Source organism: Dyadobacter sp. 676 (assembly GCF_040448675.1).
Taxonomy (GTDB): Bacteria; Bacteroidota; Bacteroidia; order Cytophagales; family Spirosomataceae; genus Dyadobacter.
The window spans coordinates 2475239-2532909 of the sequence record NZ_CP159289.1 but is presented as its reverse complement, the minus strand read 5'-3'; the positions used below and the strand labels follow the sequence as shown (position 1 = coordinate 2532909).

45 protein-coding genes and 2 pseudogenes (1 of these 47 cut by a window edge) are annotated in these 57671 nt (G+C 51.2%); 21 read left to right on the top strand and 26 right to left on the bottom strand.

Annotated elements, in window-relative coordinates; translation table 11 throughout:
- Positions 1 to 215: 215 nt before the first annotated feature.
- Positions 216 to 644 carry an META domain-containing protein gene (locus ABV298_RS11350; RefSeq protein WP_353722216.1) on the bottom strand — a complete coding sequence of 143 codons (429 nt, stop codon included), beginning with the start codon at positions 642 to 644 and terminating at the stop codon, positions 216 to 218.
- A gap of 260 nt (positions 645 to 904) precedes the next feature.
- Between ABV298_RS11350 and ABV298_RS11345 the strand changes: the two genes are divergently transcribed.
- Entirely contained in the window at positions 905 to 1765 is an 861-nt protein-coding gene (locus ABV298_RS11345) for an AraC family transcriptional regulator (protein WP_353722215.1), read from the top strand.
- 110 nt (positions 1766 to 1875) lie between these two features.
- On the opposite strand, the gene ABV298_RS11340 is transcribed toward ABV298_RS11345, so the two are convergent.
- From ABV298_RS11340 to uxuA, 4 genes are read right to left on the bottom strand one after another with little or no spacing between them, the layout of a single operon-like run.
- Complete coding sequence (locus ABV298_RS11340; RefSeq protein WP_353722214.1) at positions 1876 to 3309, bottom strand: Gfo/Idh/MocA family oxidoreductase; 1434 nt, start codon at positions 3307 to 3309, stop codon at positions 1876 to 1878.
- A 40-nt stretch (positions 3310 to 3349) separates the two neighbouring features.
- Positions 3350 to 4207, bottom strand: a complete 858-nt coding sequence (locus tag ABV298_RS11335; RefSeq protein ID WP_353722213.1) for a ThuA domain-containing protein — start codon at positions 4205 to 4207, stop codon at positions 3350 to 3352.
- A gap of 25 nt (positions 4208 to 4232) precedes the next feature.
- A complete protein-coding gene (locus tag ABV298_RS11330) occupies positions 4233 to 5024 on the bottom strand; it encodes a glucose 1-dehydrogenase (RefSeq protein ID WP_353722212.1) in 792 nt (263 codons plus the stop codon).
- A 25-nt stretch (positions 5025 to 5049) separates the two neighbouring features.
- Positions 5050 to 6255: a mannonate dehydratase gene (gene uxuA / locus ABV298_RS11325; protein WP_353722211.1), complete on the bottom strand. Its 1206-nt coding sequence runs from the start codon at positions 6253 to 6255 to the stop codon at positions 5050 to 5052.
- Positions 6256 to 6423: 168 nt separating this feature from the next.
- Between uxuA and ABV298_RS11320 the strand changes: the two genes are divergently transcribed.
- Entirely contained in the window at positions 6424 to 7452 is a 1029-nt protein-coding gene (locus ABV298_RS11320; protein ID WP_353722210.1) for a LacI family DNA-binding transcriptional regulator, read from the top strand.
- Between the two features lie 53 nt (positions 7453 to 7505).
- Complete coding sequence (locus tag ABV298_RS11315; protein WP_353722209.1) at positions 7506 to 8078, top strand: Uma2 family endonuclease; 573 nt, start codon at positions 7506 to 7508, stop codon at positions 8076 to 8078.
- A 58-nt stretch (positions 8079 to 8136) separates the two neighbouring features.
- Here ABV298_RS11315 and ABV298_RS11310 read toward each other — a convergent pair whose 3' ends face one another.
- From ABV298_RS11310 to ABV298_RS11290, 5 genes and pseudogenes are all read right to left on the bottom strand, one after another.
- The gene (locus tag ABV298_RS11310; RefSeq protein ID WP_353722208.1) at positions 8137 to 9459 is read right to left on the bottom strand and encodes a DUF3748 domain-containing protein; all 1323 of its coding nucleotides are present in this window, start codon (positions 9457 to 9459) and stop codon (positions 8137 to 8139) included.
- Between the two features lie 56 nt (positions 9460 to 9515).
- Positions 9516 to 11736 (bottom strand): annotated as a pseudogene (locus ABV298_RS11305) (hypothetical protein).
- 13 nt (positions 11737 to 11749) lie between these two features.
- Complete coding sequence (locus tag ABV298_RS11300; protein ID WP_353722207.1) at positions 11750 to 12799, bottom strand: polysaccharide deacetylase family protein; 1050 nt, start codon at positions 12797 to 12799, stop codon at positions 11750 to 11752.
- 17 nt (positions 12800 to 12816) lie between these two features.
- Positions 12817 to 15060 carry a two-component regulator propeller domain-containing protein gene (locus ABV298_RS11295; protein WP_353722206.1) on the bottom strand — a complete coding sequence of 748 codons (2244 nt, stop codon included), beginning with the start codon at positions 15058 to 15060 and terminating at the stop codon, positions 12817 to 12819.
- Entirely contained in the window at positions 15060 to 16985 is a 1926-nt protein-coding gene (locus ABV298_RS11290; protein WP_353722205.1) for a PfkB family carbohydrate kinase, read from the bottom strand. Before ABV298_RS11290 ends, ABV298_RS11295 begins: the two co-directional genes overlap by 1 nt.
- Before the next feature lie 567 nt (positions 16986 to 17552).
- Between ABV298_RS11290 and ABV298_RS11285 the strand changes: the two genes are divergently transcribed.
- Positions 17553 to 18092: an RNA polymerase sigma-70 factor gene (locus ABV298_RS11285; RefSeq protein WP_353722204.1), complete on the top strand. Its 540-nt coding sequence runs from the start codon at positions 17553 to 17555 to the stop codon at positions 18090 to 18092.
- 79 nt (positions 18093 to 18171) lie between these two features.
- Here ABV298_RS11285 and ABV298_RS11280 read toward each other — a convergent pair whose 3' ends face one another.
- On the bottom strand, positions 18172 to 18783 hold the full coding sequence (locus ABV298_RS11280; RefSeq protein ID WP_353722203.1) for a hypothetical protein: 612 nt from the start codon (positions 18781 to 18783) through the stop codon (positions 18172 to 18174).
- A gap of 84 nt (positions 18784 to 18867) precedes the next feature.
- Positions 18868 to 19698 carry a prolipoprotein diacylglyceryl transferase gene (lgt, locus tag ABV298_RS11275; protein ID WP_353722202.1) on the bottom strand — a complete coding sequence of 277 codons (831 nt, stop codon included), beginning with the start codon at positions 19696 to 19698 and terminating at the stop codon, positions 18868 to 18870.
- A gap of 49 nt (positions 19699 to 19747) precedes the next feature.
- On the opposite strand from lgt, the gene yidD reads away from it, so the two are divergent.
- Entirely contained in the window at positions 19748 to 19957 is a 210-nt protein-coding gene (gene yidD / locus ABV298_RS11270) for a membrane protein insertion efficiency factor YidD (RefSeq protein WP_353722201.1), read from the top strand.
- A gap of 1 nt (position 19958) precedes the next feature.
- On the opposite strand, the gene ABV298_RS11265 is transcribed toward yidD, so the two are convergent.
- Together ABV298_RS11265 and prmC are read right to left on the bottom strand one after the other, a co-directional pair.
- Complete coding sequence (locus ABV298_RS11265) at positions 19959 to 20912, bottom strand: AAA family ATPase (RefSeq protein WP_353722200.1); 954 nt, start codon at positions 20910 to 20912, stop codon at positions 19959 to 19961.
- Between the two features lie 25 nt (positions 20913 to 20937).
- Entirely contained in the window at positions 20938 to 21798 is an 861-nt protein-coding gene (gene prmC / locus ABV298_RS11260; protein WP_353722199.1) for a peptide chain release factor N(5)-glutamine methyltransferase, read from the bottom strand.
- Between the two features lie 90 nt (positions 21799 to 21888).
- On the opposite strand from prmC, the gene ribD reads away from it, so the two are divergent.
- The gene (ribD, locus tag ABV298_RS11255) at positions 21889 to 22953 is read left to right on the top strand and encodes a bifunctional diaminohydroxyphosphoribosylaminopyrimidine deaminase/5-amino-6-(5-phosphoribosylamino)uracil reductase RibD (RefSeq protein WP_353722198.1); all 1065 of its coding nucleotides are present in this window, start codon (positions 21889 to 21891) and stop codon (positions 22951 to 22953) included.
- Here ribD and ABV298_RS11250 read toward each other — a convergent pair.
- Complete coding sequence (locus tag ABV298_RS11250; RefSeq protein ID WP_353722197.1) at positions 22950 to 23723, bottom strand: shikimate dehydrogenase; 774 nt, start codon at positions 23721 to 23723, stop codon at positions 22950 to 22952. The two genes, ribD and ABV298_RS11250, sit on opposite strands and share 4 nt — an antisense overlap.
- Before the next feature lie 254 nt (positions 23724 to 23977).
- Here ABV298_RS11250 and ABV298_RS11245 point away from each other — a divergent pair, with 254 nt between their 5' ends.
- From ABV298_RS11245 to ABV298_RS11235, 3 genes are all read left to right on the top strand, one after another.
- On the top strand, positions 23978 to 24421 hold the full coding sequence (locus tag ABV298_RS11245; RefSeq protein WP_353722196.1) for a hypothetical protein: 444 nt from the start codon (positions 23978 to 23980) through the stop codon (positions 24419 to 24421).
- Positions 24357 to 29366 carry a S8 family serine peptidase gene (locus ABV298_RS11240; protein WP_353722195.1) on the top strand — a complete coding sequence of 1670 codons (5010 nt, stop codon included), beginning with the start codon at positions 24357 to 24359 and terminating at the stop codon, positions 29364 to 29366. Before ABV298_RS11245 ends, ABV298_RS11240 begins: the two co-directional genes overlap by 65 nt.
- A 102-nt stretch (positions 29367 to 29468) precedes the next feature.
- Positions 29469 to 30446, top strand: coding sequence for a nucleoside hydrolase (locus ABV298_RS11235; RefSeq protein WP_353722194.1), 978 nt, complete (start codon positions 29469 to 29471; stop codon positions 30444 to 30446).
- Positions 30447 to 30452: 6 nt separating this feature from the next.
- Here ABV298_RS11235 and ABV298_RS11230 read toward each other — a convergent pair whose 3' ends face one another.
- The 3 genes and pseudogenes from ABV298_RS11230 to ABV298_RS11220 all read right to left on the bottom strand — a co-directional run bounded on the left by ABV298_RS11230 (position 30453) and on the right by ABV298_RS11220 (position 34813).
- Complete coding sequence (locus tag ABV298_RS11230) at positions 30453 to 31277, bottom strand: aldolase/citrate lyase family protein (protein WP_353722193.1); 825 nt, start codon at positions 31275 to 31277, stop codon at positions 30453 to 30455.
- A gap of 11 nt (positions 31278 to 31288) precedes the next feature.
- A complete protein-coding gene (locus ABV298_RS11225) occupies positions 31289 to 33712 on the bottom strand; it encodes a hypothetical protein (protein WP_353722192.1) in 2424 nt (807 codons plus the stop codon).
- Between the two features lie 2 nt (positions 33713 to 33714).
- Positions 33715 to 34813: pseudogene (locus tag ABV298_RS11220) on the bottom strand (heparan-alpha-glucosaminide N-acetyltransferase domain-containing protein).
- A 151-nt stretch (positions 34814 to 34964) separates the two neighbouring features.
- Here ABV298_RS11220 and ABV298_RS11215 point away from each other — a divergent pair.
- From ABV298_RS11215 to ABV298_RS11200, 4 genes are read left to right on the top strand one after another with little or no spacing between them, the layout of a single operon-like run.
- A complete protein-coding gene (locus ABV298_RS11215) occupies positions 34965 to 37571 on the top strand; it encodes a family 20 glycosylhydrolase (RefSeq protein WP_353722191.1) in 2607 nt (868 codons plus the stop codon).
- 49 nt (positions 37572 to 37620) lie between these two features.
- Positions 37621 to 38451 carry an ROK family protein gene (locus ABV298_RS11210; RefSeq protein WP_353722190.1) on the top strand — a complete coding sequence of 277 codons (831 nt, stop codon included), beginning with the start codon at positions 37621 to 37623 and terminating at the stop codon, positions 38449 to 38451.
- Positions 38452 to 38501: 50 nt separating this feature from the next.
- On the top strand, positions 38502 to 39758 hold the full coding sequence (locus tag ABV298_RS11205; protein WP_353722189.1) for an MFS transporter: 1257 nt from the start codon (positions 38502 to 38504) through the stop codon (positions 39756 to 39758).
- A gap of 15 nt (positions 39759 to 39773) precedes the next feature.
- Entirely contained in the window at positions 39774 to 40934 is a 1161-nt protein-coding gene (locus ABV298_RS11200) for a DNA-binding transcriptional regulator (protein WP_353722188.1), read from the top strand.
- Between the two features lie 163 nt (positions 40935 to 41097).
- Here the strand turns inward: ABV298_RS11200 and ABV298_RS11195 are convergent, their stop codons facing one another.
- From ABV298_RS11195 to ABV298_RS11160, 8 genes are all read right to left on the bottom strand, one after another.
- The gene (locus ABV298_RS11195) at positions 41098 to 43113 is read right to left on the bottom strand and encodes a M13 family metallopeptidase (RefSeq protein WP_353722187.1); all 2016 of its coding nucleotides are present in this window, start codon (positions 43111 to 43113) and stop codon (positions 41098 to 41100) included.
- Positions 43114 to 43148: 35 nt separating this feature from the next.
- Positions 43149 to 44642 carry a peptide MFS transporter gene (locus ABV298_RS11190; RefSeq protein ID WP_353722186.1) on the bottom strand — a complete coding sequence of 498 codons (1494 nt, stop codon included), beginning with the start codon at positions 44640 to 44642 and terminating at the stop codon, positions 43149 to 43151.
- Between the two features lie 158 nt (positions 44643 to 44800).
- On the bottom strand, positions 44801 to 45709 hold the full coding sequence (locus ABV298_RS11185) for a hypothetical protein (RefSeq protein WP_353722185.1): 909 nt from the start codon (positions 45707 to 45709) through the stop codon (positions 44801 to 44803).
- A gap of 143 nt (positions 45710 to 45852) precedes the next feature.
- Positions 45853 to 46632 (bottom strand): TPM domain-containing protein, encoded by a 780-nt coding sequence (locus ABV298_RS11180; RefSeq protein WP_353722184.1) that lies wholly within the window; start codon positions 46630 to 46632, stop codon positions 45853 to 45855.
- Between the two features lie 4 nt (positions 46633 to 46636).
- The gene (locus ABV298_RS11175; protein WP_353722183.1) at positions 46637 to 47080 is read right to left on the bottom strand and encodes a TPM domain-containing protein; all 444 of its coding nucleotides are present in this window, start codon (positions 47078 to 47080) and stop codon (positions 46637 to 46639) included.
- A 67-nt stretch (positions 47081 to 47147) separates the two neighbouring features.
- Complete coding sequence (locus ABV298_RS11170; RefSeq protein WP_342087899.1) at positions 47148 to 47729, bottom strand: LemA family protein; 582 nt, start codon at positions 47727 to 47729, stop codon at positions 47148 to 47150.
- Positions 47730 to 47876: 147 nt separating this feature from the next.
- A complete protein-coding gene (locus tag ABV298_RS11165) occupies positions 47877 to 49067 on the bottom strand; it encodes a deoxyribodipyrimidine photo-lyase (protein ID WP_353722182.1) in 1191 nt (396 codons plus the stop codon).
- A 130-nt stretch (positions 49068 to 49197) separates the two neighbouring features.
- Positions 49198 to 51141: an OmpA family protein gene (locus ABV298_RS11160; protein ID WP_353723172.1), complete on the bottom strand. Its 1944-nt coding sequence runs from the start codon at positions 51139 to 51141 to the stop codon at positions 49198 to 49200.
- A gap of 477 nt (positions 51142 to 51618) precedes the next feature.
- Between ABV298_RS11160 and rpsL the strand changes: the two genes are divergently transcribed.
- The 8 genes from rpsL to rplB form a co-directional block, all read left to right on the top strand.
- Positions 51619 to 52032: a 30S ribosomal protein S12 gene (gene rpsL, locus ABV298_RS11155; protein ID WP_353722181.1), complete on the top strand. Its 414-nt coding sequence runs from the start codon at positions 51619 to 51621 to the stop codon at positions 52030 to 52032.
- Positions 52033 to 52151: 119 nt separating this feature from the next.
- Positions 52152 to 52619, top strand: a complete 468-nt coding sequence (gene rpsG / locus ABV298_RS11150) for a 30S ribosomal protein S7 (protein WP_353722180.1) — start codon at positions 52152 to 52154, stop codon at positions 52617 to 52619.
- Between the two features lie 226 nt (positions 52620 to 52845).
- Positions 52846 to 54966, top strand: coding sequence for an elongation factor G (gene fusA / locus ABV298_RS11145; protein ID WP_353722179.1), 2121 nt, complete (start codon positions 52846 to 52848; stop codon positions 54964 to 54966).
- Positions 54967 to 55101: 135 nt separating this feature from the next.
- Positions 55102 to 55407: a 30S ribosomal protein S10 gene (rpsJ, locus tag ABV298_RS11140; protein ID WP_015813787.1), complete on the top strand. Its 306-nt coding sequence runs from the start codon at positions 55102 to 55104 to the stop codon at positions 55405 to 55407.
- A 282-nt stretch (positions 55408 to 55689) separates the two neighbouring features.
- Positions 55690 to 56310, top strand: coding sequence for a 50S ribosomal protein L3 (gene rplC, locus ABV298_RS11135; protein ID WP_353722178.1), 621 nt, complete (start codon positions 55690 to 55692; stop codon positions 56308 to 56310).
- A gap of 5 nt (positions 56311 to 56315) precedes the next feature.
- Positions 56316 to 56945 (top strand): 50S ribosomal protein L4, encoded by a 630-nt coding sequence (rplD, locus tag ABV298_RS11130; RefSeq protein ID WP_353722177.1) that lies wholly within the window; start codon positions 56316 to 56318, stop codon positions 56943 to 56945.
- Between the two features lie 2 nt (positions 56946 to 56947).
- A complete protein-coding gene (gene rplW / locus ABV298_RS11125; RefSeq protein ID WP_015813790.1) occupies positions 56948 to 57235 on the top strand; it encodes a 50S ribosomal protein L23 in 288 nt (95 codons plus the stop codon).
- A gap of 37 nt (positions 57236 to 57272) precedes the next feature.
- A protein-coding gene (gene rplB / locus ABV298_RS11120) for a 50S ribosomal protein L2 (protein ID WP_353722176.1) crosses the window boundary here: on the top strand, positions 57273 to 57671 show its 5' portion. Its footprint extends 426 nt past the window's final position; 399 of the gene's 825 nt are visible here — the first part of the coding sequence; it begins with the start codon at positions 57273 to 57275; its stop codon lies beyond the right edge, outside the window.

Sequence of the window (57671 nt, the reverse complement as noted above, 5' to 3'; positions counted from 1 at the left end):
GAAAGGATGCAAAGCATCGGTGTCTTTTCAGTATACAATCTTAAAGTAAAAAAGTACCGTCCGCTATACACGATTTGATGATTACTTAGCTGATATTGACAAGTTGGCAGGTATTTGCTTGAATATCGGGGTAAAATCCAACCATAGCCCGGGCATAAAAAAATGGCGGCCCGGTACCCCGGAACCGCCATTGAGGCAGTGTGTATTCATGTCGTTTATTGCACCCGGCTAAAAATGAGCTGGTTGCTGTTATCGTAATACAGAATCAACCTGTTGGCTTTCAGATCGTATAGGTTTACGTTCGGCAGGGCGTTCACAAAGAGATTGCCCCAGCTTGTTTCGGCCCTTTCCGTTCCGCCCCCGCCTATCTGGATAGTGTTCTGCTGGGCTGTTTCGTAAAAACCTGTAAGAATGTTGGTGGAAGTGGTTCCTTCCAGTTCGCCCTTTTCTTTAAAGTTGAGGCCTATGTCCATCAAGCCCTTGGTAGTGGCTGGTTTTTTGATGGTATCATCATCCTGCACGATGCTCTCCAATTGCCATTTGCCGGTTAATTCCATGTTACTGTTGATCGTGGTGGTTTTTCCACAGCCGGTCAATAGCGAAAAAAACAGCACGGATGCTGCCGGAAGTATAAGGGCTTTCATACACGTAAATAAAATTTCGGGACTACCTATCATTGACATCGTACCAGCAAAAAAGGTTGCAAAAAAAGTTGAGCCGCTCTATAAATCTACAAAAAATGTGCCAGCTATCCGAGCTCCGACTGCATAATTTATAACGGTTCAAAGGCTGAATTCTTTTACCGGGGACGGAATCTATTTGTGATGAATAAAAATGATTATGATCGTATTTTGATGGTAATGTTGTATTATTGTTGACCTTTTGGGTAAAATACGGATAGAATATGAAAGCACCCATCCACAAAAACATCGAGAGCCAGGTCCGCACAGTAACCGTACACGAATTGAAAGAGCCCCATTTCGATCCTAACTGGCATTTTCATCCGCATTACCAATTATTTACCGTACTAGAGGGAACCGGCAAACGGTTGATCGGCGACTCTATCCAGACGTTCGGGCCCGGCGATACGGTATTCCTCGGTCCGGATGTTCCCCACCTGTGGCGCAGCGATCCCGCCTATTTCGAAACAGGTTCGAACCTGATGACACACGGCATCGTGCTCTACTTTCAGGAAGATTTTCTTGGAAAAGATTTTCTCGAAAAGCCGGAAATGCTCGGCCTGCGCCAGTTGCTGGCGGATTCCAAACGAGGGATTTCATACAAAGGCACATTGGCCGAACATATTCGCGACGAGCTGATCTCGCTCACGACCGTCGAGGGCTTCAAGGGTATCCTGCAATTGCTGATGCTCCTCGATAAACTGGCCCATGATACCACCGGGGAACCCATTTCCAGTTATGGCTACGTTAATAATTACAAAGTGTCCGAAACCGAGCGGATGCAGAAGGTGCACAATTATGTACTCCAGCATTTTTTCCAGGAAATCCGCCTAAGCGACGTCGCTTCCCTCGCCGGTATGACCGAAGCCGCGTTCTGCCGGTACTTCAAGGCACGGTCGAACAAGACATTTATCGATTTCGTCAACGAAATCCGCATCGGTCATGCCTGCAAGCTGCTTCTGGAAGATAAATGGACCATCGCACAGATCGCTTACGACAGTGGTTTCGATTCGTTATCGAACTTTAACAGGAATTTCAAGAAGTACATCGGCCATACGCCGCGAGAGTATAAGGGGAATTATTGATGATACCCGGCGTCGTTGAGATCTGTTGTTATCGAATGTGTTTCCAAATTCGGAAACTTAAGATGTGAAAATATCCTGACCGCCGATGCAAGCCAGGATATTTTAAAGGGTTAACCTTTCACATTATTAGTCCCATACTTTCCACGCTGCGGGCGCGAGAGCATCGCGTTTGCTTCCTTGTCATTAATGAATTCCTCTTTTTTGGGGTCCCACTTCACTTTGCGGCCGAGTTTCATGGCCGTATGTGCGAGCAGGCAAGCGGTACACGAGCGGTGTGCGATTTCGGCGTGACTGATGGTTTGCTTGCCACTCTGAATACTTTCGATCCAGTTCCGGTGCTGCTCAGGGCTTTCGTACAAATGGATTTCATTTTCCCCGATCACCGAGCCGAGGATTTTCGGATCGCTCGCGTAGAATGCCTTGTTCTCTTTCGCATTTTGAGCGGCCACCGGGTCGGAGGCGGTAACGCCTACATTGCCGCGGGACACGAAGATCCAGCCATCGGTACCCTCGAATTTCACGCCGTTCGGGTTAGTACCGCCGATTTCCATCACCACGCCGTTTTCATACAACGCATTTACCAGAAAGTCACCGTGTACGTCCCAAAGACCTGAGCCTTTCGCAGGGAATGTGGCTTTGCCCTCAATTTCAATTGGTCCGGTAAGCTCGGTATCCATACCCCAATGTGCGATGTCGATATGGTGGGAGCCCCAGCCGGTAATCATGCCTGCGCCGAATTGTTCAAGGCGCAGCCAGCCCGGACGGTCGTTAATATCGGTCTGCGAATGCACGCGGTCTAGCGTATAGTAAACTTCCGGTGTCGAACCGAGCCACATGTCGTAGTTCAGGTTGGGAGGGACGGGCATCGGTTCGGGATTTCCTCCCGGAGGATCGCCGGGAAGCCCCACATATACTTTTTTCAGTTTTCCAATGCGTCCGTTGCGCACCAGCTCGCACGTACGCTTGAACTGCGGCCAGGGACTTACCGAACGCTGCTGGCTGCCCAATTGGAAAATGACCCCTTTCTTCTTGATCATGTCGGCCATCTGGCGGCCTTCCCGGATCGTTAGCGATGTGGGTTTTTGCATATAAATATGCTTGCCGGCAACGGCTGCCTCCATGGCGGGTTGGGCATGCCAGTGGTCGGGCGTGCTGATGATGACCGCGTCGATGTCCTTGCGGCCCAATATTTCATGGTAATCGTCGTAGGTCTTTACTTCGAGGTATTTTTCTTTTCCGGTACGTTCGGCATATTTCCGTTCGATCCATTCCTTACCTTTTGCCAACCGGTTCTTGTCCAGATCGGCGACGGCGATCACGTGCGCCGCTTCGTTTTTGATCACCTCCGGCAAGTCGTGCGTGGACCCGATGCGGCCAAAACCGATCTGTCCGATATTGATCTTATTGCTCGGGGCATTCTTGCCAAAAACCGTCGACGGGACGATGGCCGGGAACATCGATGCTGCGATGATACCGGCCGTGCCCTTCGCGGTAGCCTTTAAAAATGACCTTCTGTCCTGGTTTTGCTCCTTCTGATCTTTCATTTTAATGCAGATTTAGGATTGATGACTGATGTTTTCGTGATTATTTCGAGAGGGCGGGAATGGCATTGCGTACCACGTCGTTCGGGCTGGTTGCGTAAGCTTTACTGTAATTCCTTGGCTTTTGCGGGCCGATAGCCCATTCGATGGCGCCGAGGATATGCTTGCGCAGGTCTTCTTTTTCATAATCCTCCTTCTGGTGCCCAAGCGAAGTATAGAAGGAGCGCCCGCCGTCGTACTCATGCCACCAAACCGACGGGAACACGTCGCCGAATGTATCGAGTGCCTTGCCGCCCGGTTTTTGAATGGTGGAATGGTCGTTCACTGCCAGCACGTTCAGGTTTACGCCGAGTTCCTTGATAAAATAGAACTCGTCCGTTTGCCGCTGCCAGGTTTTTCCCAAATGCGCTACCGATGGATTTTTCGGGTCGAGGACCTTCACCGAGAAGCTTTGCCCCGGCTCATGCCAGAAAAATGTTCCGCCCAGCAAATCCTTGAACCACCGCCATTTGCGCTCGGTACCGGAGGCCGAATGCAGCCCTACAAAGTTTCCTCCCGCCTGAATATATCGCATGAGTGCTACCCGCTGAGCGTCGGTATCGAAAACGTCATTATTGGTGTTTGAAAATACCAGGCAATCGTATTGTTTCAGGTTTTCGTCTGTAAACTTCGTTGGGTCGGAAGTCGTATCGACAGCAAAACCGTTCTGTTTGCCCAGTGCGAGGATGGCTGTTTTGGAATTGGCGATATTGTCATGGACGTAGCCTTTCCCGTTTTTGGTATAAACCAGGATTTTGACCTTGTTCCATTTAATTTTTTGCGCGTGTGTGCTTTCCGGCCACCCCGGCCCCAGGAATAGCAGGCAGAGCAGGCATGTTGTCAGGATGTTTTGTTTTTTCATCGATACTTAATAAGAAAAGGTTTAACTAAAATCCAATGGAATTTCCTCCATCCACAGGCAATGAAACGCCTGTAATGAATTTCGCGGCTTCCGAGCTCAGGAATACCGCCGCCCAGCCTATGTCGTCGGGTTTCCCCCAGGTTCCCATTGGTGTGCGGTCCATGGCCTTGTCGCGGCGCGAGGGGTCGCCGTTCATGGCGGTGAGCATCATCGGTGTTTCGATGAAACCCGGAGCAATGGCATTGACACGTACATTGTAAGGGGAAAATTCGGTCGTCAACGCCTTTACCATCCCGCCGACAGCCGATTTCGATGCGGTGTAAGCCACTACGCGGTCGATACCATATAATGCGGCCATGGACGTGATCATCAGAATGGAGCCGCGCTTGCGTTCGACCATGCGTTTGCCGCATTCGCGGGTGATCGAGAAAACGGCGTGCAGGTTCGTCCGGACGACGCGGTCGAAATCCTCGTCGGACACTTCCACGGCGTGTTTTTTCATGTTGATACCCGCATTATTGACCAGGATATCGATTTCGCCGACCTCGTTTTCGATCGTTTCGATTAATGCCGGAAGCGATTTGAGGTCCGTAATATCATTCACAAAATAGCGGGCCCCGGCGCCGAGCTTAGGTAGCGCTTCTTTCAAAACATCCTCGCGCCTGCCCGTGATCACGAGCTGCGCGCCCGCTTGTGCGAGGCATTGTGCGATATGAAGGCCTATACCGCTGCCGCCGCCGGTTACGAGGGCAATTTTGCCTTCCAGCGAGAATATACTCAATGATGGTGTTGTTTCGATTCGACTATTGGCAGACATTATTTTTTAGATATATAAATCTTGATTAAAACTCACGGGCCGATCGCGCGATGCTCATTTCCAGTCCTCGCAGTTCGGCCAGCGCTTTGAGCCGTCCGATCATGGAATAGCCCGGATAGGTCTTTTTATGCAGATCGTCGAGCATTTGAAACCCGTGATCGGGGCGCATGGGCAGCAGATTGTCGGTATAGTGTGCCGCGCTGCGGCGCAGTTCCTCCTTGTGTAATGCCTTGACTACCTCGTACATATCCACGTCACCATCCAAATGCGGCGCTTCATGGAAGTTCCGGTTGTCTTCTGCTTCTCTTTTGGTAGTCCTGAGATGGACGAAATGAATGCGGTCGCCAAACCGGCGGATCATGCCCGGCAGATCGTTGTCCGCCCGGACGCCCAGGGAGCCGGTGCAGAACGTAATACCGTTGGCCTGGACGTCGCATGCCTGCATGAGTTGCGCGAGGTCGGCCTCGGTGCTTACCACCCGCGGCAAGCCGAGCAATGGCCGTGGCGGGTCGTCCGGATGGATACAGAGGTTAATACCGAGTTCCTGTGCCACCGGCGTAACCTGGCGGATGAAGTAATAGAGGTTTTCTCGCAGCTCTTTGTCGCCGATTGCTGCATATGCGTTAAGTAACTCCTGAAAGTTCGCCAGTTCGAAAGCTTCCTCCGAACCGGGCAAGCCAAGTAAAACCGTATTTGTGAGTGTCTGTACATCGGCTGGCGACATGTTTTGCAATTTCAACCTTGCCGATTCCCGCACCTGATCGTCGTAATCCTTTTCGGCGTCGGGGCGTTGAAGAATATAGAGATCGAACAACGCAAAATCCTCCCACACAAACCTGAGCGTTTTGTGGCCTTCGGGGAGGGTATAAGTGAGATCGGTGCGCGACCAGTCGAGTACCGGCATGAAATTGTAGCACACCGTCCGGATTCCCTCCGCTGCCAGATTGCGCAACGACTCCTTGTAGTTTTCAATGTATTGTTCGCGCGTCGGCAATCCCTTTTTGATATGCTCATGTACCGGAAGGCTCTCTACTACGAGCCATTTGAGCGGGGTATGCCTTTCATTGCCCGCCTCGACGAGCGAGATCCTTTCCCGGATCGCTTCCCTCGTCCAGACATCGCCCACCGGTATCTGATGTAGCGCGGTAACGACGCCACTGCATCCGGCCTGACGGATGTCCATCAGCGAAACCGGGTCATTAGGGCCAAACCAGCGCATGGTCTGAATCATAATTGAATGAGTTTTTTATAAAAATAAAAATATAATCTTGTATTGTAACCGATTGCATTAACTTGCCATAAATTTCGGCCGCGGGGTTTGCTATTGAAAGAGCCGTCAAATTCAAAGCATAATTAACAGACGGAGAATGCCTTTGTGGGCCCCTACAAGAAAAGGATAATGGAAAAGGAAATTACCATTTACGACCTTGCAAAAATACTTGCGTTGTCACCCGCGACCGTAAGCAGGGCATTGAACGACCATCCAGCAATTAACGCGAAAACCAAATTGCTCATTGCGGAGAAGGCCGCCGAGCTCGGTTATCGTTCCAACACATTTGCGAGCCATTTGCGGACCCGGAAGACCAATACGTTGGGCGTAATCGTACCGAGGCTGAATAGTAATTTTATGTCGACGGTACTCGCGGGAATGGAAGAAGTGGCTAATAATTTCGGGTATAACCTGCTGATAAGCCAGTCGTTAGAGTCCGTGTCGAAAGAGCGGGCCAATGCCGGGACGATGTTCAACAGCCGTGTGGACGGCCTGTTGGTCTCGGTTGCTTATGATACCGATTCATTCGAGCATTTCACGACATTCATCAACCGGAATATCCCCGTCCTCTTCTTCGACCGCATTATGGACCATCCGCAATGCGGCGCCATTGTCATCGATAACGAGCAGGCAGGTTATGACGCAACTCGCCACTTGCTGGATCAGGGCTGCCGGAGGATCATGCACGTCACTGGCGACTTGCGAAGAAATGTATATGCCGATCGGCTGAAAGGGTACAAACGCGCGCTGGCTGGACAAGGTCTGCCGCAGGATAATCGCCTCATTTTATCGACCGACCTGAGCCAGGAGGCAGGTCGTGAGATAGCTGAGCAGATCGATCAAATGGAAGAAAAACCCGATGGTCTTTTTATTGTCAACGACCTTTGCGCGGCGATCTGCATGCAGGTTTTGAAAGAGAAGGGCCACGTAATTCCGGACGATATCGCGATTGTAGGGTTTAACAATGACCCGGTTTCACAAGTAGTATCACCGCAGCTTACCACGGTTTTTTATCCCGGCTATCAAATGGGGAAAACGGCTATGATCACGATGATCGGCCAGCTGAATGGCACCAAGCCTATTGACCATTTGGAACCAATTATCCTCCGCTCAGAATTGATTATCAGAAGGTCGTCGATTCGCCTTCAGAAGTCTTAAATTGTATTTTCATTCAACGTTTGCCAATCGCATTCTCCTGTAATTCACTATTTTTGAAACAAAGCAGAAATATGGAAGCTGTGGCTGAAAGACTCTATTCGCTGGAAGAATACCTTGCCTTTTGTGAGACTCACGAGGGCCGGTTCGAATTCGTCAACGGGGAAATCATCGAAATGTCTGGAGAAACTACAACTTCCAATCGGATTGCCGGGAATATTCACTTCTATCTGCGAAAAATTTTGCAGGATGGTCCATTTGAACTTTATCAAAACGCCGTGAAGTTGCGCGTAGAAGACGGCAAAGTAGTCCGTATTCCGGATTTTCTCATTTGTGAAGAAAAAGGCGACGCTATTCGGTACACTACTTTGCCGTTGTTGATAGTCGAAGTGTTGTCTGAAAGTACAGTCAAAACCGATCGTGTTGATAAGCTTCGCGAATATTCCTCCGATCCGTCGCTGCAATATTATCTGATGATCGAACAAACCAAATGCCATATCGATGTATACATCCGTGATGGCGAGCGCTGGTATTTCGAGTTCTACGACAAAATGGACGACGTGATCAAGCTACCCTATTTCAATGCAGACTTGCCGCTAAGCGTGGTTTACAGAAAGGTTAACTTTTAAATTTCACTTCTTCAGTTGTTCCAACAAAGCCACGCTATCCCTGCGGGAGGCGGCTGAATCAATTCAGCCGCAACACAAACACCTGCTGTACACCCTTCCCGGCTTCATTCTTTACCAGCCGGTTAAACGCCAATACCTTCCCATCCGGCGACCAGACCAAATTACCGGGAGCGGCTGTCGAAGGTTCGGTCAACACTTGAGTTCGTTCCTGAAAAGGCGCTTCTCCAACCTCACAAAGCACAATGCTACCTTCATAAACATAAGTAATGTGCTTCCCATCCGGATGCCAGCGCAGGTTGCCGGTAATGTCGGAAGCGCATTCCGTAATCTGGCGCGGCTTCCCGCCGTTGGGTGAAATCGTAAAAATCTGGCTAATACCATTGGCGTCTTTGGCAATGAATGCAAGCTGACTGCCGTCGGGGGAGGAGCGGACAATGCCGGAGCAACCCGGATGCGGTGTATTGGCGGTAAATGTCAAACGCCTTTGAACGGCGCCTTTCGGAGGCATCGGGAAATCGGTGGCGGAGCCTTCCAGCGGGCCGAGCGGACCGGCTTGGGTAATGTCGTCCGGAATATCGACAACGAATACCTCGGGAACATCGCTGCCGTTTTTGTCTTTGACGGTGCCGAGAAATGCGCGGGCGATTTGTCTTTTGCCGTTTGTAGTGGTGTATCCGTTTGTTCCCACCCAGCTATCGCTAGCCGCATGGCTAATCTCGTCGCTTCCCGGCCCGGGGTTTGGAACAACCCGCACTACCAATGCGCTAAACCATTCACCGGACACATTTTCGGTGTTTTCATCGACTTTAACAGCCCTTATCTTTCTGGAAACACCGATCGTCCGTAAGTTTCGCTTCTCGCCGGTCGAATCTTCCAGCGCTTTCAGAATGGCGTCGTTGTAAGTGAATCCAATCCATTGCCCGTCGCCGCTCCACTCGTGCCGGTGCGTGCCCCCGCGCAATGCGCCGGGTGTGTACGGGGGCGTCACGTCGCGGGCATCCATGTATACAGGTACATTCGGGCGGGAGTCGTGGATGATCACACCGGTACGGCGCCATTGCTGGTAGGGATTTTCGCGGGTGCTGTTGGCCAGGCCATGGATGAACACCACCGCATTTTCCTCTGGACTGTAACTCACGGCCCCCGCGCCAGGCCCCCAAACGGCATTACCCTTTATATCAAAAAGAACTTGTTTCTCTCCCGTTTCGATGTTCACCCGCTCGATCCGCGCCGACTCCGCAATGCCCCCGTCGTCGGTTCGCGTGTCATACACGAGCCATTGGCCGTCCGGCGAAAAGTTGTCGTTATTGTCGAGGTCGTGGTGGTAGGTCAGATCGTGCGTGATCTGCTTTTCTGCGGTGTCTGTCTGGCAGGATTGCATGCTTATGAATGTTAGGATCGATAAAACCGGGATAGAAACAAGTCTCATGGCCGAATCTACTTTTGCGGGGTGCTGATAACCCCCAGATAACGTCCCATCCAGTAGGGCAGGAGCCAGATATCCCCCGCGCTATGCTCGCCGGTGCCGTTTCCACTAGTCCGGTCCAGGTTGAACATATTGCCATTGTGCCGTTGAACAGGTCGCTCGTCCGGGGGCAACACTTCCTTCGTAGTTTGCTTGCGGAAGTTAGGCTCCAGCTTTTCAATGTCCTTCCGGTGACTGTTTTTAATCACCCAGTCGATCAGGTCCATCGGGTGTTCCTGCAAATACCAGACGGCTTCGTTCAGGTCGAATTCTTTGGTACCCGTCAGTGCCGTAAAAATATTCCAGGCGCCTTCCTTTTCGGGACGTTCTGCCTGCCAGTGGTCGAGGATCTGCTTTTTATAATTCGCTTTGAGCGTGTCGTTGAAAGCATAGCGGTAAAGGCCCCAGTAGCCGAGGAAATACATTTCGTCGTCGGAATGGTTCCAGCCGTCGGACATATGTTTCGCATGTTCGTCGGCATCTTCCGGCGCACGCCCGATAACGCTCATAGGCCGCATCATGTTTTCAAAATAGCCGTGCTTGGTCATCAGTTCAAATGCTTTTGCCTTGTATTTCTCCTTTTTGGTGAAATGGTAGGCCGTTTGAAGCATAGCCACGATGTTCGAAGAATTGAGTTTACGATCGCCGACATTGATCGGGAACGCATTCACATAATCGGGATGCCATTTGCCCCACATCGTAGGCTTGCCGTCGTAGTCGATCAGGTACATATTGTTTTTAACAATGTGCGACATGACGGTATCGATGAGCATGATGGCCTGCTTTTTTAATTTTCGGGTCGTCGATCAGCTCCGCCGCCGCGCCGAATGCGAAAATGTGGCCGATCACCTCATCGCTGCTCGTAGTAGCCTTCCAGTCCCATTCCTTGTCGGGCGAATGCTGCCACCGCTCGATGTCATGCAGCTCGTTGATATGGCCCGAACGCTCAAAGGAACGTGCAGGAAACCCTGCCACCGGGTTCACGGTATAAAGCCGCTCCATGGCGTCCATCGATTCGCGGCAGTTTTGCAATGCATCCGGGTCTTTGGTGGCTGCGTACCGGAAAATCTGGCCGCCGAGGTACATGGAGGTCCAAAGGCCATCGTTGTCTGAATCTTCGGTGTAGCCGGTCGATAAATCGCCGTGATCGAGGCCGGTAAGCTGCGAGTTGAAACCATTCCGTATGTGGCGTAACCTGACCTGCTTTTCGAATGCCATTGCCTTCGCTTCCAGCGTCATCGGTTTGAATTCAATTTTCCCCAGACCTTTGGTCGTCAATACCAATACGGAGTTTTCAGGGCCTTTGGCGATATCGACCACTACATTGCCCGGCAGCCAGCGTTCGCCGAAATAGTAATCGAACTTGCCGTCGGCACGCAACGCGAATGCACCCATATTAGAGCCGAACCACACTTTGCCGTTCACGTCTTTTACTGCCGTGATTTTGGTAACAGGTAATTTACGATTGATGCTGCCGGTTTGTTTTCCGGTTGCTATGTCCAATGTAAAATAGCCGTCGAGCGTGCCGATAATGATTTTTGTCTCTTTCGAAGCAAGGTCGAAAGCGGTAAAATCTGAGCCGGCGAGCACTTTGGTCAGTTTTTTGTCCTGAACGCCCAGTTTGTAAAGCGATTTGTTTCCCAAAATCCAGAACTGGTTTGTATTACCCTGAAACGCGAGGCCGATCACAGAATCGTCCGGTAACTTCCCATTCCAGAGGCTTTTCGAATCTTTGATTAATTCCAAAGAAGTGCCATCCGAAACCAGGAAGGTGAAATCCTTACCGCCCGCGAACAGGCTCGCCTTGGGAAGGTTGTGCTTGGAAAAAAGCGTCCCTGCCCACGCATTGCTGAATACCACCTGGTCTGTCAGGTACACAAGCTGGTCCTGGTAGGCGGTCAACGCAGCGATATTTTTATCTTTCATGTACCGGTAGCTCCGGTCGGGAACGACCTTACCGGGATATAGGAACTGCCCCGCAGAAGTGTGCCGAAGCCCTTCTTTCGCGAGCATCTGGATAACACCGTTGCGGTCCGAGGCAACGTGCCGGAGAGTGCTTTGGGTTGTATCGGCATAATACTTGATGCTGAAATCCTGCAAATAAGGTTTGTCTCTGTACGCAGGTTGTACCTGCGCACGTGTGACTGTAATGCCCGTGCATAATAGGAGGGATACTAAAAAGAACTTTCGCATTGTATTGAGTTGGTTATTTGACTTTTTTCCTTCTTTCCATCATCTCTTTCCAGGTGGTTAGAATGATGCCTTCCGACCGAATGAAAGCTTTCAGGTCCGGGTCGAGCATGGAGAGCATATCGGCATACCGCGATCCTCCGGAGGCGCTGATGAATTTGAAGTCATCGGTGACGTCGCTGCTGTGGACGATCATCATGGCCACGCCGGGCTGCATTTTTCGGATTGTTTCGATGAATTTTTGAGCTTTGTATTTGCCCCATTGCTCCGGGGTTACATTGTCGTCATCCGGCTTCCAGTCACCGCTGATGGTATGCAGGTCGTCGAGTACCGGCAGGCCGGCTGCCCATATTTTCCGTCCGAATTCGGCGGAGCGTTTGGTAATTTCCGGCTCGGGAAGTTCCATTCCCTCTTTCCATTTACCCTCGGCTTTAAGCTTTTTGATCAATGGGTTGTTCAGGCATTCTTTCAGCAGTTGGTTATTCCCGCCGGGAAACATCACCGGAATGCCGAATTCCGCGCCTATTTTGATATATCTTTCGAGATAAGGAATATGTGCGAACAGCGTGCCCATATGCGAATCCATGTGCGTGGGTTTCAATCCGAGTTTCAATGCCCGGTTCAGTTGTACGCGTATTTCCTGTTCCACTACATCCGGACTGGCGTGTTTGATCACATCCTCCACCGTGTGCCACATGCATCCCTCGTCGTCCACGAGCCCTTCGGAATGCGCGATGCCATTCAACGGCGGCCAGCGATAATCCTTCCATTCCGAAGTAAGCGTGAGATGCAGGCCGACATCCATTCCGGGATTGGCGATAGCATATTTGGCAAAACTAGCAGCCCAGGGACAAGGCATCATAATGCTGCAAGAGGTGGCAATGCCGTTCTGTATCGACTTTTTCGCGCCCTCGTTCGAGTAATGCGACATTCCCGCGTCGTCGACGTGGAATATGACGACCTTCGAGCCTTTCGGCCAGCCGAGTTTTTCGGCATAGGTCTGTTGTGCTGATGTTTCTTGCATGACCAGTAATAGCAGGTTGATGAGCAAAAGATAGGTTTTCATAAACAAATGGTTTACAACTATTTTGAAATCATTCCCAAATACCGGCCCATCCAGTAGGGCAGCAGCCAGAAAACCGGTTCGCGTTCCACTTCGGGATTGCCGCCGGTGAGTGTCCAGGGGTTTTTATCCCAACGAACGGTCAATCGGATGCTGGCGGGCTGCAATTCACTCACCTGCTCGTCTTCGAGCACGGGTGTGCGTACAACCTGAATATCCTCCCGCTTCCGATGATCGATTGGCCAGTCCACCAGATCCAGCGATGTGTCGATCAGGAAATCGACCGAGTTTTTCAGCTCCGATTTTTTACCCAGGCATTCATTGTAAATGAAATTGATCAACGGGTTGTGGTCGCCTTTACGCTTCGTAAACCATTCTTCCAGATGGTTTTTATAAAATTTCAAACGCTCGGGATCTTTTTCGCAATGGATCAGTATCGGATAGAGATAAGCCTGCAATATCACGTCGAAGTAAATGAACCAGGCCGGGTTCTGCTTTGTCACTTCCTTCATATTGTCGAGGTAATGCTCCTTTTCGATAAGACGGACGTATTCGTTCCGGTACTTCGTATCACCGGTCATGAACTGCGCGAGTTTCAGAAAGGCAAGCATTTCCATGGAGTTCTGGTTGCGATCAGGCAGCCATTCCGGGTCACGGTTGAGCTGGTCCGGCGACCACACCGACCACCGTGTCGCTTTCCCGTCCGTATCGGCGAAATTCAGATTATGCCGCATCAGGTAATCGATGATTTTGCCGACGTGCGCAGCGATGACCTTTTTCTCGGCCGCATCCGCCACCAATGTATAATAATAGTAGTAACCGAACATGTGCCCGCACATTTCGTCACTGCTCGTATCGCCTTTCCAGAGCCATTGCCTGTCGGCCGACAAACGCCAGCGCGTTTCGACGGGTTTGAACCGCGGCTCTTTGACGAGCTCGTCCGCGCGCTCGCGTTCCGTGTACGTGCGGTTGCCGTCGTGCATGCGCGTCCACGTCGAAGGGATGATCGTGCGTGCGAAGAAACCGTCGGTGCCGGTCACTTCCTGCAATAATTTCAGGAAATGGAATGCTTTTTTCGCATTCTCTCTCGCCACCGGATCTTTGGTAGCGGCGTAGCGAAAACTTTCCATCGCCAGATAGTTGCCGGTAAATTCACCATCATTATCGTCATCTTCGGGTTCCCAGCTCGTGGTATCGCCGGGAATGCGCAAATGCGCCTGTCCTGCGATCCACGGCGCACGGATATGTCTTTTCATCAACACGTCGTAAAAGAATGCGCTTTTGGAGGCCAATGTCATTACACGCTTTTTGAGTGCGCTTACGCCTTGCGGTGTGGCGATCCACGCATTGCCTTCACCGTCGAATGCAATGTCGTTGATCTGATCGTCCAGCAACCACCTCCTCGAAAAGAGCAGTGATTTGCTTCCGTCCTTGCGGAAACGCACCACGCCCGTTTGTGTACCTACCCACATCGAACTATCGGGAGCTAATCGCACAGCCGTCACATAAGTAGAAGGAATGCCGTCCGCAGTCCTTAATTCGGATTCTTTTCGACCATTATTTTGAATGGTAACCCCGCCGAGGCCACCAATCCAGAGTTTTCCGTCATGGTTGTACGCCAAACCTTTGGTATAAGCGGCGATCAACGCGTCGGTTTTATAGGTATGTTTCAAATCTGATGGAGCCCAGTGGTAAAGCCCCACGTCGGAGGCTATCCACAAGCCGTCGTTTCCGTCGCAGATCACATCACGAACGGATCTTGCTATGGCTGCTTTTTGTAATGTAAAACCATTCGCATTACCTGTCCAAAAGCCATTCGGGCCGATTGCGTATACCGTACCTGCTTTTGTACAAATGGCCGAAATCGGACCTGTTGGCCCATTCACTTTGGAAATAGCACCATTTTGATAATGGTACAACCCACTCCACATGCCCAGCCAAATAATACCGGACGAATCTCGTGCCAGCGCGAATGAAGGCCCGTTTGCATTGTTATCCAATACCTGGTCCCATGTGAGGGAATCCTTCTTTTTGAGAAAAACACCCTTTGCCGTGGCTGCCCACACGTTGCCCTCATGATCAGGCAGAATCGCCCTTACGTCGTTATCCTTCATGGGATAAGCCTCGTGATATTCCTGTATGAAAGGTTCATCCCGGTAGAAGGGCGGTTCGTTATCGACAGTCTTATCATTCCGGCAGCACCAGAGCAACGGCAGCAAACCGTAAATCAGCCAGGCAATGGATCGTTTTTCAAAGGCGCGCATCAGGCTTCGGCGTAATTTTCGCTTTCCTGGAACAGCAGGCTGATCAGCTTTTTGTGCTGCGAAAAATCGGGGATCAGCAGCTGTGCGCCTGCGCGAACGAGCCGTGGGCGCTTGGCCGGGTTATGTCCGAAACGCTGCACCTCGTTGCTTGTAATGCCTACGGAAATACCGCCCGCACGTCGTCCCTCGCGGATTTCGTCGGGGCCGTCGCCAAATACCGCCAGCTCCTTACCTTGCAGGTTATTGTCGCGGATGATCTTCTCGATCACCATTTTCTTGGAAAACTTGGTGTAATCGCGCAATGCGCCGTAAATGCCGCCATCGAACAAATCGGCATAACCGAGCATCCGGGCCTCGTTTTTCACATCGTCTACATCGGTACCGCTGGCCAAATACATTGTCACGCCGCGTTCTTTGAGCTGTTTCAGAAACTCAACGGCCCCTTTCAGTGTATAATCTTCCTGGCCGAGTTCTCCATTGGCGAGTTTTTCCATGCGCTTGCTCACCATTTCCATCAGGCCGTCGTTGTAAATTTCCTTATACTGGAACTTGTCGAGGATCTGGTCCTCGGGTACAAAGCCGAACTCGCGCACGAGGTTTACCAGTCCTTCCATCTGGTAAATAGTCTGAATGCCGGTCGTTTTGTGGATAAATGCCTTGCATTCGGCCTGCACTTTGTGGAATGTCCCGGCGTCGACGGTATCGTATTGGTCGCCGAGAATGGATTTCATCATCACCGGTTCCATGATTTCCTCCCATCCCTGCCGGAGGGTACTGATCGTGCCGTCGTGATCGAAAACGGCATAACGTATATGTCCGAGCTTTTCAAGGACTTCGGGCACGCAAATTTCGAATTCAGTTTCGGGATAATACGTGGCGGCGCGCTCGTTTTCGGCGAGGTCGGCGTTGTAAATGTAATCCGGGTCTTTGGCGACCGCCGCGATTTCCCCGCCGGTTGCCGTACCGGTAGTAAACAGTTTTTGTACCGTCACCGCCGCCGCAAAATTACCGAACTGTGCTGCCTCTGCGGGCGACAACCCGGCCGCAAGGCAAAGCGTAATGGCGCTGATCGCCGTATCGCCGGCACCCACGGTATCCAGTTTTCCTTTCAACTGAATGCCCGGAACCTCGTGGTAGCCTTCCCTATCGAATGCGATAATGCCGCGTTCGCCGCAGGTCACGAATACGGGCTTGTGATACCGGCCGAATATCTCCGTGCCGTAGCGTTTTACTTCGTTTACAGGCACATTTTCGCCCGGTGCAACGTCGTGCCCGTTCAGCGACGCGATTTCCCGGTCGTTGCATTTGAGGCAGGTATTGCGGAAACGGTCGTTGAAATGTCTTGAATCCAGCATCACGATTTTGTCGTGATATCGCTCGAAAAGCCGGTTTACGTCGTCGATAAACGCCGCATTGGTAATACTGCCTGTTACCTGCTGATTAAAAATCAATGCGTCGCATTCCTGCAACGCCTTTTCCAGCGCGGCGACAAGTTGCCTGTCGGTTTCGATGCTCCTTTCGTTATAGACCCCGAAATCGATGCGCGGCTCTTCCTGGCCGTCGATAAGGCGTTTGAGATAACTATATGTGTTGAAATTTTCCGGCTGGATAATCAAAGCGCCGGTGTCGGCGCCAAGTTGCCGGAGTTGCGCCGTGAGTTCGCGTCCCTGCATATCGTTGCCAACTACCCCGATAACCCTGATTTCCGCCGGTCTCAGGGCGGCAAGGTTGGCTACGACATTCCCTGCGCCGCCGGGCGTATAGTAATGCCGGGCCACGGCCAGGGCTTGCAGGCCGGTTTCGATGGAAACTTCGGAAGTGCGGTCGTCCATGACCCAGTAGGAGTCGAGACAGTAATCGCCATACACGGCGACCCGAACGGCGGAGATTTTCTCCAAGATCTGATTGATGCGGCTTTGATCCATGAGCAATATTGGTCTGGATTTAGGATAAAAGGAATATCGGTGTCGAATGTTTTGGGTAATACTTTCGATCGTTGGAGGAGGGCTATCCGCAAGTCCTGCAATCGGGCCATTTGTTATAAAATTGTTAACAACGCGCCGGAGCAAACGACGCCACCGGAAACCGGTTGTTTCAAAGTCAATTCTATTAAGAACCGGCTGTAAATGAGCAAATATGTCATAAATGATAAGTTACTATTATGTTATGATTAAATCGTACAACCGTGCGTAAAATGAAGATATTTTTACGCAGTTTGCGACTTAAATTTTAAATATGAGGATGTAGCTTTATCAAGCAATTACAAGAATGCCGCTCAATAGAAAACATCGCCGATCGATTCGAAGGCAGAATTTCCGGCTGCCGGGGCGACGTTGAAAACAACTTTATTTTAATACCTGACTGATGTGGAATATTACCCCGGGAATTTGACGCCGGTTGATAAATGGGATCGAACCAAGAATAAAAGTTTTTTTATTAATAACATAATCTCTTTACCTAGTCCCTTTTCTAATAGCTAAAACTGTACGACTGTGGCCTACCCCGACGAAAATACCCTGATCAGAGTGACGCAAGGCGACGAAGCGGCCTTTGCAGAGTTGTATAACCATTACAAAACCCCTGCGCTGCGTTTCACGGTTTCATTGCTCAAAGACGAGGAAGAAGCTGAAAACATGGTTCAGGACGTGTTTATCAAAATTTGGGTAAGACGTGCCCAGATCAAGCCGGACTATAATTTTAACTCTTACTTATTCACCTGCCTGCGCAACATGGCCTTCGATTATTTCAAAAAACTGGAAAAGAGCGAGCAACTGCGGAAGCATTACCTCGAGGCGATCCGGGCGGCGGGAGAGGAGGAAAGGGAGGAGACCGAACGGAGATTGAGCGTGGTGCAGGCGGCGGTCGATTCGCTGTCAATCAAACGGCGGCAGATATTGAAACTCAATATCGAAGAAGGTAAATCCTATCAGGAAATCGCGGAATTTTTGCGGATTTCGAAAAATACGGTTAAAAACCAGTTGGTGAAGGCAAAACAGATCCTGCGCGAGAAAGTGGATCTGGCAGCGATATAGCATCCGAGTTAGCCCCGAGTTTATATTCCTAAAACCTTGAAAAGCAGAAGCATTCACGCTTCTGCTTTACTTTTATGGCCTATTTCATATCACCCAGCTTGCCCAGGTCGATTGTTTTTAACGCTTCTTTCAGCTGGTCCACGCTGACATGATCGCCTTCTACATTCACCACATAACGATCGGCGACGAGTACATTTATTTCACCGGATTTGCTTTCGTTGTCATATTTTTCGAAGGCTTTATAACCTTCGATGGTTGTGGTCTTTTCGTAGCCGGTGGTGGTCTCTTTGTCGATATCGGCAATGGACCAGGCCGCGAGTGCCATCGTCGATACGCCGGCAATACCCCCGGTATCCACGATTTCCACATCCAGCGAACCCTCCGAACCCTTGTATTTGGCGTGCGCCGTGGAAACGGTAAATCCCATTGCACCGGATTTCTCGCCGGTAGCTTCTGTGCGGGCCATGCCGGCCAGATTTTCGGGAAGAAGGTTTTTCAGTTTCCGGAAATCGACAGGGTCGACGGCCTCGCGGTCGCCCATTTCCTTGGCTTTATCGGCAATGGCCTGGAGAGCGTCGGCCGGACTGTCGGCGGCGGCTTTTTCTTCGGCCTCTTTTTCTTCCTGTTTGCTGTCGCAACCGGTTAACAAGAGGGCGCACGAAAGAAATGCGACTATAAAGGATGTTTTCATCTGACAATTGTTAGAGTTGTTTCAAACTAATTACAATGTAGTGAAAACGCCGCACTGATGCACGCCTACTGCTTGTCGTGCCGATTACCTTGCCACTTCCATGGGATTTCGCCGCGACTGAACGATAAAATAGAGGCCGAGCAATACCGCCGGAATACTCAATACCTGCCCCATGTTCAATGCGTAGTTCGCCTCGAACGCCTCCTGGTTTTCTTTGAGGAACTCATACAGGAAGCGCAACGTGAACACCCATACGAGAAACACTCCGACCATCAGCCCGCGTGGTGTGGCGGCCTTGTATTTGTTCCAGATCCCAAACAGGATGAACGTAAGGATAAAGCACGAAATGGATTCGTATAGCTGCGCCGGGTGGCGGGGGATTTGCAGGAACTCGGTGTTTTGACGGAAAATGAATGCCCAGGGCACATCGGAGGGTTTTCCGACGATCTCGGAGTTCATCAGGTTACCGAAGCGGATGAAAGAGCCGCCCAATGCGAAGGTGATTGTCAGGCGGTCGGTTACCCAGAAGAACGTCTGGCCTGTGCCGCGGCGCGAGCGCGCATACAGCCAGAGCCCGATCACCGTCCCGATCACCGCACCATGGCTCGCAAGCCCGGCGTAGGGAGGTAATATCACTTCCAGGGGATTTTTAAACAGCACTTCGGGTTCATAGAAAAGAAAATGGCCCACGCGGGCGCCGATGACGATCGAGAGCACCATATATAGTGTGAGCGAGTCGATATCTTCCAGTGTCTTTCCTTCTTTCTTGAAGATATAGATCATAATTTGCTGGCCGATCAGGAAACCGGCTGCGAAAAGTAAACCATACCAGCGGACAGGGAAGGGACCAAAACCGGCGATTTCCGGAATGGTGAAGATTTCGGGACTGACGTCCCACATGATATATGAAAGCATGCGTTGTGATGTTAATGGTCAAATATACTAATATGAGACAAGACGCGAAATGAAATTTTTACTCATAGCCTTTGTGCGGTTTTATCAGGCGGCGCTTTCGCCTTACCTGCCCAATTCGTGCCGGTATACGCCTACCTGCTCGCAATATATGATCGAGGCCGTGCAAAAATACGGCCCGTTCAAAGGCGGCTGGTTGGGGCTGAAACGCATTGCGCGCTGCCACCCATGGGGCGGCCATGGTCACGACCCGGTCCCATGAATTATCCAATGGCAACTTTCCGGAGAATGGAATCGATGATGGTCATCGTACGCACGCCGTCGGCCTCGGCTTCGTAGTTCAGCAGAATCCGGTGGTTCATAATGTCGGGCGCAAGTTCCTTAATGTCCTCGGGCAGTACATAATCCCTTCCTTCGAGATAGGCGAGCGCCTTGGCGGCGCGGTTGAGGTAAATGGTGGCCCGCGGCGATGCCCCGAACTGAATGTAACGCGCTTCGTCGCGCAGGCCGTAATCCAGCGGGCGGCGGGTCGCGAAAACGAGCTCGATGATATACCGTTCCAGCGTGTCGGAGATATTGACCTTGTTCACATTGTTGCGGATCGCGAAAATGTCTTCCTTGTTCAGGATAGGCCTGATCTGATAGTCGTAGTTGATATCCGACATCCGCCGCATTACTTCCAGTTCCTTCATCTTGTCGAGGTAATCGACATAAACTTTCATCATAAACCGGTCGATCTGCGCTTCCGGCAGAGGGTAAGTACCTTCCTGTTCCACGGGGTTCTGGGTAGCCAGTACGACAAAGGGGCGGTCGAGAAGGAAGGTCTCGTCGCCGATCGTCACCTGTTTCTCCTGCATCGCTTCGAGCAATGCCGATTGCACCTTGGCCGGGGAGCGGTTTACCTCGTCGGCAAGGATGAGGTTGGAGAAAATAGGCCCTTTTTTGACTTCGTAGTCGCCTATTTTGGGTTTGTAAATCATCGTCCCGATCAAATCCGCGGGAAGCAGGTCGGGCGTAAACTGGATGCGCTTGAATTCGAGGTGCAGGACTTTCGCCATTACATTGATCGTCAGTGTTTTGGCGAGTCCGGGAACCCCTTCGAGAAGAATATGTCCGCCGGTAAAAAGGCCGATGAGCAGCCGGTTGAGCAGCTTGTCCTGCCCTACGACTACCTTGCCCATTTCGTCCAGTACCTCCCTGATTTTTTCTATGTACATGAAATTGGGTAAAATTTTAAATGGATCAGGCCCAGATAGCTCTCACGAAGCGGTCCTTACCATTGATATCACGAAGGATTTCCACGTTTTTGTAATTCCTTTCTTCGAAAACCTGTTTCGTTTCGGCACCGAAATGCTCGTTGATTTCGACATAGCATTTGCCATGCTGTTTCAAATGGTGCACACCAAAGTCGGCAATGGCTTTGTAAAAAAGCAATGGGTCGCTGTCTTCCACAAACAACGCCTCATGCGGCTCGAAACGGAGCACGTTCGGGCGCATACTTTCGGCTTCGGAATAGGTCACGTAAGGCGGGTTGCTCACGAGGCAGTCGAATTGGACGATGTTACCGGGTAGGGGGAATGTCACATTGAGCATATCCTGCTTCGCGAATATAACATCGGCAATGAGCTGGCGGGCGTTTTCTTTCGCTACTTCCAGCGCTTCGTCCGACACGTCCCACGCGTGCACGCTCACGTGCGGGAGGAAGCGCGCGAGGACGATGGCGATACATCCGCTGCCGGTCCCGATGTCGAGAATGGAAATATTTTTGTCCGGTTCCGCGTAGTCGCGCGTTACCATTTGCACCAGCTCTTCGGTTTCGGGGCGTGGGATAAGCACCGCCGAGGAAACCCGGAATTCGAGGCCGCAAAACTCGGTGGAGCCGATGATATGCTGTACCGGTTCGTTGTTGTTCAGCCGCTTGATGATATTGTCCCAATCGGGTTGGGCGGAAGTTTCGGGAATCGGGCGATCGACCAGCACGTCGATATTGCGGAGCCGCATGTAATGCTCAAGGAGCATGAATGCGATTGCCTGCGCTTCTTTTTCCGGATAAACTGTGATGTTTTTTACTATATATAAATAAAGCTGGCGTGCAGAAGTCATTTTCACTGATTTTGATCCAATGTCGGAAAGTTAGCAAATTATGGGAACTCGCGAAAGTTGAGTTTGAAAGCGCATTTGTATTTTTGCCACATGGAGACGCACAATCAATGGATGGAACGGGCCTTGCAGCTCGCTGAATACGGCCGGGGCGCGGTGAGCCCGAACCCAATGGTTGGCTGCGTGATCGTCCATGAAGGCCGGATTATCGGCGAAGGCTGGCACCGCGCTTACGGCGGTCCGCATGCCGAAGTGCGGGCCATCGAGGACGCCGACGCAAAAGGTAATTCGCATTTGCTGCCACAAGCGACGGCCTATGTTACCCTCGAACCATGTTCGCATACAGGTAAAACGCCGCCTTGCGCGGATTTACTCGTGAGCCGCCGGTTGAGAAAGGTCGTGATTTGCAACAACGACCCTAATCCGCTGGTTTCGGGCCAGGGCATTGAGCGCCTCCGGGCATCGGGCGTGGAAGTCGGGCAGGGCATTCTCGAAGCGCAGGGGCTGGAACTGAACAAGCGCTTTTTTACCGCGATGACGCTCGGAAGGCCCTACGTTATTCTGAAATGGGCTGAAACCGCCGACGGTTTTCTGGGCTACGAATCGGGGAGCCCGGTGCAAATCAGCGGCCCGTTGTCCAATATGCGTGTACATCAGTGGCGGACGGAGGAGGATGCCATTATGGTGGGTTATAAAACCGCTTTAATGGACAATCCCCGCCTGAACGTGCGGCACTGGACAGGAACAAACCCGGTCCGGATCGTCACCGACAGGCGGCTTCAACTACCCGGGCATCTGCATTTGTTCGATAACCTTCAGAGTACGGTCGTGGTCAATTATGATCGGGAAACGGCTATTCCGGCAGACCCGGACCGTTATGCAGCACCGGTAACGGCTTACATGCGCATTGCGGGGGCGGACGGTGAGATCGTGGAACTTCTGAAAGGATTGCATAAGAGGAAGATCCATTCGGTGCTGGTCGAAGGCGGCGCGGCGATAATCAATGCATTCTTCGAGGCCGGTTTGTGGGACGAGATCCGCCGATGTCAGGGCAGACAGACGATCGGCACGGGCGTGACTGCGCCGGCGCCCAGGGGCGTTTTCAGGGGCGCGGAGCAAATCGGTGACGATTTGTGGACCTTTTATACCAAAGCCTAAACGCTCCAGAGGTTTTCCTCCGTTGTCCAGATTTCCCAGGCCTTCTCCGCCTGCAATTCGAGCATTTTCAGGCCGTTCTGCGTCGCTGCACCTTGTTCCGCACCTTTTTTGAGGAATAATGTTTCGGCGGGGTTGTACACAAGGTCATACAGGTAGTGGTTCCGTGTGAGCCACTGATAGGGTATCGCGGGGCATTCTTCCGTGTTGGGGAAAGTACCCAAAGGGGTAGTATTGATAATCAGCCGGTGGCTGTCCATTACATCCTGCGTAATTCCTTCATAGGAAAGGCAATCCTCGCTTTTCTGGCGTGAAACCAGCATATATTCTATTTCCAGGTCTTTCAAAGCCACTTGCACCGCCTTCGCGGCCCCACCATTGCCTAATATCAATGCTTTGAAATTGGTGCAGGATTCACCGCGTTTGTCGAGCCATTCCACGAGCGATTGCTGAAAGCCATAATAGTCTGTATTAAAGCCTTTTGTGCTGCCGTCGGCGTAAATTTTGATGGTGTTTACGGCTCCTATGCGCTCGGCGGAGGCGTCATCCAGGTCGTCGAGGTAGGCGATCACATCCTTTTTGTACGGAATAGTCACATTGAGCCCGCGCAGGTCGTGTTTCTTTTTCAGCAGTTCGGGCAATTCTTCCAGGGATTTCATTTCAAAAAGCTCGTAACTGCTCTCTTTGATCTTTTCTCTGAGGAATTTGTCGGTAAAATATCGCTTTGAAAAGGAGTGGGTCAGCGGATATCCGATCAGGCCGTATAAGTTCATAAGGATGCGTGCAACGACGATAAAATTTCGAAGTGCTAAGTTATACGAGCCGTCAGCTAATTACAAACGCAGCCGGAACATGGACCCGATAATTTCACGTATAGCGCCAGGGTGCCTGTATCCGGTAGTCTTTTTCTCTTGATTACCAACGTTTTCATATCACCCAATAAATTGTATTAAACAATCACCGAATTAATTTGCATAATTATGGTAAATAAAATAGAATTACCTATCCTTTATCTGTCCCTGAAATTATGAAATTGAAAAACCTTTACTACACACTATTGCTAACCAGCCTGATGATCGGGAAGGTCGCGGGGCAGCAACGTCAGAATTACGAATTGCTTCTCCGAAGCGGATCATTTGTACCGGAACGGAACGTGTCATCGGGCAACGGACGAGGCAACGCCGCTTTCAAGTTTTCAGACACCGGGCAAAAATCTTTCGTCATCATCCAGTTCGACGAAATACCCACCGAAGAAACACGCCGGGCATTGAAGGAAGAGGGGGTCGAGCTGCTCGAATACATTCCGCATAACGCCTATACCGCGACCATCGCCCCAGGAGGCAATCCCGGCGTTCTGGCCAGAACCAGAGGAAGGGCGGTGGTGGAGCTCGAGCGCCGAACAAAAAATGCAGCCGGGTCTCGCCAATGGCCATATTCCTTCCCATGCTTTCACTGGCCCTGCCACCGTTGACCTCTGGATCAGCTATCCGAAGTCTTTCAGCTATGATGAAGTAAGCGCTGCGCTGGAAAAACTGAATTACCCGGTTGTGTCCGATACTTATAAAAAATATCAGATACTGACGGTGCGGGTGCCCGCCAGGGAGTTGAAAAAGCTGGCCGGTCAGCCCTTCGTGCAGTATGTGCAGGCGATCCCGCAGCCCGACCGCCAGCTCAACAATAAAAGTGCCGTTAACGGCCGCGCCAATGTCCTTAAATCGGCATTGCCGGGTAACCGGAACCTATCGGGTGCAGGCGTGGTGGTTGGTATCGGCGACGAATCCAATCCATTGAGACACATCGATTTCAATTCGAGGGTCATCAACCGGGCACCCATAGAGGCAGGCTCGCACGGGCTTCACGTAATGGGTACCATGGCCGGCGCAGGGATTATGGACGAGCGCTACGCGGGCTACGCACCGAAGGCCACCATCGTCGCGCAGAGCTACTCCTCTATTATCGCCTACTCGCCCCAGTACGTACAGGATTTCGGGATGGTCATCACCAATAACTCCTACGGTTCGGATGTGATTACCTGTGAAACGAACGGGGTTTATGACCTGTACTCCTACATTCTGGACCAGCAGGCTTTTGAAATGCCTTACCTTCAACACGTTTTCGCAGCCGGAAACAGCGGGACTACGACCTGTGCGCCGTATGCGACGGGGTTCGGAACGGTTCTGGGCGGATACCAAACCGCCAAAAACGTGATTACGGTGGGCGCGACCGGTGAAACGGGGGGCATTACACCGATATCGAGCCGCGGTCCGGTGAAAGACGGCCGGCTGAAACCTGAAATCACCGCACACGGCAATGGTATCATGTCCACAATTCCGGTGAATCTTTACGGCACAGGAAGCGGGACCAGCATGGCTACTCCGGCCGTTTCGGGAGGCCTGGCATTGCTCTACGAAAGGTATCGCCAGTTGAACGGCAACCAGAACCCGAAAAACGGGTTGATGAAGGCCCTGCTGGTAAACGGCGCGGTAGATAAAGGCAACGAAGGCCCCGACTACCGCTTCGGATTCGGCTGGCTGAATTTGCTGCGTTCGGTGAAAATGCTCGAATCCCAGAATTACACCATCGGGCAGGTTTCGCATCAGGGGACCAACAATTTTTCGATCAGCGTTCCAGCGAACACCGCACAGCTGAAAGTGATGCTTTACTGGAATGATCCGGCGGGCAGTACGCTGGCGTCGCAAAACCTGGTGCATAATCTGGATTTACAAGTGACAAATCCATCGTCTAACGTAGTGCTTCCGCGGATTCTCGATCCGACCGCATCCAACGTCGACAATGTGGCGGCTACCGGAGTCGATAACCGGAATAATATGGAGCAGGTGGTGATCAACAACCCGGGAGCGGGTAGTTACACCATTTCTGTTAAAGGGACAACCGTCGGCCAGGCGCCGTCGCAGGAGTATTTTGTAGTTTATGACATTATCCCCAATTCCATCACGATTACCAATCCGATAGGGGGAGAGCGCTTCAAGGACGGTGACCCTACGTATATTTCGTGGGATGCTTTTGGCAATACTTCAAGCACTTTTACTGTGCAATACAGCGGTAACAATGGCGGTACCTGGACCACTATTTCGACGGTTGCTGCAGGAACGAGCCAGCTTGCCTGGGCCAACCCCGGTTTGCGGTCGGACAAAGTGCGGGTAAGAGTGATCCAGAACAGCACCGGAGCGACGAGTGTTTCGGAACCTTTTACGGTAGTCGGCGTACCGAGCCTGACGCTTTCGAGCCTGCAATGCGAAGGGTATATTTCTCTGGAATGGACAGCGGTTACGGGCGCGACCGATTATGAGGTGATGATGTTGAAGGGAAATGAAATGGTGCCTGTGGCGACTACAACCGGCACCTCGTACACGTTGAGCGGGTTGCAGAAAGACTCCACTTACTATGTCTCCGTACGTACAAGGCTGAATGGCCAGCCGGGCCGCCGGGCACTCGCCATCTCGCGCAAGCCCGACACCGGTACGTGTGCAGGCGCGATATCCGACAACGACCTTAAAATCGAATCCATCGTTACGCCGGCGTCTTCGGGAAGAAAAAATACATCCACGGAGCTTGGCGGGGCGGTTTTTGTGAAGGTCCGGATTAAAAACCTCGACGACGTGGATTTCAATGGACCGCTGAGTGTGGGCTATCAGCTGAATGGCGTTTCGATACCGGTCGAGAACATCAACCCTTTTATTGAAAAAGGAAAAACTTACGACCATACATTCGCTGTAAGCGCCAACCTATCGACCCCGGGGGACTATGCTTTCAAGGTTTTTATACACAGTAATGCGGATACAGTCCCTGCAAACGACACCCTGACGAGAGTCTTCAGGCAACTGCCCAACGACCCGGTGGCATTGCCATTTGAAGACAACCTCGAAAGCCTCCCGACCCAAAGTGCAGCGGTTGCGCAAATGGGGCTGACCGGCGATGGCCGTTATGATTTCAGTGCGACCACCGATGCCGGCAGGATCAGGACATTCGTTAACTCGGGATTTGCGGCGTCGGGGCAAAAGGCCCTGACGCTCGACGCGGGCCGGTATTATTCGGCGGGAAATACGAGCTACCTCACCAGTACCTTTAATCTCTCGGGATACAACATCAATACGGACGATCTCAGGCTCATTTTTTCCTATAAAAACCACGGGCAAAAAACGAACGACGATAATAAAGTCTGGATCCGGGGCAAGGATACCGACACCTGGCTGGAAATCTACGATCTCTTTGCAAATCAGAACCTGACAACGGAAGGTTACAAAACGACGCCTCCTCTCGAGGTCAGTGCGTTGCTTTCTGCCAATGCGAAGAACTTCTCGTCCAGTTTTCAGGTACGCTGGGGACAATGGGGCAAAATGATCACTTCCGATTACAGTAACGGCGCCGGATATTCTTTCGACGATATCCGGATCGTTTCGGTCACCGATGACATCCAGATGATCGCGCTGCTGGCGCCTCCCACCGAAAGCTGCGGGCTGAGTAACGCGGAAACGATTGCCGTCCGCATCAGGAACAGCTCCGCCCGCGATATCGCCAGGCTTCCGGTTGCCTACTCCCTTCCCAACGGAGCCGTGGTCCACGATACAATCCCTTCCATAGCGAAACGGACTACAATCGATTTTGCTTTCGCACAGAAGGCCGATCTTTCGGCCATTGGTGCATTAAGTATTAAGGCGTGGTCAGCGTTGGCTACCGACAGTTTCCGCGATAATGATACGCTTTCGATCCAGGTGTTCAATGCGCCGGTCCTGAGCTCGTTTCCCTATCTTGAAAACTTTGAAAACGGCGACGGCTTCTGGAGTGCCAAAGGAGCGAACAGCTCGTGGCAATACGGAACGCCGGCATCCGGCGGACTAAGCAAAGCGGCCAGCGGCACAAAAGTCTGGAAAACCAATCTTACGGGCGGTTATAACGACAAGGAAGAATCCTATCTGTATTCACCTTGCTTTAATGTCAGCAGCCTTGCCGCCCCGACTTTGAGTTTCAGCGCGGCGATCGACCTCGAAGTATGCGAACCCACACCTTGCGACTACGTTTATGTCGAATATTCGGGCAATAACGGGCCCTGGACACGCCTGGGTGCGGTGGGGCAGGGAACCAACTGGTACAACAAGACGTATTCGGGCAGCGGAGCCTGGGCAATGCAGGACTACCTGCGCTGGCATGTGGCCAGCATTCCGCTTCCAACCGGTTTTACGAACCTGAAATTACGTTTCGTACTCGTTTCCGACGGGTTTACGCACCGCGAAGGAATCGCGCTGGACGATATACACATTTATGACAAAGTGTCACCAATCGATGACAGCAACACGGGTGGTATCGTTATGCAGCAGGTATCGGGTTCCGGCTGGGTGAATTTCCTGCATAATGGCAAACTGATGGCCGCCATCAATCCCAACGGCCAGAACATGGGCAACACCGAGGTGCAAAGCTACGTGAATACGGCAGGCATCAGGAATGCGAACGGGCAATATTATCTCGACAGAAGCTTTACCATCAAGCCGGGCAACGGAGATCTGGCCAGTCTAGCGACGGTAAGGTTTTATTTCCTCGAAACCGAGAGCGAGGCGTTACTCAACGGTGCGGGATGCGGAACCTGCGGAAAGCCGGCGAATGCATTCGAACTGGGTATTTCCAAATACCGGAATGTCGGCAATCCCTCGAAAGAGGACGGCTCCATTACCAACAGTACGGAGGGCGGATGGTCGTTTCATCCAGCGGGAGAGGTCTCGATTGTTCCGTTCGACAAGGGATATTATGCCGAAATGAAGATAAAAACGTTCTCGGAATTCTGGCTGGCAAAAGGGTTCGTCGGAAACCCGAATGCCTTGCCGGTCGAGCTGGTGAGCTTCGATGCGCGGAAAAAAGAGGGTGTCGAAGGCTCAAAAGATGTGCTGTTGGAATGGGAAACCGCTTCGGAGGAAAATTTCGACCATTTCGATATCGAGGTGGCTATCGGCGATGAGGCTTACCGGCGGGGACGTTTCACGAAGCTCGCGCAGGTTTCGGGCGAAGGCGATTTAAAAAATGGTAAAAAATATGGGTATCTGGATCAGGCGCCGGGGAAATGGGGGAATGTGTATTACAGGCTCAAAATGATGGACATCGACAGCACTTATCAATACTCGCGCGTCAGGACGGTGACCTTCGGCGGCCAGCCGGAATGGGCGGTATATCCTAATCCTTCCAAAGGGATATTTTACCTGAGCGACGATGTTTCCTCCGGCCGGTCGGTGTCGGTAAATGTATATGACCTGCACGGAAGAATCCTGAAACGGATCAGGGGGGATGCCCTAAACCGGGAACAGAAGCGCAAGGTCGACCTTTCGGGACATGAGTTCGGAGAAGGCATATATGTGTTGGAAGTAGTAAACGGAGAAACAAAACAGGCATTCCAGGTGTTGAAAAACTGACGTGAGCAGCCCTGTTCGCCTGGATTAATAAGGCTGCATTGCAGCAAAATGAAGGGGAAAAGCGAACAGACTAGCATAACCCCATTTTCGAATAATGATGTCATGAAGAAATTTTTATTGATTTTTTGCCTCTTCGCACTGTCCGATACTTATGCGCAAATCAATGGTAAAACCGGCAACGCTTTAATCCTCGATACCGATATCGGCCCCGACTACGACGACGTGGGTGCAATGGCGGTCATGCATGCTCTGGCCGATAAAGGGGAAGTGAAGCCTTTGGCCGTAATTTCTTCCAATAAAAACGAATTGGTAGTACCTACGATCGAAATTCTGAATACCTATTTCGGCCGGCCGGAGTTACCTACCGGTGCACCGAAAGGGAAAGGGGCCAACTTTGGCGCCACACAGAAATGGCCGGAAATGCTGGTGGAAAAATATCCCCATAAAATGGTAAAGACCTCCGATGCGCCGGATGCGGTCGAAACCTACCGCAAGATCCTCGCCAAACAGCCCGACCAGAGCGTTACCATTGTTACAATAGGCTTTCTAACGAATCTGGCCGACCTGCTCGACTCCGGCCCGGACGCCAATTCACAGCTTTCGGGCAGCAACCTGGTGCGTAAAAAAGTAAAACAGCTGGTATCCATGGCCGGCGGATTTCCCAAAGGACGCGAATACAATGTGTTGGTCGATTCCGTTGCGTCTGCCAAAGTCTTCGCCGAATGGCCTACCGAAATTCTTTTCAGCGGATTTGAAATAGGAAAGGAAATCAAAACAGGAAAAAGGGTGATCGCTAACGAAAACCTGAAAAGCCCGGTGAAAGACGTTTTCGCGATTGCCATGCCGCTGGCGAAAGGCGATGCCGACGGGCGAATGAGCTGGGACCAGACGGCCGTCCTCGTGGCAGTTCGTGGTGTTCAGCCCTATTTTGGCCTGAAACGGGGAAAGATCATCGTAGAAGGCGGCAACAATAGCTGGCAGGACGATCCCATGGGCCCGCATGCATACCTTACACCCAATATGCCCTTCGAACAGCTCACCGCGCTGATCGAAGGGTTGATGATGTGGCAAGGTAAATAATCGCGGCTACACCACCATTGCATCGTCGTTTTTGGCCGCCGGGTCGCCGATAGCCAGGTCGCCGGCCGCCAATTTAATCTGATAAAAATCCGCATTCAGGCGCTGGGTAAATAATGCAATGTCGAAGCTGTGGACGACGATATTCACGCCTTCTTTCATCCACCTGATCTGCCTCTCCGGCTCCAGTGAAAAGTGGATGCCGATCGCCAGCCCTTTCTGGCGGGTGGTGCGGATTATATGGAAAACTGCTTTTTCAAATTCGGGATGGTCGTATTGCTCAGGGAGGCCGAGGCTTACCGACAGATCGTGCGGGCCGATGAAAACCGCGTCCAGTCCCGGTACTGATAACAGGGTTTCCAGGTTGTCCAATGCAGGTGCACTTTCAATGTTGGCAATGCAGATGTTGCCTGCATTGTATTTGGCGCAATATTCCCGAAGGTTACCGGGCATCGGCACGGAGCCGCTGAGATAATTCTTCAACACTTCTCCTTTAAGCGGACGGTATTTGGTAGCACCCACCAGTTCGGTTATCTGCGCGGCCGATTCGAGATACGGCGCCACAATCCCTTTTGCGCCCGCATCGATAGCCTGGCAGGCCAGATAAGGATCGGGGCAGGGGATTCGCACAATGGGCGTAATACCGAGGTTCCTGAACTGCTGGCACAATGTAGCGAGGGCCGTTCTGTCGAGCGGAATATGTTCGGTATCGATAAACACGAAGTCGACGCCTGTTTTTTTGATTGCCGCCGGCCACATCGGGCTCGTTGAGGTAATGCACGTGCCGTACACATTGCTGCCGTTTTGCAGCTTTTCGAGTAATGTGGATTCCATTATATATCCTTTTATTGTTTCATCAGCCAGATTTCCGTTACCTGCGAGCCACGTTCGCCTTCTCCACAGGTCCATTCAAATATGACCTGTCCGTCGGCGGTCGCTGATCTGGGAATTTGAAATTCAAATGTCGGCTGCTCGCCGGTCTGGATGAAGTCGTGGATCGTCTGCCCGTCGTCGGTTGTCATTTTCATCCGCGAGCGAAAACGGCCGGTATAGGAAATGCGGATGCGGTAGGTTGCGTCGGGATCGAGGTTGTCGTAACGGATACGCAGCGGCTGGTCGTAGAGCGTTTTGGCCTGTTTCATCCAGGCCTTCGGCGTAACCTGCCCTTTGAAACCGGTAGCCTGGATTTCGTCCACCCACTCTTCTCCCACCAGACCGACTCCAAAACCGATACGGGGCGATTGCAAACTACCCGGGTCTTCTTCCCACGGCAGGTTCGGTACAACGCGGTACCAACTCTCCGGATCGCCAAAATGGTCGTAAAACCCGCCCGGGCCCGGATCGGTGCGATGCAGCAGCTGGTCGATTTCCCGAACCATTTCGGCCTCGCTACCCAGTTTTTCAATTCTTTTAATCTGGTCGAGCAGATAGGGCGCGTCGTTGAGAGGCATATTGATAAGGTCCACAAAATTACCCCGCCCCGACATAGCGCCGTGTTTTTTCATCGTCAGCTGCGCGCCTATGCTTTTGAATAATGAATCGGCCAGGTCGTGACATTTTTGCTGGTATTCCGGCAGAATCGGTTCCTTCCACGCTTTTTCCAGGACTTTTTCGGCCTCGCGCATTGCCTTAACGGTGCCGGAAGCGCCTGCGGATGTGAGTGCGCGGCGTGCCTGCTGTTCGAGCGCTGTTTCGTAAATCAGCCGCTGGCGCGTGTATGCATCGAAATAAGCACGGATTAACCCCATCTGGAAGCGCGGGTTTTGCATCAGCTTCAAAGGAGCATTCTGTTCCATCTTCTGCCATTGGCGGAGGGTCAGGTCGATGCCGTCGTTGGTGATCACCTCGCCGCGCCAGTTTCTTTCCAGGCCGACGATAGCCTGGGCGGCAGTCTCATGGTATTGAGGGCCCAAAAACAGTCTGCTGTAATCGCGCAATGTCTCCATCACGGGCATTTCCGGGTCCCAATCCTGATCGCTCCATACAAATTTATTGACGTCGTCGTTGGTCCCTTCCGAATAGCTCACGCTGCCGATTCCATATTGGTCCAATGCATTGTGAATAGCCTTTTCGTCGAACGGGCGGGGGTTAATGCTCTCGCGCCCGAGCGTCATCGCCCACGCGAGGTCCCAGTGCGGGACTGGATATTGGGCGGAATAGTTATGGGTAATGTCGGGATAGTGGCGTATAGGGATGGTCGGTTTCAACATCTCCCGGATTTTCCGGACGGGGATTTTTACCCAAGGCCCGAAAACCACACCTCCAAACCAGGGATATTCTTTATTGGCATGGTTAAAAAATGCATCGAACCATTTCTGCGTAGGACGGAATACCTGGGGTGAAACCCAGATTTTCGCGTTCGGGTGGTATTTCTGCAATACCGCCGCTTCTTTTTCCAGCCATGCGAAGAGCACGTCCGGTTCCAGTTCGCCCGGATCGCCGGCCGGTACAAAAACGCCGTCGAGTTTGGGAAGGCTGGCAAATACCTGTTCGCGCTCCGCGAGCTCCCGGGCAACCGAATCGGGGTCGACATAGTTTTTGCCCATGTTCGGGTACCACATCGAAACGTCCAGCCCATACGACTTGCAGATCCGCGATTGTTCTACCATCATTTGTGCCGCCGGAATTTTCATGTGCCGGCTCGTTGCGTCGTCGTCGGTCCGGGGAGGCAGTATTTCAATGGTATTGGCGCCAAATAACGCCAGTTCGCGGATATACTGGTCAAAACCGGCTACTGTGAATGCGTCATAGGCATTGGTTTTCGGCCGGTAGCCGAGCTGATGGCCGCGCATGGGATACCGGGGACTGGTGCTAATGGCTAACCCTTTGGGGAGCTGCAATTTTCCCTCCGTCATTTCCGCTTTGCGCAGCAGCCGGCCTACGCCGTAAAGGATACCCCGCCTGTCTTTTCCGGCAATGATCACCGAATTGAGCCCCGGGATAACCGCCAGTTTAAATCCTTCACTTTTTATTTCGGGCAATGCTAAAACCGCATTTCGGAATTGTTCGGGCAATTTGCTAAGGTCGCTTTCCGCCACGACGAGGATTACGCTTTCATTTTTGGGGAGCTTTTTCGCAATGGGCAGTTTAAGGCCTGTCCGCTTTTCGACTTCGCTCTGGAGTATTTCGATACTTCTCGATAATACCGCTTTGCCGGTAGGGCTGAAAATCCGGCTTTTCGATAAATCGATGGATTGTGGCAGCGCAGGGATTGCCTGTAATGCAAAAATCAGCAGGAAGGACAATCGTAATAGAGTTTCGTGACGCATGATCAAAGCTTAATGAATATTCGTTTTTTATAAAGCAGCCAGGCCGGAATAAAATTGACGCACACAAAAAAGAGCGCGTATAGCATACTGGCCAGGCGGGGGGGCCATTCCGGTTGCGGCCATCGCCCCCACGGCGTGGTGGTTCAGCGTATCGCCGCCAACCGACATAATGTAGAAGAACAATGCGAGAATGTCGGCCAGCACATAGGAGGTAATCGCATTCGCCCCGAAAATTACACCGGGTGCGATGCCTTTTGTCCGTTTCCGGATATCGATCAGAAAGTGCAACGCGCCCAGAAGCATGGAAGCAAAACCGGAGGTTACGAGGACGAACGGGCTGGTCCAGAGGTTTTCGTTGACGGGGAAAATCAGGTTCCAGAAGTATCCCGAAGCAGCTGCCGCAAATCCGGCGGTGAAAAGGTAATTACTTTTCTCGCTGGGCGAAAGCGAACCGAGCATGAGTCGGCCCGCGAGCATGCCGGTGATAGTTGTTACCACGGACGGAAATGTGCTTAAAATGCCTTCCGGGTCCCAGTTTCCCTGCCACATCTTGCCGGGAAGATATTGCTGGTCGACCCATGCCGCGAGGTTCACACCAGGTTCGAGCATGACTTTGCCTGTGCCGGGTGTCGGAATCGTCGTCAGCGCCAGCCAGTAGAATACCAAAATAGCCGCGCCGATACCTAGCTGCTGTTTCCAATTAGTATTCAAAAAAAGCGTCGCGCATGCGAGGAACACGATGGCGATGCGGTGGAGCGTGCCGGTATAGCGCAGGTCCGAAAAGTTAAAATCGGGAAGAAGGTTCAGGAACATCCCTACCGCGAAGATTTTCAGGGACCGAACGATGATTTTGCGATATAATGCAGCCTTTGGCGCGCCGGTTTTTTTGGAATAAGCCAATGTAATCGAAACGCCGACGATAAACAGGAAAGTAGGCGCGATAAGGTCCGTAAAAGTGAGCCCGTTCCATTTGGTATGCCGGAGCGTCGGGAACACGTAATCCTCATGCCCGGGGAAATTAACCATGATCATGGCCGCAATAGTGAAGCCACGCATTGCGTCCAGCGAAAGCAATCTCGATGAGCCAGAAGGGTTTTCCATATCAGCCGTTTGTCGGGGTAATTACTGAAATGGTTTGTGAAAGGGCTATTCCAGCCGCTTTTTGCACCCTTCGCTAGTATATTTTGCGCAATTGTCAGTAATTAGGAAGTTGTATTCTGAACACCTCAAATCATTCCCAGCCTTTTAACCTATGAACAAACTATTCCCGCTTTCGCTGGTCCTTTTTGGTATGCTGCTGCTTGCAGGCTGCAAAAGGCCAGGCAATATAAGCAAGGAACAGGCCGAGAAAATCGCAGTTTCCTGGAAGCTCGTCAGCAATTTTACTAAACCTGATGGAACGTTTAAAGCACAGTTTACGATCCGCAACGGGAGTGATTTTACGCTGGACGGTTCTAACTGGAAGCTGTTCTGGAATATGTCGCCGCGACCGATCCAGTCGAACAAAACCCCGGAGCCGGCGGTAGTAGAGCATATCAACGGCGACTGGTACCAGATGGTGCCGGCAAAGGATTTTATCCTGCGCCCGCGGGACTCGATGACCATCACTTACGCCGGTACTGAAGGTGTGATCAAGGAAACTGACGCTCCGCTGGGCTTGTATTTCGTGTTTTATGATAATGATGGGAAGGAAAAGGAGATCGTTCAGGTCGCGGATTATACCATAGAGCCGTTTACCACCAGAGAGCAGATTCTCCGCGGCAAAATGGATCTGAAGGAGGTCCCGTCGGCGGAAACGCGCTATAAGGCCAATACCGGATTCACCAAACTGGGCGACGAGCAGCTTTTGAAAATCATTCCCAGCCCTGTAAAGCTCGTTCCGGGGACAGGCACATTCACGCTCACAGGTAAAACCAATGTTTTTTATCAGGAAGGTCTTGAAAATGAGGCCAAATACCTGATCAGCAAATTGAAGACATTGACAGGGACGGACCTGCCTATCCAGGCCGGGCTTCCCGATAAGCCTTCGTCGGAAGAAGCTGCCATTGTATTGAAAACCGGTAAAGTAACAGTGAACGGTGTTTCCGGAGAAGCATATAACCTGAATATCGGTCAAACCGGCATCACCATTGAGGGTAGCGACGCCGCGGGTGTTTTTTATGGTGTCCAAAGCCTTTTGCAACTCGCGCCCACGGAAGCCTATCAGAAGCCCGTCGCTTCAATCGGTTTCGGGTTCATACAGGTGCAGGACGCGCCGCGGTTCCGGTTCCGGAGTATGCATCTGGACGTCGCACGTAACTTCCAGACCAAGGAGTCGGTGAAGCGGGTGATTGACCTGCTGGCAAGCTACAAGGTGAACCATTTGCTGCTTTACACCACCGAGGACGAAGGATGGCGGATCGAGATCGACGGTTTGCCGGAGCTCACGCAGGTGGGCGCGCAACGCCAGCACACGTCGGGCATGAATGCGAACGCATTGCACCCGGGCTACGGGTCGGGGCCGGTGGCGAATGAGAAAGGCAAGTACGGAAGCGGCTATTACACGAAAGCTGATTTTATTGAAATACTCAAATATGCCCACGAGCGGCATATCAAGATTATCCCGGAACTGAACTTCCCCGGTCACGCGCTGGCGGCGATCAAGTCGATGGAGGCACGGTATGAGCGGTTGATGAAGGAAGGCAAGGAGAAAGAGGCGAACGAGTACCGCCTGATCGACCCGGACGACAAATCGGTGTACATTTCAGCGCAGGGATATAAGAACAATGTTGTGAGTGTCGCACGCGAATCGACTTACAACTTCTTTGTCAAAGTGGTGGACGAAATTGCGAAGCTGTACGAGCAGGCCGGTTTGAAACTGGATACGTTCCACACCGGCGGGGACGAGGTCGCGGATGGTGTGTGGACGAAGTCGCCGATGGCCGCCAAATTATTGCAGGAGCACCCGGAGATTAAGGGTCCACGCTATTTGCAGAGCTATTTTTTCAGGAAGCTGCTTCCTATGCTCAAAAAGCGTAACCTGAAAGTGCACGGCTGGGAAGAGGTGGCATTGAACAAAACAGAAACCGGCGCGTACCTGGCCAATCCCGAATTCGCGGGGCGGCAAGTGTATCCGTATGTCTGGAACAATGTGTATGATGTGGATCTGGGCAACCGACTGGCTAATGCGGGTTATCAGGTGGTGCTTTGCAACGTGACCAACTTCTATTTCGACATGGCCTATAACAACGATCCCAAAGAGCCGGGACTGTACTGGGGCGGGTTTGTCGATACGCGCGATAACTGGGCATTTGCACCATTCAATATGTTCCGTACCACCGAAGAGACTTCCATGGGCAAGCCGATGAAGGAAGAGTTCGCAGGCAAGCAACCCATGAAACCCGAAGCGCGGAAGAATGTTTACGGGGTCGAAGCGCAGCTTTGGAGCGAGACGATCAAAGGCCGCGATATGATGGAATATTCGATCCTGCCGAAGCTCCTGGGCTTCTCCGAAAGCGCCTGGGCGGCCGAGCGCAAGTGGGAAAACGTGGCCGACGACGCTACCCGAAAAGCGATGATGGCCGAAGGCTGGAATATTTTTGCAAACTCGATAGCCCAAAAGCATCTCCCGAGACTAAAGTATATCAACGGGGGCTATAATTACCGCCTGCCCCAACCGGGCGCGATCATAGAAAATGGAATGCTGAAGGCGAATGTGGAATTGCCGGGCCTGGCAATCCGCTATACGACCGACGGCTCCGAGCCAACCGAAACTTCAACGCTGTACGAAAGGCCCGTGAAAGTTTCGGGTACTGTTACGCTGAAAAGCTTCGATCTGGCGGGACGGTCGAGCCGCAGCAGCGTAGTCAAAGCCCGTTGACCGAACTGATCGTTTACTAACGCGCTTATCGCTCAACTCCTCACCGTCGATGAACATTGGTGTAGATATCGGCGGCACGAACATTCGTGCCGGCATCGAATCGGGTGGCCATATAACCCGGCAAAATCAGACATTACTGGCCAACAAACATTCGCTGTCGGCAACGCTCGACCAGCTGATGGATGTGATCCGCCCACTGACGGCCTATCCGGTCAAAGGCATTGGCATAGGCGTACCCTCCGTGGTGGATGTGAACAAAGGCATTGTGTATAATGTGATGAATATCCCGTCGTGGGAAGAGGTCGCATTGCGAGATATTGTGGAAAAAGAGTTCAATCTGCCGGTTTCGGTGAATAACGATGTGAACTGCTTTATACTCGGCGAGCACCGTTTCGGACTGGCGCGCAAATTCCGGTCGGTGATCGGGATGGCGATCGGGACAGGGCTGGGCTCGGGTATTATCGTCGATAACCATTTATATGCCGGCCGGAACTGCGGAGCGGGGGAGATCGGGATGCTGCCTTACAAGGATTCGATACTGGAAAATTATGTGTCCAGCCGTTTTTTCGAGGATTCGCTCGGTATCGATGCGTATGCGGCGCATGACGCGGCACTGAAAGGCAGCAAGAAAGCCATCGAAGCATGGGAAGAATTCGGGGTGCACCTGGGAGCGGTGATCAAGGCCATCATGTATACCTACGACCCCGAGGCCATTGTAATGGGTGGCTCGATTGCCAAAGCCAACCGGTTTTTCCAGGAAAGTATGCTGGAAAGCATTCAGGATTTCGCCTATCCCGAGTCATTGAGAAAACTGACATTGCTACTGTCCGAAAACCAGAATATCGCGCTGCTGGGTGCGGCGGCATTGCTCGACGATTGATGTAATGCGGATTTAAACTTAAATTAGGTATCAAACCACGTGCGGCCCTCATGCAAAGAAACATTTTTATCGTAATACTGATCTTCCTGATCTTTTTCGTCATTTCTTTTCTGACCAACATCCTCGGTCCGATCATTCCCGACATCGTCAAAAGCTTCGACCTGAGCATTGGACTGGCGGGTTTTCTGCCGTTCGCATTCTTTGTCGCCTACGGGGTAATGTCTATTCCTGCGGGATTAATGGTCGAAAAGTTCGGGGAAAAGGTTATGTTGATTAGTGCGTTCCTGCTGGCATTTAGCGGAGCATTGTTATTTGCATTGATTCCCGGCTTTTCCATTGCATTGTTCTCTTTGTTCCTGATCGGTATCGGAATGGCGATTTTGCAGGTGGTGATTAATCCCTTGCTGCGGGTTTCGGGTGGGGAAGAGAAATTTGCTTTTTATTCGGTGTTAGCGCAGTTGTTTTTTGGTGCTGCGTCGTTTATAAGCCCTTTGCTTTATAGTTATCTGGTGCTGAATGTCCATTCCGACAACTCCGGTTTTTTGATCGATATACTCAATGGACTCGTACCTGAAAACCTGAAATGGGTATCGCTTTACTGGGTTTTCGCCGTGATCGCCCTGGCGATGGTGGTAATCATTTCGTTGGTAAAATTTCCGAAAATAGAACTGCTGGAAGACGAGCGGATCGATGTCGGGAAATCGTTCAGTGAATTAGCCGGGAACAAATTGGTATGGCTTTTCTTCCTGGGCATATTCGCCTACGTGGGCACCGAGCAGGGCATTGCCAACTGGATTTCCCAGTTCCTGCAAACCTATCACCAGGAAAATCCGGCAACGACCGGCGCTGTGGTGATTTCCTATTTCTGGGGGCTGCTTACGATCGGCTGTTTTCTCGGATTAATATTGCTGAAAATCTTCGACAGCCGCAAGGTGCTGGTATTCTTTACCTGTGGCGGCATTGTATCGTTGTTAATGGCGCTATTCGGTCCGAAAGGGATGGCACTGATCGGCTTTCCAATGGCCGGCTTTTTTGCGTCGGTCATGTACTCGGTAATATTTTCGCTGGCGCTCAATTCGGTACCCAAACATCACGGGACATTCTCGGGCATTCTCTGCGCGGGCATTGCGGGCGGGGCGGTAGTGCCGTTGATCGTCGGCGGACTGGGAGAACTGGTGGGACTGCGACTGGCCATGCTTTTTCTGTTAATGCCGCTTGGCTACATTCTCGGCATCGGGCTCTGGGCCAAACCGCTGGTCAATAATGAAACGGTTTCGAGTGTGAAAGAACTTTTCAAGCTCGGCTAATTTCTCTGATGTTTTATGTATAAAATCATCCTCCTGCTTGACTTTGCCGAAGAGTACAGCAAAAGCCTGATGAAGGGAATCAATACTTATTCCAGGGAAGTCGGCCCCTGGATTTTTTGCCGGATGCCCCTTTTCCACCGCGAGACGATCGGAATCGACGGGATTCTCAAATGGGCATTGGAATGGGGTGCTGACGGCATTGTCGGACAGCTGTACAACAAGGAGATCGATAAAATCCTGCGGGCCGGAATACCGGTTATCGCGCAGGACTTCAAGGAGCGCTTCACCGAAATCCCCAACATTACAGGGGCCTACCGCGAAGCAGGGCAAATGGGCGCCGATTACTTCCTGAAAAAAGGTTTTACCAACTTCGCATTTTACGGGTTCAACGACATCGTGTGGTCACGCGAGCGGGCCGAAGGTTTTGAGGAGCATTTGCGCAGAAAGGGCCATAAAGTGCATTACTTCGAGCATAAAAAGGCGCGGTCGACGGAGCTGTGGTATTACAAACCGAGTTCGCTGAGCCGCTGGCTGAAATCCCTGCCGAAGCCGATCGGCCTGATGACCTGCGACGATAACCAGGGCCAGCACATCACGGAAGCGTGCCGGCATGTGGGCATACGTATACCCGAAGAAGTGGCGGTGTTAGGTGTGGATAACGATGAAATGATTTGTGACCTCTCCGATCCGCCGCTGTCCAGCATTGCTCTCGATGTGGAAAAAGGTGGTTACGATGCGGCCAAACTACTGGATCACATGATCAGGCACGGCACCGCGGAATATTACGATGTAGTCGTCCGGCCCACGCAGGTTATTACCCGGCATTCGACGGACATCTACGCCACCAACGACGACCACATCGCTTCCTCATTGAAATACATCCACCAGAACATCGATAAAAATCTCCATGTGGATGAGGTGGTAAAGCAGGTGCCGCTTTCGAGGCGTGCCCTGGAAAAGCGCTTTTTGGAAATTACGGGTTATCCCATTTACAAGTATATTTTCAACCTGCGTATCGAGAAATTCACGCAAAAGCTGCTCGATACCGATATGTCCGTATTCGAAATCGCACTGGATATGGGTTTGGGAGACAGCAAAAATATAGCACGTCAATTCAGGCAGGCCAAGGGATGTAGTCCGAGTGCTTATCGGAACAAATATCTGGCTGGGAAATGAAAAATGAGTGTAAAAAAGTAATTATGCTGTCATCCTGAGCGCAGTCGAAGGGCGAATGCGTGATGCAAATGCCCTTCGACTGCGCTCAGGGTGATAACGAAGCGTGATTTTGCTCGGCTTTTTTACTTTAGGCCCTTCTTACCATATCACAATCCGCGACGAATCAGGCAAGACCATCTTGCTTCCCGGGCCGCAAGCTCCATGCCGCCTGGAACTCTTTCAAATGAGGCAGCGGGCCATTGATGCGGTCTCTGGCCGGTGAATGCGGGTCGGTTTGTACCTGGTTGCGCAACGCCTCGTCGGTGGTATTCATATGCCAAACCTGTGCCCAGCCGAGGAAGAAACGCTGTTGCCACGTAAAGCCGTCGATGGGGGCGGGTTCTTTGCCGTTGAATGATTTTTCCAAAGCATAATAAGCCAATGTCAAACCACCGAGGTCGGCCACGTTTTCGCCGATGGTCAGTGCACCGTTGATTTTGAAGCCGGGCAGTGCTTCGATCCCGCTGAAATAGTCGATGTAGCGTTTGGTCAGCTTGTCGAAATTGGCGCGGTCGGCGGCGGTCCACCAGTTCTTGAGGTTTCCTTCGTCATCGAACTGCGAGCCCTGGTCGTCGAATCCATGAGTAAATTCATGGCCAATCACGGCGATGATACCGCCATAGTTGATCGCATCGTCGGCATTGCGGTTGTAGAATGGCGGTTGCAGGATACCGGCCGGGAATACCACCTCGTTGTTCAGCGGGTTGTAATAGGCATTCACGGTCTGCGGCGTCATCAGCCATTCCTTTTTATCTACTTCTTTCCCGATTTTCTTCACATTCTCCTTATGCGCAAAAAGCGAGGCGGAGATCACGTTTTCAAAAAGCCTGTCCGGCGCGATTTCGATGGAGGAATAATCTTTCCATTTGTCGGGATAGCCAATTTTGTAGGTGAAAGCTTTGAGTTTCTTGTGAGCCTTCGCCTTCGTGGAATCGCTCATCCAGGTCAGCTTGTCGATCCGCTCGCCGTAAACCGTACGCACGTTTTCGATCATCTCGGAGACTTTTTTCTTGTCTTCTTCCGGGAAATATTTTTTCACGAACAATTTGCCCAGCGGCATTCCCAGCAATCCATCTGTCGAGCGGATCGCACGTTCCACACGGCCTTTTTGTTGCTTGGTGCCACGCATTACCGTCGCGAAAAAGCGAAAATCTTCCTGGTCGAACTTCTTCGGCAAATAACCGGCGAAGCGCGAGAGCAACTGCCATTTGGTATACAATTTCAACGTGGCGATCGGGGTTGCTTTCAGGAGCTTGTTCAGGTTTTGCAGATAGGCCTTGTTCTGAACAATTAGGGTATCGGTTTTAATGTCCTGCTTGTCGGCGAATGTTTTCTGGTCGAAATCGGGGATCAGCTTCTCAAAGTCGGCGAACGCCATTTTATTATACGTCTTCACCGGGTCGCGCAGCTCCACGTTCGTCAATTGAAGCTTGGCTACTTTCGTTTCGAAATCGAGAATAGTCTGACCCGGATTGGCGTCCGGGAAGCCGGCCATGGAGAACATTTTATCGACATGCTTCACAAACTCGCCGCGCACCTTCACGGTGCTGGAATCGGTGCGGTCGTAGTAACTTCTTTCGCCGAGGCTCAGGCCGTCCTGGCCCTGGTAAAGAATGTTGATTTTGCTGTTTCGCAGGTCGCCTTCCACGCCGAAGCCTGTCACGGTTTCAACGCCTACCTTTTGCATTTCGCCTGCCACGGCAGCGAGGTCTTTCAGCGAAGCCACGGCATTAATTTTGTCGAGATAGGTCTCCAACGGTTCCAGTCCGCGTTTTTCAATGGTCGCCGTATCGAGAAACGACTGGTAGTAGTCGGCGATCTGTTGCTCTTCGGTTCCTTTTTTACGGTCCTTGGTTTTCGCGATTTCTTCGATGATACCTTTTAAGCGAACTTCTTTGTTCTCTTTATCCAGAATCCCGAATGCGCCCCAGCGGCTTTCGGTGCCCGGGATTGGGTTTTTCTTCTTCCAGCCGCCGTTGGCATAGGTATCGAAGTCGTCGCAGGCTTTGGCTGTCGAGTCGAGCGAGCTGACGTCGAAGCCGGGTACTTTCGTGGTGTCGGTTTCTTCCTTTTCTTTTTTACATCCTGCCAGACTTACCACAAGGGCCAAAGCGGCAGCGCGGAATGCGGCTGATTTCATTTTTGACGTATTTGTTTTTGAAGTATATAATTGACTTAGTGGACGCCGCCCATCCAGCCTTTGATAGGTTTCCAGAAGACGAGCAGGATCAGACCGAAAATAGTCGTGATAATGGCCACCTGGTTGAACAGCGCAGGCATTTGCAGAACGTTGGATTCATCGAAACCGCCGGCGAAAAGTCCGGCTATCAGGTTACCCAGCGAGGCCCCCACGAACCAGATGCCCATCAATTGGCTTACATAACGTTTGGGCGCCAGTTTGGTATAGGAACTCAAACCGACAGGGCTTACACAAAGCTCGCCGATGGTATGGAGGAAGTAGGTAAATGTCAGAAAAAATGGAGAAGCGAGTTCACCTTTCACCGCAATATTGGAAGCCGCGACCATCACGAAAAAGCTCAAGCCAAGCAATATCAAACCCATTGCGAATTTGACGGGAATGGACGGGTTACGGTTTTTAGAAGAAAGCGATATCCAAAGGCTCGCGAGCACGGGCGCGAAAATCAATACGAAAGTGGGCTGGAAGTTCTGGAACCAGCTGGATGGCACTTCCCATCCGCCGATCATTCGCTGCGTGTGGCGTTCGGCAAAGATCTGCAACGAAGTACCCGCCTGCTCATAACCCGCCCAGAATAATGCAATGGCGAGAAAAAGGATGATCAACACGCCCACACGGTATTTCTCCACGCGCGTAAGCCCGCCCGCTACGAGGATGAAAAGGAAATATGCAGCGGAAATGGATACGATAATGATACCGGCACCCTGTGCGAGGCCCTGCGCGGTAGTCATGTCGATGGCACCGGACGATTGCAGCACGATCAGGAACACTACCAGCAAAGCGATCAGTCCGTAGCCGAGCATTTTGTTGCTACCCGATGTGGGTGCGACAGTTTCCTCACTCGCTTCCCGCGCGGTCGGCACCTCACCCAGCCCTTTCAGGTGGGTAGCGCTCCCATACCGGAATACGATCAGCCCAAGCAACATCCCGATAGCGGCCGCACCAAAACCCATATGCCAGTTGACCTTTTCTCCCAGATAACCAACGATCGCAATTCCGAGGAATGAGCCTAGGTTGATACCCATATAAAAGATCGAGAACGCCGCATCGCGTCGCGCACCGCCCTCCGGGTAAAGTTCGCCTACGATAGAGCTGATATTCGGCTTTAGAAGCCCCGTGCCGATCGCAACCGTGCTGAGCCCGATAAAGAATATAGCCGGACCGGCGGGTACCGCCAGGATAATGTGCCCGAGCATGATGACGATCCCTCCATACCAGATGGCCTTTTTCTGACCGAGAATATTGTCCGCCAGCCAGCCTCCCGGCAGTGTGAGCAAGTATACCGATGCAGTATAAAGGCCGTAAATGGCCGTCCCTTCGGCTGCACTCATTCCCATCCCGCCCTTAATATTGTCGAGCAGGAAAAGCAATAGAATGGCCCGCATGCCGTAGTAGCTGAAACGTTCCCACATTTCGGCAAAGAACAAGACATACAGTCCTTTGGGATGTTTCTGGGAAATCTGTGAAGACATAGAAAGAGAAGTGTTTTATTCGGTTTTCGGGGTTACAAGCGAAATGTTTTTATCGTGCAAGATAGGAATTATGAGAAAATATCAATCAATCGGCAAAATAAAAGCGGTAGCAGTTATCAACACTGCTACCGCTTTGAATTAACGGCTAAATGCCCTTTTTATTTGACGGAGAAAGAGCCTTCGCCGATCGAAAATCCTTCGGAATAGAGCTCGATCGTATATCTGCCCGAGGTGAATGGCGCGTCGCGGTCGTACATGATGCTTACCTCCTGGTTGTTGTTCGTGTACGTGACATCTTTGCTGATGGTGTAACCCTGTTCCTGTCCGTTGTACTGAAAAACGCCCGAGCCGGTTTTGGTGTCCGAAATGGTGGCGCCGCTTGGGTCGATGATACGCATATAAATGGTTTTGGTGTCGGTCGCGGTAAGCGGGTTCTTTTCGAGGATAAAGTCTACACGTACCTTATCGACCCTTTTGGATTTGACATTTTCGCCCTCGCGCACTTTGCCTTTGGACGATATCGCGTAGACTTTCACATTACGCGCACGCAGCGCCGCAGCCATTGTTACCTTCGATTCCAGTTCGGTGTTTTTCGCTACTACTCCGCTCAGGGAGTCGCGGACGGCCTGGCGGCTGCTCTGCAATTCGTTCCGCTCCTGGGTCAGGCCTTCGTTCTGGCTGATGAGCTGCTGGTTTTCCTCACGAAGCTGCGCAATTTCGGTGTCTTTCTGCGTCAGGAACTGTTCGTACTCCTTGATTTTCCGTCCCATCGAGGCATTCCCTTTCCTCAATGCGGCACGGTCGTTTTCCAGCGAGGCCTTTACTTTTTGCAATTCGGCAATGTCGCCGCCGAGATTTTGGACTTCGAGGATGCGCGCGTCGAGCTGTTTCGAAATGGAATCCAGCTTGATTTCGGAGGCTGCAAGTTCTTTTACCCGTGTTTCGAGATCGGTTTCCTGTTTTTTTGTGATGGTGTGTTCTTTATAATAAAGATATCCGAACACTGCCGCCAGAATGGTCATCAAGATCAATCCGATTACCAGACCGGTATTACTTTTCCTTTCCATAAGCAGATGTTTAGGTTTTGTTTATATAGATATAGATGATGCAGAAAAAAGCGTGCCATTTACTATACGTTTCAGTCGGGGCGGAAAATGAAAAAGCGGACGGAAGGCCCGGCTTCCGTCCGCTTTTTGAATAGTTGCATATCCTAATAATCGCCTCCGGCGCCGCCGCCGCCGAAGCTGCCTCCGCCAAAACCGCCGAAGCCGCCACCGTCGCCTCCGCCGAAACCACCCCAGTTACCCGAAGAGCTGCCGCGGCCCGAATGCGTCGTGTAAGGCCAGAGGATAGGCGGCCCGCCAAAATCGCGATAGCCTCTGTTACCGCCCCCGCCGCCGCGGTTACGGAAAATGAAGATCATGATGATCACAAATATAATCAGGACGATCAGTAGCGGGGAGAAACCGTCGCTGTCGCCACTGTCCTGCTTCGGATCGGCCTTGTACTCTCCCGAAGCGTATTTGAATATCATATCGACGCCATCGCTAAGGCCCTGGTAGAACTGCCCGGCCTTGAACTGCGGTGTGATGACTTGTGAAACAATTCGTTTCGCAATCGCATCAGGGACTGCTCCTTCGAGGCCATAACCGGTGGCGATAAATACTTTTCGTTCCTTGGGTGCCCAGAGCAGCACAATACCATTGTTTTTACCCTTTTGACCGACGCCCCATTCTGTGCCGAGTTTGAAAGCATAATCGGCAATGGGGTAATCGCCCAGTGTAGGCACGGTTACGATCACGATCTGTGAAGACGTAGAATCGTTATAGGCGACCAGCTTTTGTTCCAGCATTTGCCGTTCATTCGGGCTGAGCTGGTTGGCAAGGTCGTTCACAAGCCTTGGAGGATCGGGTTTGGGCGGGATATCCTGCGCCTGCACACCGGCTATTGCCGCTATGATAAGCAGGAGTTGTAGAAGGAAATGCTTCATAGGATTATTGGCCGAACGAAATGTCGTCCGGGAGTTCGTTGATATCGCCGGACTGATAGGGAAAATGTTTTTTCAATTGTAGCCCCGCTTCGAGAATGCCGCGACAAAGCCCTTCTTTGAATTCGCCGGCGCGGAAATGGTTGCGGAGCAGCTCTTTGGTACTATCCCAGAAGCCGGCAGGCACTTTTTCGTCGATTCCCTTGTCGCCGAGAACTGCGAATTTCCGGTCCTCGTAAGCGAGGTAAAACAATACCCCATTACGTTCAGCGGTTTCGTGCAGACGTAAAAACAGGAACACTTCCCTGGCCCGTTCCATCACATCCGGCGAGGGGCATTTCTTTTCGATATGCACCTTCACCTCGCCGGATGTCTGTTTTTCGGCTTCCTGAATTGCCTCAACAATGTATTGCTGCTCTTCGTCGGTGAAAAATAGGGGTTCGGTTGCCATGGGGCGGGTCGTTACGGATTGAGTGAAAAACATCGCGCCGGGCTTTAATCGGGCCCGGCGCGGAAACTTAGAATTGTACGGTCGGCGCTTTTTCGGAACCCGGAGCGGCTGTGAAGTAGCCTTTCTGGGAGAAACCGAATACCCCGGCGAAGAGGTTGGTCGGAAAGGTGCGCACCTCCTGGTTATAGTCTTTGACCACAGTATTGAACTTGCCGCGTTCCACGGTAATGCGGTTTTCGGTGCCTTCGAGCTGGGCTTGCAGTTCGAGGAAGTTCTGGTTGGCTTTCAGTTGCGGGTATTGCTCCACGGAAACAAGCAGGCGCGACAGCGAGCCGCTTAGCTGATCCTGCGCGGCCTGGAATTTGGCGATGTTTTCAGGGGTAAGCTGGTCGGCACTGATTGTGGTTTGGGTTGCTTTGCTGCGTGCTTCGATCACGGCCGTCAGCGTGCTTTTCTCAAAGTCGGCGGCACCTTTAACGGTGTTTACCAGGTTAGGGATCAAGTCGGCGCGGCGCTGGTATTGGCTTTCCACGCCTGCCCAGGCTTCTTTTACGACCTCGTCTTTTTGCACGAGGCCATTATATTTCCCGCAGCCAACGAATCCGAGAATCAGAACTACGACGATAACTGCAATGAGTCCTTTTGACATTTTAATATTCAGTTTAGAGTTATTGAATGTGATCCAAAGTTGACCAAAGCTAGCAAAATCTTTAAGAAAAACTACATAACCGGTTCTCTGAGCCAATATTGCCTTATTTGCGCGGGATGGCGGGTTTTGAAGTAAAAATCAGGTTAATTAACCCTCCCCCACACCCGCTACGTTGTTCCACCGGCCCCAGTTTACGGACGCTTCGTAGTCCATCAGCAGGCTTTCAAAATACATTGCGCCCCAGGTCCAGTTTATATCCAGGGTGTCGGTCAGGTATTTGGCGGCCAGTTCGCGTTCCGCTGCCGTGATGAAGCCGGTGGTGTTGAGTTTCCGGATGATGTCGTTTACAGCCTGGTTCTCCGTTTGTCCATTCGTCCATTGCCCGAACAGGGCGCTGTCGTTTTTCCAGCGGCGGTTGAAATGGTGCTGTATGCCACTCGGCTTGAACATCCGGGGGCCGTACCGGAGCAACGTCCAATGCAGGAATTCCCTTTTCAGCAGGTTGGTTATGATCGGATCTTCGGTTACGGCATGCGATTGGGCCACTTTGACGCTGCGGTAAATGTAGGAAGCCGAAATGCAGCCCAGCGAAAGCCAGCCGGAAAGCCGGGTGTCGGTGAGAGGCTCCGCCGAAGGGTAAATGGAGTCGGCTTTGACATATTGTTCGACATATTCCTTCAACACCGTCAGCGCATGCGTTTCCCCGCCGGGTAATATGCCGGCAGACCGGGCAGGTATTTCATTTGGATCGATCCCGAGTTCGGGCAGTCCCGGAATGGCGCCGGCTTCAAAACCGGTGGGCAGTGCGATCTTCTCCGGCGTGGGAAACTGGTCTTTGATTTTGAGATCGTTACTTACCAGCCGTTCGAATTGGGCAAAACCGGAAGGCAGCCTGGATACCGGAAAAGGGAGGTCGAATGCGTTGATCATGGTATCCATCCAGAATAGCTTGATGTCGACGTTCGCCGTTTTCAGGTTTTTGCTCAGCGACGATTCGATGCGTGTTTCCTGCGGCGCGATTTCCTTGCTGGTATATACGTACTCCGCATTGTAATCTTCCGCCAGCTTGGCGACGATGGCTTCGGGGGCGCCGGTGCGAATGAGCAGATCGCCTCCTTTCTGACGGATATTCTCCCGCAGCTCCGCAACGGATTCAATCAGGAACCGTGCCCGTAGCACGCTCGTGCGGCGAAACCCAAGCTTTGTTTTTTCGAATTGACGGGGGTCGAAAACGTATACCGGGACGATCTCGTCGGCGGAGCCTACGGCGGACAAAAGGGCCTGGTTATCCTTTAACCTCAAATCATTCCTGAACCAATAGATTATGCGTCGGGCCATTAATACAATCTGATAATTAATCGTTGGGATATTTAGAAATGCAAGTATACAAAAAATGCATGGGGGCGGATATGAAAAAGCCCGCTGCGAAACCGATCGGTTCGTAGCGGACTTTCGTAGCGTGGGTAAATCAATAGCTCAGGATCGTGAATTCGGTGCGCCGATTGCGCTGGTGCTCTTCCTCTGTTTTGGCATTCGGAACGATCAGCTCACGTTCGCCGTAACCTTTGGCCACCATCCTGTCGGCGTCGATGCCTTTGGAATTGAGATAGGCAACCGCCGATTCTGCACGGTTTTGTGAGAGCGTCATATTATACGCGTCGGTCGCGCGTGCATCCGTGTGCGAGCTCAATTCGATGGTCATCGTCGGATTGTCTTTCAGGATCTGCACCAGCTTGTCGAGCTCGGCTGCCGCGTCGGGACGGATATTGTATTTATCCAGGTCGTAATAGATGTTTTCCAGAACGAAAGTTTTGTTCAGTTCCAGCTTATCGAGCCTGATCGTTACATTAAATGTGGTGTCCGTTAATTCTTTGGTCAGGAAAATCGGGGGAATATTGCGGCCGGCCATCGAGAACGGCTCGCGTTTGCTGATATATCCCTTGCGTTGTACGAGCAGCTGGTAGGATTTGCCTTCTTCCAATGGCTGTTTGCCAAACTTGCCGTCCTTGCCGGTAGGGAACTCGGCGATCTGCGTGTCCGAAGTGTCGGGCAGAATGCGGACCACCGCGGAGTCGATCGGGGTAGGGGTCTCGCCGTTGGCCAGGACGGTGCCGGCGAGAAAGTAGCGTACTACCTTCGGTTTACCATTGATATAATTCGGATTGTTGGGGTTGAGCGGATCGTTGGGGTCGTTGTGCTTCGCGACCGTCGTAGAATCCTCGTCTTCCGGCGCGGCGAAGTAGTAAATATCGTCGTCACCTTTGCCGCCATCCCGGTTAGAGGCGAAAAAGCCTTTTTTCAGGTTTTGGTAAAATACCAGCCCGAAATCGTCCTGTGGGCTGTTGAAGGGAAGGCCCAGGTTTTCGACCGTAATGACGCCCTGGCTTCTGGTGGCCGAGAAGAGGTCGAGTTTGCCGAGGCCGGGGTGGCCGTCGGAAGCAAAGTAAAGTTTTCCGCCTTCTGCCACATACGGGAACATATCATCACCGGGCGTATTAATGTCTCGTCCCATATTCACCGGGCGGCTGAACCGGCCCGACGCGTCCATATTGGTACGGTAAATGTCGATACCACCTATACCACCGGCGCGGTTCGAGGCGAAGTAAAGCGTTTTGCCATCGCGCGAGAATGCGGGCGAGCCGTCCCATGCGAGAGAGTCGTTGATCGGAAGCGGGGCGGGGGCCGTCCATTGGCCGTTTACATTGCGGCTCATGTAGAGGTCTACATCCACGCCACCATTCTTCTTGCCGGTGTTACCTCTCGCGAATACCAGTGTTTTGCCATCCGGAGAGAATGCAGGCGAGCCTTCGTTGGCGTCGGCCGAGAAAATGTCCTGACTGAATACCACCGGATTTCCCTGCGTATTGCCCGGGTCCGAAGCGATATTGATTTTATAAAGGCCCAGCATCGGCTGACCGTTGTTCTTATAAATCTTTTCCTTTTTAGAAGAAGAAAACACCAGTTCATTCCCGATTACAGTTGGCGAAAACTCGGCACCAGCCGTATTCAATGGCAGGTCTTTCAGCTCGACTTCCATTTTATTGGCTCTCAGGCGGTCGGCAATGCGGATGATTTCGACTTCGCGCAAGGCTCTTTCCTGCAAGTTTTGCGGAACGTTCTGGCCTTTGGCGAATTCCGAAAACTGGTTTGAGGCTTCGGTATATTCGCCTGTTGTTTTCAATGCATAGGCATATTGAAAACGGGCATCGGGATTGGTGATACCGCCGTCGAGCGCTTTTTTGTAGTAAGGAATAGCTTCCTTGAAGCGGTTGGAAAGGCGGTATGACTCCGCGATCAGATAGGCCGTCTGCACCGGCTCTATATTGGCCTCGGCGGCTTTCTGGAAACCTTTGATGGCGAGGTCATATTCTCCGTTCGCAAATTTCTTTTGGCCGTCCTTGTAAGCCTGCATCGCCGAGTTGCAGCCGGACAAGTGTAAACAGATTGCAAAACAAATTATGAGAGTAAAGTAACTCCGGAAAAGTTTCATAGTGTAAAGTATAAAATCAAACGGTTCGACGCGCACTCTGGGTTTCTGAAAAACAATACTAATAAACAACGATTGGAAATAAAATTCAGGATACCATATAGGAAGAATTTTATTCGGAAAATGAGCATTTCGTGATATTCCGCTGCATTTATCCGCCTAAATCCACCATTCGTTTAAAATCCGGCGGTTACATAGCAACTGTTCTCCGACCATTTCCTGGCTACTACCTGACCACTTCCTGACAACTCCCGCTCCCGAATGGTAGGAAATGCACGAAAAAAAGTTGTTAACGATTTGTAAATCAAGGATAGATTATTACTTTTGCAGTCCGATTTTTCGGGAAAAGTGTTTATATAACAAACGGCCGGTTGATTAACCGTGTCAAAATCAAATTGTTAAATGCCTACTATTTCACAATTAGTCCGTAAAGGTAGAGAGACCATTACATGGAAATCCAAGTCTCCGGCTTTGGATTCATGCCCTCAGCGCAGGGGCGTGTGCACCCGGGTGTACACTACTACGCCTAAGAAGCCCAACTCGGCGCTTCGTAAAGTAGCGCGTGTTCGCTTGTCGAACAACAAGGAGGTGAACGCCTACATCCCAGGTGAAGGCCACAACCTGCAAGAGCACTCGATCGTATTGATCCGCGGTGGTCGTGTGAAGGATTTGCCAGGTGTTCGTTACCACATCATCCGTGGTGCGTTGGATACCGCAGGTGTTAACGGACGTAAACAACGTCGTTCTAAATATGGCGCTAAGCGTCCGAAACCAGGACAAGCTCCGGCAGCACCAGCAAAAGGTAAGAAAAAATAAAAAGTAACTCTCTCTGCTTTTATTAAGTAATTCAATTCTTATAAAAGGGAAGTAATCTGGCGCAAGGCGCCAGGTGAATAAGTTGCAAAACGAAACCTCGTTAAAAACATTCAGACAAAATGAGAAAGTCGAAACCTAAAAAGAGATATATCCTTCCTGATCCGAAGTTCCGGGACGTGCAGGTTACCAAATTCGTTAACAACCTGATGTACGAAGGAAAGAAGAGTATCGCATTCACCATTTTCTACGACGCATTGGAACTGGTTGAGAAGAAAACCAGCGAAAATGGTCTGGAGACCTGGAAAAAAGCATTGAACAATGTGACTCCTTCCGTGGAAGTGAAAAGCCGCCGTGTAGGTGGTGCTACTTTCCAGGTTCCTACGGAAGTTCGTCCGGAGCGTAAGCAGTCACTCGGCATGAAATGGTTGATCAACTACGCACGTAAGCGTGGCGAGAAAACCATGGTCGACCGTCTGGCCGGCGAAATTATCGCCGCTGCGAAAGGTGAAGGCGCTGCTGTGAAGAAGAAAGACGATACGCACCGTATGGCAGATGCCAACAAGGCGTTCTCGCACTTCCGTTTCTAATCAGAGGGGCAAGAATTATATATGTCGGGAGTCCGGTTTGTCCGGGTTCCCGATTTTTATTTTCAGGTTTTTGTAAAAATAACTTTTCCTTAATTGTTTTTATAATCAACAATTTATACTTTTGCGCTCTGAATTTTCAAAACCAGCAATTTGCGCTGTCCTGAAAGTTCAAACAGCTTCGCACAGAATTGCACTTTGAATATATAAAAACACATCACCATCTGTCATGGCACGTGATTTAAGATTAACAAGAAACATAGGTATTGCTGCGCACATCGATGCCGGTAAAACGACAACAACGGAGCGTATCCTTTACTACGCGGGGGTAAGCCACAAAATCGGAGAGGTGCACGATGGTGCCGCTACGATGGACTGGATGGAGCAGGAGCAGGAGCGTGGTATCACCATTACATCCGCTGCTACGACCGTTAACTGGAACTACCGCGGCGAAAAATACCACATCAATATCATCGATACCCCGGGGCACGTGGACTTTACCGTTGAGGTAAACCGTTCACTTCGTGTATTGGATGGTCTGGTGTTCCTTTTCAGTGCAGTAGATGGTGTTGAGCCTCAGTCTGAAACCAACTGGCGTCTTGCTAACAATTATAATGTAGCACGTATCGGTTTCGTGAACAAAATGGATCGTTCCGGTGCCGACTTTCTGAAAGTTTGCAATCAGGTAAAAGAAATGCTGGGCAGCTACGCTGTACCGCTTCAATTGCCTATCGGCGCGGAGGATACTTTCCGTGGCGTAGTTGACCTCGTTAACTTCCGCGGTATCGAATGGAACGAAGCGGATAAAGGTATGACTTTCACCGAAGTGCCTATTCCCGACGATATGCTGGAAGAAGCTACCGAATGGAGAGAGAAATTGCTCGAAGCGGTTGCCGAATTCGACGAGACTTTGATGGAGAAATATTTCGAGGATCCAAACTCGATCACGGAAGATGAAATCCTTGCTGCATTGCGTGCCGCGACTATCAGCATGAAGATCGTTCCGATGGTTTGCGGGTCATCTTTCAAGAACAAGGGTGTCCAAACCATGCTCGATTACGTGATGGCTATCCTGCCTTCGCCACTCGACCGAGAGAATATCAAAGGTACAGATCCACGCACAGGTAACGAAGTAAGCCGTAAGCCGTCGGAATCGGATCCTTTCTGTGCACTTGCGTTCAAAATCGCGACGGACCCTTATGTAGGCCGTCTCTGCTTCATCCGCTCTTATTCGGGTGTGCTTGAATCAGGTTCGTATGTATTGAACAACCGTTCGGGTAACAAGGAGCGTATTTCGCGTATTTTCCAGATGCACGCCAACAAGCAAAACCAGATTGAAAGACTGGAAGCGGGCGACATCGGCGCGGTAGTGGGTTTTAAAGATATCAAAACAGGGGATACCCTTTCCGACGAAAAGGCACCGATCGTACTGGAATCAATGGTGTTCCCGGAGCCGGTAATCGGTTATGCGATCGAGCCTAAGAAGGCTGCCGACAGCGATAACTTCTCGAAAGCGATCACCAAGCTGATCGAAGAAGACCCAACTCTTCAGGTTGAATCCAACGAGGAGACTGGTCAGACGATCATCAAAGGTATGGGTGAGCTTCACCTTGAAATCATCATCGACCGTATGCGTCGGGAGTTCAAGGTGGAAGTAAACCAGGGCGCGCCTCAGGTTGCTTACAAAGAGATCCTTACGAAAAATTACGAACACCGCGAGGTTTATAAGAAACAAACCGGTGGTCGCGGTAAGTTTGCGGATATCGTATTCGAAATCGGGCCACGCGACGATGCTGAACCAGGACAGGAAGTTAAACCAGGTCTGCAGTTTGTGAACGAAATCGTTGGTGGTGCTATCCCCCGCGAATTCATCGCTCCTGTTCAGAAAGGTTTTGAAGCCGCAATGGCAAACGGTGCATTGGCCGGATATCCATTGGATTCGATGAAAGTGCGTCTGTTCCATGGTTCATTCCACGATGTTGACTCCGATTCGCTGTCATTCGAATTAGCTGCGAAGCTTGGTTTCAAAGAAGCTGCACGCCATGCGGGTCCTAAACTGATGGAGCCTATCATGGCGGTTGAAGTTCTGACTCCGGACGAGTATACGGGTCCTATCACAGGTGACCTGAACCGTCGCCGTGGTATCATGCGCGGTATGGACACCCGTAACGGTGCACAGGTAATTAAAGCTGACGTACCTCTTTCTGAACTGTTCGGTTATGTAACCGACCTTCGTACGATGTCATCCGGCCGCGCTACCGCGTCCCTGACATTCTCTCACTACGAGATCGTACCTCAGAACATCGCTGATGCTGTGATCGAGAAAGCAAAAGGACTTGTTAAAGCCTAATACGAGCAATGCGTTGCAGGAAGCGATTCTGCAACGCATTCTTTATGATATAGCCTGTGAAGTAAATGGTTCTTTCGCAGGTGTAATTGTCAGGTAACCTGACGAGATTTTCTGAACCGGAAACAAACAAATACAATGAATCAAAAGATCCGTATCAAACTTCGGTCATTCGACCACAACTTGGTTGACAAGTCAGCTGAGAAAATTGTAAAGGCAGTAAAGGCGACAGGCGCGGTAGTAAGCGGTCCTATTCCTTTGCCGACAAAGACAGAGAAATTCACTGTTCTTCGTTCGCCGCACGTTAACAAGAAATCGAGAGAGCAGTTCCAGCTTTGTACTTACAAGCGTTTGGTGGATATCTTCTCTACAAGTGCCAAAACGGTAGACGCTCTGATGAAGCTCGAATTGCCAAGCGGCGTTGACGTAGAGATCAAAGTTTAGTAAATACCGGCTTATTCAGTTAAGCCATTACATAAATTGGATGAAGGTCCGGGTTCCTCTGGAAACCACATCTGAGCTCAGAAAAGCCTGACAGGCACGTGGTTATGCCCAGGATCAGTCGGCTTCTCGGAAATGAGGTCAGATGTTCGTTCATCTGACCTTTTTTGCTGATTATCAGCGAGAAATATTTTAGGGCCGTTAGGATGTTAAAATCGTTTTTTCTACCTTTGCAGTCCGTTTTAAAGATTAAGGGGTTTTACCTGCTAAATTTAAATTTCAAACATGTCTGGTTTAATTGGTAAAAAAATCGGAATGACTAGTTTGTACAATGCTGACGGGCAGGCTCTGGCATGTACTGTGATCCAAGCTGGTCCTTGTGTTGTAACACAAGTTAGGTCCGAAGAAAAGGATGGCTATAAGGCTATCCAGTTAGGTTTTGGTGAGAAGAAAGAAAAGAACACCTCCCAGCCTCTGATTGGCCACTTCAAGAAAGCCGGCACAACTCCCAAGCAAAAATTGGTTGAGTTCAAGGAATTCGAAGTGGAACATGAACTTGGAACTTCATTGTCCGTACAGGACGTCTTTGAAGAAGGCGAGTTTGTTGACGTTGTAGGATCTGCTAAAGGTCGTGGTTTCCAGGGTGTCGTAAAACGTCACGGATTCGGCGGGGTAGGTGGCCAGACACACGGTCAGCACAACAGGGCCCGTCACCCAGGTTCGATTGGTGCTTGTTCATTCCCATCACGCGTATTCAAAGGTATCCGTATGGGTGGACGCATGGGTAACAATCGTGTAAAGATTCAGAATTTGCGTATTCTGAAAGTGATACCTGAGCAGAACATTCTCGTTGTGAGTGGCTCGGTACCTGGTTCAAAGAATTCATTTCTAATCATTGAGAAGTAGTACCAATGGAACTGTCCGTATTAAATATAAAAGGAGAAGATACCGGCAAGAAGGTAAACGTGTCCGAGGAAGTATTCGGCATCGAACCTAACACGCACGCTATCTATCTCGACGTAAAGCTGTACCTGGCCAACCAGCGTCAGGGAACGCACAAATCTAAGGAGCGTGCAGAGGTTAGCCTCTCGACACGCAAGCTGAAACGCCAGAAGGGGACCGGCGGTGCGCGTGCAGGTAGCATGAAGTCACCGGTGTTCGTGGGTGGTGGTCGTATCTTCGGTCCACGTCCCCGTACTTACGGTTTCAAACTGAACAAGAAAGTTAAAGCATTGGCGCGCAAATCTGCACTTTCTGCCAAAGCCGCTTCTTCCGCTATCTCTGTTTTGGAAGCATTCACATTCGATGCGCCTAAAACGAAGTCTTATCTGAATGTTTTGAATTCCCTTTCACTGGCGAATACCAAAACATTGTTGATCCTTCCCGAGATTGATAACAATGTATACCTGTCGAGCCGTAACATTCCAAAAGCGAAAGTTACTACGGTTGACTCGGTAAATACATACGACCTGATGAATGCAGACCGTCTTCTGATAAGTGAATCTGCGATTTCTATTTTGGAAACCCAATTGAACAAATAACAATGAGTGTACTGAAACGTCCGATTATTACTGAAAAGGTAACGGCTCAGGGTGGTCAAGGTAAATACGCTTTCGAAGTCTCCCTTACTGCAAACAAGGTAGAGATCAAGAAAGCTGTTGAGAAACTGTTCGGGGTTACCGTAGAGAGCGTTCACACCATGCGCAGCATTGGTAAAAGCAAATCCCGCACATCGGGAGGTAAGTTTGTCACTGGAAAAACGTCAACTATCAAAAAGGCGATCATTACAGTAGCCGAGGGCGAAGCCATCGATATCTACGGAGAAGCCTAGTTGAACGATTTCAAATCATTAGACGAGTTAATAGCAAATGGCAGTTAAAAAATTAAAACCTACAAGTGCTGGTCAGCGTTTCCGCTCGGCTCCTACATTCGAGGAGATCACCGCGTCGAAGCCTGAGAAGAGTCTTCTGGAAACCATCAAGAAAACAGGTGGTCGTAACAGCCAGGGACATCGTACCATGCGATATATTGGTGGCGGTCACAAAAGAAAATACCGCGTTATCGACTTCAAAAGAAATCGTTTTGACGCTCCCGCTACTGTCCTTACGATCGAATACGATCCAAACCGTTCAGCGCGTATCGCCCTGATCCAGTTTGAAGACGAAGAAAAACGTTACATCATCGCACCAAACGGCCTGAAAGTTGGACAAGTTATCGTGTCCGGCGCATCAGTGGCTCCTGAGGTTGGAAATGCCCTTCCGCTGGGA

What these genes read in the sequence shown, in the direction of transcription:
- ABV298_RS11350 (WP_353722216.1), bottom strand. Translation starts at nt 644, where the DNA reads ATGAAAGCCCTTATACTTCCGGCAGCATCCGTGCTGTTTTTTTCGCTA.
- ABV298_RS11345 (WP_353722215.1), top strand. Translation starts at nt 905, where the DNA reads ATGAAAGCACCCATCCACAAAAACATCGAGAGCCAGGTCCGCACAGTA.
- ABV298_RS11340 (WP_353722214.1), bottom strand. Translation starts at nt 3,309, where the DNA reads ATGAAAGATCAGAAGGAGCAAAACCAGGACAGAAGGTCATTTTTAAAG.
- ABV298_RS11335 (WP_353722213.1), bottom strand. Translation starts at nt 4,207, where the DNA reads ATGAAAAAACAAAACATCCTGACAACATGCCTGCTCTGCCTGCTATTC.
- ABV298_RS11330 (WP_353722212.1), bottom strand. Translation starts at nt 5,024, where the DNA reads ATGTCTGCCAATAGTCGAATCGAAACAACACCATCATTGAGTATATTC.
- uxuA (WP_353722211.1), bottom strand. Translation starts at nt 6,255, where the DNA reads ATGATTCAGACCATGCGCTGGTTTGGCCCTAATGACCCGGTTTCGCTG.
- ABV298_RS11320 (WP_353722210.1), top strand. Translation starts at nt 6,424, where the DNA reads ATGGAAAAGGAAATTACCATTTACGACCTTGCAAAAATACTTGCGTTG.
- ABV298_RS11310 (WP_353722208.1), bottom strand. Translation starts at nt 9,459, where the DNA reads ATGCAATCCTGCCAGACAGACACCGCAGAAAAGCAGATCACGCACGAT.
- ABV298_RS11300 (WP_353722207.1), bottom strand. Translation starts at nt 12,799, where the DNA reads ATGAAAACCTATCTTTTGCTCATCAACCTGCTATTACTGGTCATGCAA.
- ABV298_RS11295 (WP_353722206.1), bottom strand. Translation starts at nt 15,060, where the DNA reads ATGCGCGCCTTTGAAAAACGATCCATTGCCTGGCTGATTTACGGTTTG.
- ABV298_RS11290 (WP_353722205.1), bottom strand. Translation starts at nt 16,985, where the DNA reads ATGGATCAAAGCCGCATCAATCAGATCTTGGAGAAAATCTCCGCCGTT.
- ABV298_RS11280 (WP_353722203.1), bottom strand. Translation starts at nt 18,783, where the DNA reads ATGAAAACATCCTTTATAGTCGCATTTCTTTCGTGCGCCCTCTTGTTA.
- lgt (WP_353722202.1), bottom strand. Translation starts at nt 19,698, where the DNA reads ATGCTTTCATATATCATGTGGGACGTCAGTCCCGAAATCTTCACCATT.
- yidD (WP_353722201.1), top strand. Translation starts at nt 19,748, where the DNA reads ATGAAATTTTTACTCATAGCCTTTGTGCGGTTTTATCAGGCGGCGCTT.
- ABV298_RS11265 (WP_353722200.1), bottom strand. Translation starts at nt 20,912, where the DNA reads ATGTACATAGAAAAAATCAGGGAGGTACTGGACGAAATGGGCAAGGTA.
- prmC (WP_353722199.1), bottom strand. Translation starts at nt 21,798, where the DNA reads ATGACTTCTGCACGCCAGCTTTATTTATATATAGTAAAAAACATCACA.
- ribD (WP_353722198.1), top strand. Translation starts at nt 21,889, where the DNA reads ATGGAGACGCACAATCAATGGATGGAACGGGCCTTGCAGCTCGCTGAA.
- ABV298_RS11250 (WP_353722197.1), bottom strand. Translation starts at nt 23,723, where the DNA reads ATGAACTTATACGGCCTGATCGGATATCCGCTGACCCACTCCTTTTCA.
- ABV298_RS11245 (WP_353722196.1), top strand. Translation starts at nt 23,978, where the DNA reads ATGAAATTGAAAAACCTTTACTACACACTATTGCTAACCAGCCTGATG.
- ABV298_RS11240 (WP_353722195.1), top strand. Translation starts at nt 24,357, where the DNA reads ATGCAGCCGGGTCTCGCCAATGGCCATATTCCTTCCCATGCTTTCACT.
- ABV298_RS11235 (WP_353722194.1), top strand. Translation starts at nt 29,469, where the DNA reads ATGAAGAAATTTTTATTGATTTTTTGCCTCTTCGCACTGTCCGATACT.
- ABV298_RS11230 (WP_353722193.1), bottom strand. Translation starts at nt 31,277, where the DNA reads ATGGAATCCACATTACTCGAAAAGCTGCAAAACGGCAGCAATGTGTAC.
- ABV298_RS11225 (WP_353722192.1), bottom strand. Translation starts at nt 33,712, where the DNA reads ATGCGTCACGAAACTCTATTACGATTGTCCTTCCTGCTGATTTTTGCA.
- ABV298_RS11215 (WP_353722191.1), top strand. Translation starts at nt 34,965, where the DNA reads ATGAACAAACTATTCCCGCTTTCGCTGGTCCTTTTTGGTATGCTGCTG.
- ABV298_RS11210 (WP_353722190.1), top strand. Translation starts at nt 37,621, where the DNA reads ATGAACATTGGTGTAGATATCGGCGGCACGAACATTCGTGCCGGCATC.
- ABV298_RS11205 (WP_353722189.1), top strand. Translation starts at nt 38,502, where the DNA reads ATGCAAAGAAACATTTTTATCGTAATACTGATCTTCCTGATCTTTTTC.
- ABV298_RS11200 (WP_353722188.1), top strand. Translation starts at nt 39,774, where the DNA reads ATGTATAAAATCATCCTCCTGCTTGACTTTGCCGAAGAGTACAGCAAA.
- ABV298_RS11195 (WP_353722187.1), bottom strand. Translation starts at nt 43,113, where the DNA reads ATGAAATCAGCCGCATTCCGCGCTGCCGCTTTGGCCCTTGTGGTAAGT.
- ABV298_RS11190 (WP_353722186.1), bottom strand. Translation starts at nt 44,642, where the DNA reads ATGTCTTCACAGATTTCCCAGAAACATCCCAAAGGACTGTATGTCTTG.
- ABV298_RS11185 (WP_353722185.1), bottom strand. Translation starts at nt 45,709, where the DNA reads ATGGAAAGGAAAAGTAATACCGGTCTGGTAATCGGATTGATCTTGATG.
- ABV298_RS11180 (WP_353722184.1), bottom strand. Translation starts at nt 46,632, where the DNA reads ATGAAGCATTTCCTTCTACAACTCCTGCTTATCATAGCGGCAATAGCC.
- ABV298_RS11175 (WP_353722183.1), bottom strand. Translation starts at nt 47,080, where the DNA reads ATGGCAACCGAACCCCTATTTTTCACCGACGAAGAGCAGCAATACATT.
- ABV298_RS11170 (WP_342087899.1), bottom strand. Translation starts at nt 47,729, where the DNA reads ATGTCAAAAGGACTCATTGCAGTTATCGTCGTAGTTCTGATTCTCGGA.
- ABV298_RS11165 (WP_353722182.1), bottom strand. Translation starts at nt 49,067, where the DNA reads ATGGCCCGACGCATAATCTATTGGTTCAGGAATGATTTGAGGTTAAAG.
- ABV298_RS11160 (WP_353723172.1), bottom strand. Translation starts at nt 51,141, where the DNA reads ATGCAGGCTTACAAGGACGGCCAAAAGAAATTTGCGAACGGAGAATAT.
- rpsL (WP_353722181.1), top strand. Translation starts at nt 51,619, where the DNA reads ATGCCTACTATTTCACAATTAGTCCGTAAAGGTAGAGAGACCATTACA.
- rpsG (WP_353722180.1), top strand. Translation starts at nt 52,152, where the DNA reads ATGAGAAAGTCGAAACCTAAAAAGAGATATATCCTTCCTGATCCGAAG.
- fusA (WP_353722179.1), top strand. Translation starts at nt 52,846, where the DNA reads ATGGCACGTGATTTAAGATTAACAAGAAACATAGGTATTGCTGCGCAC.
- rpsJ (WP_015813787.1), top strand. Translation starts at nt 55,102, where the DNA reads ATGAATCAAAAGATCCGTATCAAACTTCGGTCATTCGACCACAACTTG.
- rplC (WP_353722178.1), top strand. Translation starts at nt 55,690, where the DNA reads ATGTCTGGTTTAATTGGTAAAAAAATCGGAATGACTAGTTTGTACAAT.
- rplD (WP_353722177.1), top strand. Translation starts at nt 56,316, where the DNA reads ATGGAACTGTCCGTATTAAATATAAAAGGAGAAGATACCGGCAAGAAG.
- rplW (WP_015813790.1), top strand. Translation starts at nt 56,948, where the DNA reads ATGAGTGTACTGAAACGTCCGATTATTACTGAAAAGGTAACGGCTCAG.